At 71.2% G+C, this 56,731-nt stretch carries 54 protein-coding genes, 2 tRNA genes and 1 pseudogene (1 of these 57 cut by a window edge); 27 read left to right on the top strand and 30 right to left on the bottom strand.

Annotation, left to right across the window (positions count from 1 at the left end; all coding sequences use genetic code 11):
• The 8 genes and pseudogenes from ACF1AL_RS32490 to ACF1AL_RS32525 form a co-directional block, all read left to right on the top strand.
• Positions 1-258, top strand: a pseudogene (locus ACF1AL_RS32490) (NADPH-dependent FMN reductase); the annotation flags it as partial.
• Positions 259-308: 50 nt separating this feature from the next.
• Complete coding sequence (locus ACF1AL_RS32495) at positions 309-722, top strand: nuclear transport factor 2 family protein (protein WP_391702165.1); 414 nt, start codon at positions 309-311, stop codon at positions 720-722.
• Between the two features lie 109 nt (positions 723-831).
• Positions 832-1,230, top strand: a complete 399-nt coding sequence (locus ACF1AL_RS32500) for a nuclear transport factor 2 family protein (protein ID WP_366835228.1) — start codon at positions 832-834, stop codon at positions 1,228-1,230.
• Positions 1,231-1,353: 123 nt separating this feature from the next.
• Entirely contained in the window at positions 1,354-2,343 is a 990-nt protein-coding gene (locus ACF1AL_RS32505; RefSeq protein ID WP_391702169.1) for an AvrD family protein, read from the top strand.
• Between the two features lie 25 nt (positions 2,344-2,368).
• The gene (locus ACF1AL_RS32510) at positions 2,369-3,394 is read left to right on the top strand and encodes a beta-ketoacyl-ACP synthase III (RefSeq protein ID WP_391828525.1); all 1,026 of its coding nucleotides are present in this window, start codon (positions 2,369-2,371) and stop codon (positions 3,392-3,394) included.
• Between the two features lie 87 nt (positions 3,395-3,481).
• Positions 3,482-3,730, top strand: a complete 249-nt coding sequence (locus ACF1AL_RS32515; protein WP_366835225.1) for an acyl carrier protein — start codon at positions 3,482-3,484, stop codon at positions 3,728-3,730.
• A 75-nt stretch (positions 3,731-3,805) separates the two neighbouring features.
• A complete protein-coding gene (locus tag ACF1AL_RS32520) occupies positions 3,806-4,570 on the top strand; it encodes an HAD-IB family hydrolase (RefSeq protein WP_366835224.1) in 765 nt (254 codons plus the stop codon).
• Between the two features lie 36 nt (positions 4,571-4,606).
• Complete coding sequence (locus tag ACF1AL_RS32525; protein ID WP_366835223.1) at positions 4,607-4,930, top strand: metalloregulator ArsR/SmtB family transcription factor; 324 nt, start codon at positions 4,607-4,609, stop codon at positions 4,928-4,930.
• A 219-nt stretch (positions 4,931-5,149) separates the two neighbouring features.
• On the opposite strand, the gene ACF1AL_RS32530 is transcribed toward ACF1AL_RS32525, so the two are convergent.
• From ACF1AL_RS32530 to ACF1AL_RS32550, 5 genes are all read right to left on the bottom strand, one after another.
• Complete coding sequence (locus tag ACF1AL_RS32530) at positions 5,150-6,358, bottom strand: IS701 family transposase (RefSeq protein WP_391778141.1); 1,209 nt, start codon at positions 6,356-6,358, stop codon at positions 5,150-5,152.
• Between the two features lie 199 nt (positions 6,359-6,557).
• Positions 6,558-7,145: a TetR family transcriptional regulator gene (locus ACF1AL_RS32535; RefSeq protein ID WP_391702175.1), complete on the bottom strand. Its 588-nt coding sequence runs from the start codon at positions 7,143-7,145 to the stop codon at positions 6,558-6,560.
• A 149-nt stretch (positions 7,146-7,294) separates the two neighbouring features.
• The gene (locus ACF1AL_RS32540; RefSeq protein ID WP_386911335.1) at positions 7,295-8,053 is read right to left on the bottom strand and encodes an SDR family NAD(P)-dependent oxidoreductase; all 759 of its coding nucleotides are present in this window, start codon (positions 8,051-8,053) and stop codon (positions 7,295-7,297) included.
• A 2-nt stretch (positions 8,054-8,055) separates the two neighbouring features.
• A complete protein-coding gene (locus ACF1AL_RS32545) occupies positions 8,056-8,754 on the bottom strand; it encodes an HAD family phosphatase (protein WP_384201354.1) in 699 nt (232 codons plus the stop codon).
• Positions 8,755-8,915: 161 nt separating this feature from the next.
• Positions 8,916-9,578 carry a ScbR family autoregulator-binding transcription factor gene (locus tag ACF1AL_RS32550; RefSeq protein ID WP_366835218.1) on the bottom strand — a complete coding sequence of 221 codons (663 nt, stop codon included), beginning with the start codon at positions 9,576-9,578 and terminating at the stop codon, positions 8,916-8,918.
• A 228-nt stretch (positions 9,579-9,806) separates the two neighbouring features.
• Between ACF1AL_RS32550 and ACF1AL_RS32555 the strand changes: the two genes are divergently transcribed.
• Positions 9,807-10,742, top strand: a complete 936-nt coding sequence (locus ACF1AL_RS32555) for a ScbA/BarX family gamma-butyrolactone biosynthesis protein (RefSeq protein ID WP_391821223.1) — start codon at positions 9,807-9,809, stop codon at positions 10,740-10,742.
• Between the two features lie 49 nt (positions 10,743-10,791).
• Here the strand turns inward: ACF1AL_RS32555 and ACF1AL_RS32560 are convergent, their stop codons facing one another.
• Positions 10,792-11,730 carry a GlxA family transcriptional regulator gene (locus ACF1AL_RS32560; protein WP_391702185.1) on the bottom strand — a complete coding sequence of 313 codons (939 nt, stop codon included), beginning with the start codon at positions 11,728-11,730 and terminating at the stop codon, positions 10,792-10,794.
• A 219-nt stretch (positions 11,731-11,949) separates the two neighbouring features.
• Here ACF1AL_RS32560 and ACF1AL_RS32565 point away from each other — a divergent pair, with 219 nt between their 5' ends.
• From ACF1AL_RS32565 to ACF1AL_RS32580, 4 genes are all read left to right on the top strand, one after another.
• Entirely contained in the window at positions 11,950-12,789 is an 840-nt protein-coding gene (locus ACF1AL_RS32565) for a DJ-1/PfpI family protein (protein WP_391828386.1), read from the top strand.
• 72 nt (positions 12,790-12,861) lie between these two features.
• Positions 12,862-12,987 (top strand): hypothetical protein, encoded by a 126-nt coding sequence (locus tag ACF1AL_RS32570; RefSeq protein WP_391658766.1) that lies wholly within the window; start codon positions 12,862-12,864, stop codon positions 12,985-12,987.
• The gene (locus ACF1AL_RS32575) at positions 12,984-13,445 is read left to right on the top strand and encodes a DUF2269 family protein (protein WP_391828388.1); all 462 of its coding nucleotides are present in this window, start codon (positions 12,984-12,986) and stop codon (positions 13,443-13,445) included. Before ACF1AL_RS32570 ends, ACF1AL_RS32575 begins: the two co-directional genes overlap by 4 nt.
• Positions 13,442-13,741: a DUF3817 domain-containing protein gene (locus ACF1AL_RS32580; protein WP_391778147.1), complete on the top strand. Its 300-nt coding sequence runs from the start codon at positions 13,442-13,444 to the stop codon at positions 13,739-13,741. The genes ACF1AL_RS32575 and ACF1AL_RS32580 overlap by 4 nt, the downstream gene beginning before the upstream one ends.
• A gap of 119 nt (positions 13,742-13,860) precedes the next feature.
• Here ACF1AL_RS32580 and ACF1AL_RS32585 read toward each other — a convergent pair.
• Positions 13,861-13,933, bottom strand: a tRNA-Ala gene (locus tag ACF1AL_RS32585).
• A 181-nt stretch (positions 13,934-14,114) separates the two neighbouring features.
• On the opposite strand from ACF1AL_RS32585, the gene ACF1AL_RS32590 reads away from it, so the two are divergent.
• Both ACF1AL_RS32590 and ACF1AL_RS32595 read left to right on the top strand, forming a co-directional pair.
• Positions 14,115-14,663, top strand: coding sequence for a DNA-binding protein (locus ACF1AL_RS32590; RefSeq protein WP_366835211.1), 549 nt, complete (start codon positions 14,115-14,117; stop codon positions 14,661-14,663).
• A gap of 121 nt (positions 14,664-14,784) precedes the next feature.
• Positions 14,785-16,371 (top strand): protein kinase, encoded by a 1,587-nt coding sequence (locus ACF1AL_RS32595; RefSeq protein WP_391828390.1) that lies wholly within the window; start codon positions 14,785-14,787, stop codon positions 16,369-16,371.
• Here the strand turns inward: ACF1AL_RS32595 and ACF1AL_RS32600 are convergent.
• Positions 16,335-17,636 carry a hypothetical protein gene (locus ACF1AL_RS32600; protein ID WP_391828392.1) on the bottom strand — a complete coding sequence of 434 codons (1,302 nt, stop codon included), beginning with the start codon at positions 17,634-17,636 and terminating at the stop codon, positions 16,335-16,337. The genes ACF1AL_RS32595 and ACF1AL_RS32600 overlap by 37 nt on opposite strands.
• A gap of 158 nt (positions 17,637-17,794) precedes the next feature.
• On the bottom strand, positions 17,795-17,923 hold the full coding sequence (locus ACF1AL_RS32605) for a DLW-39 family protein (protein ID WP_003999697.1): 129 nt from the start codon (positions 17,921-17,923) through the stop codon (positions 17,795-17,797).
• 317 nt (positions 17,924-18,240) lie between these two features.
• On the opposite strand from ACF1AL_RS32605, the gene ACF1AL_RS32610 reads away from it, so the two are divergent.
• A complete protein-coding gene (locus tag ACF1AL_RS32610) occupies positions 18,241-18,630 on the top strand; it encodes a DUF6344 domain-containing protein (protein ID WP_386415442.1) in 390 nt (129 codons plus the stop codon).
• A gap of 302 nt (positions 18,631-18,932) precedes the next feature.
• Here ACF1AL_RS32610 and ACF1AL_RS32615 read toward each other — a convergent pair whose 3' ends face one another.
• From ACF1AL_RS32615 to dnaA, 10 genes are all read right to left on the bottom strand, one after another.
• Entirely contained in the window at positions 18,933-19,148 is a 216-nt protein-coding gene (locus ACF1AL_RS32615; RefSeq protein ID WP_391828394.1) for a hypothetical protein, read from the bottom strand.
• 66 nt (positions 19,149-19,214) lie between these two features.
• Positions 19,215-19,288: transfer RNA gene (locus tag ACF1AL_RS32620), tRNA-Ile, on the bottom strand.
• Positions 19,289-19,377: 89 nt separating this feature from the next.
• Positions 19,378-20,079 (bottom strand): DUF3566 domain-containing protein, encoded by a 702-nt coding sequence (locus ACF1AL_RS32625; protein ID WP_366835206.1) that lies wholly within the window; start codon positions 20,077-20,079, stop codon positions 19,378-19,380.
• A gap of 18 nt (positions 20,080-20,097) precedes the next feature.
• The gene (gene gyrA / locus ACF1AL_RS32630; RefSeq protein WP_366835205.1) at positions 20,098-22,692 is read right to left on the bottom strand and encodes a DNA gyrase subunit A; all 2,595 of its coding nucleotides are present in this window, start codon (positions 22,690-22,692) and stop codon (positions 20,098-20,100) included.
• A gap of 42 nt (positions 22,693-22,734) precedes the next feature.
• Positions 22,735-24,819 carry a DNA topoisomerase (ATP-hydrolyzing) subunit B gene (gyrB, locus tag ACF1AL_RS32635; protein ID WP_391702211.1) on the bottom strand — a complete coding sequence of 695 codons (2,085 nt, stop codon included), beginning with the start codon at positions 24,817-24,819 and terminating at the stop codon, positions 22,735-22,737.
• 510 nt (positions 24,820-25,329) lie between these two features.
• The gene (locus ACF1AL_RS32640; RefSeq protein ID WP_384201320.1) at positions 25,330-25,935 is read right to left on the bottom strand and encodes a DUF721 domain-containing protein; all 606 of its coding nucleotides are present in this window, start codon (positions 25,933-25,935) and stop codon (positions 25,330-25,332) included.
• 60 nt (positions 25,936-25,995) lie between these two features.
• Positions 25,996-27,117, bottom strand: coding sequence for a DNA replication/repair protein RecF (gene recF / locus ACF1AL_RS32645; protein ID WP_366835202.1), 1,122 nt, complete (start codon positions 27,115-27,117; stop codon positions 25,996-25,998).
• A 63-nt stretch (positions 27,118-27,180) separates the two neighbouring features.
• Positions 27,181-28,056 (bottom strand): phosphogluconate dehydrogenase (NAD(+)-dependent, decarboxylating), encoded by an 876-nt coding sequence (gene gnd / locus ACF1AL_RS32650; protein ID WP_391828396.1) that lies wholly within the window; start codon positions 28,054-28,056, stop codon positions 27,181-27,183.
• 209 nt (positions 28,057-28,265) lie between these two features.
• Positions 28,266-29,396, bottom strand: coding sequence for a DNA polymerase III subunit beta (gene dnaN, locus ACF1AL_RS32655; protein ID WP_391658757.1), 1,131 nt, complete (start codon positions 29,394-29,396; stop codon positions 28,266-28,268).
• A 1,118-nt stretch (positions 29,397-30,514) separates the two neighbouring features.
• Positions 30,515-32,692, bottom strand: a complete 2,178-nt coding sequence (gene dnaA / locus ACF1AL_RS32660) for a chromosomal replication initiator protein DnaA (RefSeq protein WP_391702217.1) — start codon at positions 32,690-32,692, stop codon at positions 30,515-30,517.
• Between the two features lie 294 nt (positions 32,693-32,986).
• On the opposite strand from dnaA, the gene rpmH reads away from it, so the two are divergent.
• From rpmH to ACF1AL_RS32705, 9 genes are all read left to right on the top strand, one after another.
• Entirely contained in the window at positions 32,987-33,124 is a 138-nt protein-coding gene (gene rpmH, locus ACF1AL_RS32665; RefSeq protein ID WP_003956500.1) for a 50S ribosomal protein L34, read from the top strand.
• Between the two features lie 21 nt (positions 33,125-33,145).
• Positions 33,146-33,517, top strand: coding sequence for a ribonuclease P protein component (gene rnpA / locus ACF1AL_RS32670; RefSeq protein WP_366835198.1), 372 nt, complete (start codon positions 33,146-33,148; stop codon positions 33,515-33,517).
• Entirely contained in the window at positions 33,514-33,867 is a 354-nt protein-coding gene (gene yidD, locus ACF1AL_RS32675) for a membrane protein insertion efficiency factor YidD (protein WP_366835197.1), read from the top strand. The genes rnpA and yidD overlap by 4 nt, the downstream gene beginning before the upstream one ends.
• Positions 33,868-33,870: 3 nt before the next feature.
• Positions 33,871-35,160 (top strand): membrane protein insertase YidC, encoded by a 1,290-nt coding sequence (yidC, locus tag ACF1AL_RS32680; RefSeq protein WP_366835196.1) that lies wholly within the window; start codon positions 33,871-33,873, stop codon positions 35,158-35,160.
• 15 nt (positions 35,161-35,175) lie between these two features.
• Positions 35,176-35,688: a R3H domain-containing nucleic acid-binding protein gene (locus ACF1AL_RS32685; RefSeq protein ID WP_366835195.1), complete on the top strand. Its 513-nt coding sequence runs from the start codon at positions 35,176-35,178 to the stop codon at positions 35,686-35,688.
• Positions 35,689-35,806: 118 nt separating this feature from the next.
• A complete protein-coding gene (gene rsmG, locus ACF1AL_RS32690; protein WP_366835194.1) occupies positions 35,807-36,523 on the top strand; it encodes a 16S rRNA (guanine(527)-N(7))-methyltransferase RsmG in 717 nt (238 codons plus the stop codon).
• A 320-nt stretch (positions 36,524-36,843) separates the two neighbouring features.
• Positions 36,844-37,917, top strand: a complete 1,074-nt coding sequence (locus tag ACF1AL_RS32695; RefSeq protein ID WP_366835430.1) for an AAA family ATPase — start codon at positions 36,844-36,846, stop codon at positions 37,915-37,917.
• A complete protein-coding gene (locus ACF1AL_RS32700; protein ID WP_391778154.1) occupies positions 37,914-39,008 on the top strand; it encodes a ParB/RepB/Spo0J family partition protein in 1,095 nt (364 codons plus the stop codon). Before ACF1AL_RS32695 ends, ACF1AL_RS32700 begins: the two co-directional genes overlap by 4 nt.
• A gap of 314 nt (positions 39,009-39,322) precedes the next feature.
• Positions 39,323-39,940, top strand: coding sequence for a GNAT family N-acetyltransferase (locus tag ACF1AL_RS32705; protein WP_391658754.1), 618 nt, complete (start codon positions 39,323-39,325; stop codon positions 39,938-39,940).
• 66 nt (positions 39,941-40,006) lie between these two features.
• Here the strand turns inward: ACF1AL_RS32705 and trxA are convergent, their stop codons facing one another.
• The 7 genes from trxA to ACF1AL_RS32740 form a co-directional block, all read right to left on the bottom strand.
• Positions 40,007-40,333 (bottom strand): thioredoxin, encoded by a 327-nt coding sequence (gene trxA, locus ACF1AL_RS32710; protein ID WP_384201308.1) that lies wholly within the window; start codon positions 40,331-40,333, stop codon positions 40,007-40,009.
• A gap of 43 nt (positions 40,334-40,376) precedes the next feature.
• Positions 40,377-41,348 carry a thioredoxin-disulfide reductase gene (gene trxB, locus ACF1AL_RS32715; protein ID WP_384201305.1) on the bottom strand — a complete coding sequence of 324 codons (972 nt, stop codon included), beginning with the start codon at positions 41,346-41,348 and terminating at the stop codon, positions 40,377-40,379.
• Between the two features lie 126 nt (positions 41,349-41,474).
• Positions 41,475-42,485, bottom strand: a complete 1,011-nt coding sequence (locus ACF1AL_RS32720) for an anti-sigma factor family protein (RefSeq protein ID WP_391828398.1) — start codon at positions 42,483-42,485, stop codon at positions 41,475-41,477.
• A complete protein-coding gene (gene sigM / locus ACF1AL_RS32725) occupies positions 42,482-43,207 on the bottom strand; it encodes an RNA polymerase sigma factor SigM (RefSeq protein ID WP_391828400.1) in 726 nt (241 codons plus the stop codon). Before sigM ends, ACF1AL_RS32720 begins: the two co-directional genes overlap by 4 nt.
• A 21-nt stretch (positions 43,208-43,228) precedes the next feature.
• Positions 43,229-44,923 (bottom strand): protein kinase family protein, encoded by a 1,695-nt coding sequence (locus tag ACF1AL_RS32730; protein WP_391828402.1) that lies wholly within the window; start codon positions 44,921-44,923, stop codon positions 43,229-43,231.
• Between the two features lie 136 nt (positions 44,924-45,059).
• Complete coding sequence (gene murJ / locus ACF1AL_RS32735; RefSeq protein ID WP_391828405.1) at positions 45,060-47,393, bottom strand: murein biosynthesis integral membrane protein MurJ; 2,334 nt, start codon at positions 47,391-47,393, stop codon at positions 45,060-45,062.
• A gap of 44 nt (positions 47,394-47,437) precedes the next feature.
• Positions 47,438-49,846 (bottom strand): DUF6049 family protein, encoded by a 2,409-nt coding sequence (locus ACF1AL_RS32740; protein WP_391828407.1) that lies wholly within the window; start codon positions 49,844-49,846, stop codon positions 47,438-47,440.
• 297 nt (positions 49,847-50,143) lie between these two features.
• On the opposite strand from ACF1AL_RS32740, the gene ACF1AL_RS32745 reads away from it, so the two are divergent.
• Positions 50,144-51,610, top strand: coding sequence for a CCA tRNA nucleotidyltransferase (locus ACF1AL_RS32745; protein ID WP_391828409.1), 1,467 nt, complete (start codon positions 50,144-50,146; stop codon positions 51,608-51,610).
• Positions 51,611-51,724: 114 nt separating this feature from the next.
• Here the strand turns inward: ACF1AL_RS32745 and ACF1AL_RS32750 are convergent, their stop codons facing one another.
• The 4 genes from ACF1AL_RS32750 to ACF1AL_RS32765 all read right to left on the bottom strand — a co-directional run bounded on the left by ACF1AL_RS32750 (position 51,725) and on the right by ACF1AL_RS32765 (position 55,523).
• Positions 51,725-52,252 carry a hypothetical protein gene (locus ACF1AL_RS32750; protein ID WP_366835182.1) on the bottom strand — a complete coding sequence of 176 codons (528 nt, stop codon included), beginning with the start codon at positions 52,250-52,252 and terminating at the stop codon, positions 51,725-51,727.
• Between the two features lie 117 nt (positions 52,253-52,369).
• Positions 52,370-53,632, bottom strand: coding sequence for an MFS transporter (locus ACF1AL_RS32755; protein WP_391828411.1), 1,263 nt, complete (start codon positions 53,630-53,632; stop codon positions 52,370-52,372).
• Between the two features lie 87 nt (positions 53,633-53,719).
• Complete coding sequence (locus ACF1AL_RS32760; RefSeq protein WP_391702237.1) at positions 53,720-54,802, bottom strand: inositol-3-phosphate synthase; 1,083 nt, start codon at positions 54,800-54,802, stop codon at positions 53,720-53,722.
• Positions 54,803-54,845: 43 nt separating this feature from the next.
• Entirely contained in the window at positions 54,846-55,523 is a 678-nt protein-coding gene (locus ACF1AL_RS32765) for a PadR family transcriptional regulator (protein WP_366835179.1), read from the bottom strand.
• Between the two features lie 384 nt (positions 55,524-55,907).
• Here ACF1AL_RS32765 and ACF1AL_RS32770 point away from each other — a divergent pair, with 384 nt between their 5' ends.
• Positions 55,908-56,731, top strand: the beginning of a protein-coding gene (locus ACF1AL_RS32770; protein ID WP_391702240.1) for a transglycosylase domain-containing protein. It continues 1,861 nt past the right edge of the window; the window shows 824 of its 2,685 coding nt (coding positions 1-824); its start codon is at positions 55,908-55,910; the stop codon falls past the right edge of the window.

The following is a 56,731-nucleotide window of genomic DNA, read 5'->3' on the forward strand; positions in this document are numbered from 1 at the left end:
ACCACCCTCGCCGCCCAGCACCAGATGAACTGGATCAACCTCGGCCTCCACCCCGGCTGGCACACCAGCACCGAATCCGAAAACGACCTCAACCGCCTCGGCTACTTCAACGGCGCCGCCGCCTCCACCCCCGCCGACCTCCCCCCCACCGACGTCTCCAAGGCCGACATCGCCACCGCCGAACACCTCGGCGAACGCGTCACCCACCACACCACCATCGTCCTCGCCGGCCGCGAAGCCCTCGGCCTCACCGCCTGACGAGAGCGTCCGCCACCCACCCTCACCCGCACCACGAGAGAGCTGACACCGTGACCACCGCTGCCACGCGCACCACCGACGAGACCGTCGACGCCTTCTTCGCCGCCTTCGGCGCCGGGGACTCCGAGGCCCTGCTCGGCCAGTTCGCCGACACCGTCGACTTCCACGTCGCCGGCGCCCCGAACGTCCCGTGGGCCGGCTCCCGCTCCACCCAGGCGGAGATCGCCGAGTTCTTCGGCCTCTTCCCGCAGGTCCTCACCGGCCCCGAGTCGTTCGAGATCACCACCCGGGTCACCCAGGGCCAGGACGCCGTGGTCATCGCGAACTGCGTCTTCGAGGTGACCGCCACCGGCAAGAAGTTCCACAACCGGTACGCGCTGCACTTCACCGTCACCGACGGCCGCATCGTCCGCTACCACATGTACGAGGACAGCTACGCGATCCACGAGGCGTTCACCGCCTGACCGGCGCCCGCCGCACCCCGGCCGCGGCCCCGACGGCGCCCGCCGCACGGCCCGCCGCCGCTTCGACCAACCCCCTCTTCACCCTTCGTACCGAGAAATGAGAGACACCATGTCCTTCCCCGCCATGCCCAAGGCCGTCCACCAGTTCTACGCCGGCTCGCTGGCCGCCGACGCCGAGCTGTGGGGCGCGGGCTTCGCCGAGGACGCCCTCTTCCACGACCCGGTCGGCAGCGAGCCGATCCGCGGCCGTGAGGCGATCCTCGCCAAGCTGCGCAAGGTGATCCCGCTGTTCGACCCGTTCATCGGCATCACCCCGATCGAGGCGTACACCACCGGCGGCGAGACCGCCGTCTCCTGGCGCGGCGCGGTCGTCACCACCGACGGCAATCCCGTGAACTGGTCCGGCATCTCCGTCTTCAAGCTCAACGACGAGGGCCTGATCTCCGAGGCGCGGCTGTACTTCCACCACGGCGTCTTCGCCGCGCAGGCGCAGCTCGGCGACCACTGAGTCAGCCGGACACCGGGCGCCCGGCTCACCCCGCGTGCGGGGCGGGCGCCCGTGCCGACCGCCCCGGACCATCGCGCCGGGGCGGGGCACGACCACCAAACATCCTGATGGGGGAGGATCACAATGCAGGCCAACGGCCTGAAACAGCAGCTGCGGCTGGCGAGCGTGGACGAGGTCCTGGGGGACCGCCACGGCCGGTTCTTCGGTGAGGGGTTCAAGCGGGTCACGTACTCGCTGACCGGCGTCACGGTCGCCCCCGGCACCGGCTCCACCGCCGGCGAGATACGCGCCACCGCCGGCATCCATCTGCCCGACACCTGGTCCCGCAAGGGCGAGACGCTGCAGCGGCCGCACCTGTCGACCCTGGACGGCATGCTCCTCGCCGCCCGGCTCACCGGTCTGTACGCCGCGCACACCCACCGGCTGACCGCCGACGCCTCCTTCCGGGTCCGCGGCCTGCGCATCAAGGCCGGCTCCACTCCCGACGAGGACGGCCTGGAACGCTTCGGCGTGACGGCCCGTCACCTGTCCACCGTCGCCTCCCCGGACACCGCCGGCCGGTCCGTCACCACCATGGACTGCGTGATCGGCTCCATGACGCTCCAGGTCGAGGCCGAGCACCCGACGGTGGACGCCCCGCACTCCGCGCCCGGCTCCTACGCCACGGCTGACGAGCTCGACGGGCCCTGGAACTCCACGGCGTTCGGCGTCTCCCACCACAGCCGCAGCCAGTACCTCGAGGACGTGGTGGCCGACGTGAGCGCGGGCACCGCCGACGCCCGGCTCACCCTCGTCGACGCCCCCGGCCACGACCCCGCGGCGAAGCCCGTCCCCACCGCGATCGACCTGTTCGTGTGCGCCCTCCAGCTCGGGCAGGTGCTGCTCTACGAACTCGACGGGCTGACCCGCGCGCAGTCCAACACCCTGTGGATGCGCACCACCCGCTTCACGCCCCGCCCCCTCGCCGACGCCGAGCCCGGCGACCGCTTCCGCGTCCGGCTCGACCGCACCGCCGAACTCCCCACCGCCGAGGGCACCTGGCGCACCGCCCGCCTCACCGCGGCCCTCGGTGACACCGAGCTGACCTGCAACGTCGTCCACCTGCTGCCCTGAGTCCGCTGCCATCCGCCAGAAAGCGATCACCGTGCACACCACACCCGTCGCGCTGGTCGGTCTGGGCAGCTATCTGCCCCCGCAGCGCATCACCAACGAGGCCCTGTGCGAGCGCCTCGACACCACCGACGAATGGATCACCACCCGGACCGGCATCCGCAGCCGGCACTGGGCGGGCCCCGGCGTCGCCACCGGCGACCTCGCCGTCGAGGCCGGCCACCGGGCCCTGAAGTCCGCCGGCCTGGAGGCCGGGCCCGGCGCGGTCGACCTGGTCGTCCTCGCCACCACCACCCCCGACAACCCCTGCCCCGCCACCTCCCCGGACGTGGCCGCCCGCCTGGGCCTCGGCCCCGTCGCGGCCTACGACATCGCGGCGGTCTGCTCGGGCTTCATCTACGCGCTCGCGGCCGCCTCGGCGCACATCGTCGCGGGTCAGGCGCAGCGGGCCCTGGTCATCGGGGCCGAGACCTACTCCACCATCCTCAACCCGGCCGACCGGACCACCAACGTCATCTTCGGCGACGGCGCCGGAGCGGTCCTCCTCTCCGCGGCACCGGACAGCGACCGGCCCGGGCTGCTGCTCGACCTCGACCTGGGCTCCGACGGCACCGGGCGCGACCTCATCACCATCCCGGCCGGCGGGTCCCGGCAGCGCGCCACGACCCCGGAACCCGACGCCGACGACTGCTACTTCACCATGCAGGGCAAGCAGGTCTTCACGCAGGCCGTGAACCGGATGACCGCGTCCTCGCAGACCGTGCTCGACCGCCTCGGCTGGGGCGCCGGCGAGGTCGACTGGCTCGTGGGCCACCAGGCCAACGTGCGCATCCTGAACGCCGTGGCCCGCGGCCTCGGCATCCCGGCGGAACGCGCGGTCGTCAACCTCGACCGGGTCGGCAACACCTCCGCCGCCTCCATCCCGCTGGCCCTCGCCGACGCCGCCGCGAGCGGCGCGCTCACGCCGGGCGCCCGCGTCCTGCTCACCGCCTTCGGCGGCGGTCTCACCTGGGGCTCCGCGGCCCTGACCTGGCCGGACATCGTCCCCGTCTGAACGACGCCGCGCCCCCTTCCACCTCTTCTCTCCACCCCCACCCCACTCCCATCGCGCTTGCCCGTACCCGAAAGGCGACCTCCCCACATGACCACCACCACCCTGCCGCTGGCCGACGTCCTCATCGACATCCTGCGCACCGACTACGAGGTCCCGGACGACACCGACGTCGACACGGACTTCGAGAGCCTCGCCTTCGACTCCCTCGTCCTCGTCGAGTTCGCCGTGGTGCTCTCGCGGCGCTTCGGCGTCGAGGTCGAGGACCACGAGCTGCAGGAGGCCGGGACCATCGCCGCCACCGTCGAGCTGCTGCGCGCCAAGGGCGTCCAGGGCTGACCGGACCGCCGCCTTCCGCCCGACGCCGGGACCCGCCGGCGCCGGGCGGAGCCGCACCGCCTCACAGGAGAGACCATGAGTGCCCGACGCCTCGCGTTCTTCGACGTGGACGGAACCCTCACCACGGACACCACGCTGTTCCGCTTCCTGCGCTTCTACCTGGCGGCGCGGGGACACGGGCCCCACGTGTACGAGCAGCGGCGCCAGCGGCTGAAGGCCATGACGGCCCTCGGCGTGCCCCGCGAGGCGACCAACCGCGCCTACTTCACCAACTTCCGGGGCGCCGACGCCGAGTCCGTGGCCCACCTGGCCCGGGCGTGGTTCGCGAAGGAGCGGGCCCAGGACGGTTTCCTCAACCCCGCCGCCGTCGACGCCCTGCACCGGCACCGGGCTCGGGGCGACGCCGTCGTCTTCGTCTCCGGGTCCTTCCCGGCGGTGCTCACCCCTCTCGCCGAGCAGCTGGGGGTGAGCGACGTGTGGGCGACCGCGCCCGAGATCGTGGACGGCCACTACACCGGGGAACTGCTGCGGGAGCCGATGATCGGCCCGGCGAAGGCGGACGCGGCGCGGCTCGCGGCCTCGGTCCACGGGGCGGACCTCGCCGACTGCTCCGCCTACGGCGACCACCTGTCGGACCTGCCCCTGCTGAACGCGGTGGGCACGCCCGTCGTCGTCGCGGGCGACCCCCGGCTCGACCGGCACGCGCGGCTGCACCACTGGACCGTGCTGCCCTGCGCCCCGCGCGCACCGGAGCTCCCGCTCGGCGGGTGCCTTCCCGCCTGGGACGGCGACGGCCCGGCCGGGCGCGGGACCGCCGCGGCCGACGCGGTGCCGTCGTGACCTGTCCCCTCACCCCCGGTCGACGAGGAGGTCGACGTGCGCAACCCACCGTTTCACCCTGACCGGAAGGACATCTCCCTCAACAAGGTGCTGCACGCGCTCAGCGATCCCATCCGGAGGGACATCGCCCGTACCACGTACGCGGAAGGGCCGCGCTGTGCCGGACTGTTCCGCTACCCCATCGCGAAGTCGACGCTGTCGCACCATCTGAAGGTGCTGCGCGAGGCCGGCCTGGTGCAGACCGAGGTCCGCGGCACCGCCCGCATCATCTCGCTCCGGCGGGAGGACATCGACGCCCGCTTCCCCGCCCTGCTGGAGGCGGTCCAGGTGACGACGGCCCCGGCGCGCACCCACGGCTGACGAACACATGTTGAGCGCACGGCGGGCAGACGGTGAGCGGATGACGACCGATGACGTCGGGGGACGGGCCGAGGGACATGGCACGGGGCCGACCCGGGGATACGGCGCGGGGTGGGCCCGGGGGCCCGGCACGGGCCGACCCGGGGACACGGCGCGGGCAGGGCCGGGCGCCGGGGCGGGCCGCCGCCCCCGCGCACCCGGCGCCCGGGACCCCGCTCGTCAGCGTCCGCTCTGCAGCGACATCAGGCGCAGGGTGTGGGCCGCGGACGCGAGGGTCATGTGCCGGTGCCAGCCGCAGAAGGACCGTCCGACGAAGTCGCGCACCCCGGTGCGGTCGGCGCCCAGGCCCTGGTCGAGGGCCACCTTGCGGGTCAGCTTGGTCAGCTTGAGCAGGTCCGCCGGCGTGCTGTCGGTCAGGTCGGTGACCCAGACCTGCGCGGGCGTGTCCTGCCCGGGGCGCCACTCCCCGAGCAGGACGAGCGGCCGGCCGTGACCGGAGCGGGCCTCGGGTGCCCGGACCGGGACGGCCGCCACCCACGATGTGCGCACGCTGCCCGAGCCGCCCGGGTCGGCCCAGTCCACGCAGCGCCGCGAGGAGCGGGCCGCGTCCAGGAGGGCCGCCGCCGTCAGGGGCTCCCCCGGGGAGCCGTGCCGCTCGGGGGCGTCCGCGGCGAACCGTGTCGTCGCGGCGATCCTGGCCACCACGGGCAGCCCGGCGGCGGTGATGCGCCGCGCGGACTGCCAGTCGTCGTCGCCGCGCAGGTCCATCAGCACGGGCCGGGGCGGAACGGACCACTCGCGCGCCGCCTCCAGAACCGCCTCGGCCGCGCACTGCTCCACCGGCGCGTAGGAGAGACCGGCCGGGAGGTCGGCCCTCCCGCGCAGCGCCTCGTCCTCGATCCAGTGACGGGGCATGAACAGCTTCCAGTTGACCGGGGCGCTGAAGGCCGTGGAGGCGTACCACGCACCGAAGGTCCGCTGGCCGCTGACGGACCGGCCGGCGTCGGGGAAGCGGTCGACGCCCACGGTGTGCTCTCCGTCCTTGGGGATGGTCATGGCGTGCAGGACCCAGGCCCGGGGCGGGCAGAGCCGGTCGAGGAAGGCGGCGTGCGCGGCGCGCATCGGCGCCCAGTCCCAGGTGGAGCCGCAGATGAAGTGGTGCAGCCGCTGCTCCTCGTCGGGCAGCCCGAGCGAGTGGGCGATGTTGCGGACCGACTTGCGGCCCTCGGCGAACAGCAGGCCGCGCAGGTAGTGCTCGCCGCGCATCCGCTGGTCGCGGCGGCTGAGGGAGGAGAAGAGCGTGTCGAGCAGCTCCTCCCGGTGGCGGCGCAGTTCGGTCCGTCGGGGCTGGTCTCGCGGAACTCTCCGGACGGCGCGGCTGACGGCGCGTTCCGGACGTGCGGGCCTCGGCTGGACAACGGTGTACATACGTTTCCCCCGTCTCGTGCGGTGTCCTGGTCGGCCAGGTCTCCGCCTGAGGAAAATATAGAATACTCGTTTTGTTTTCGCACCCTGGATCGCCACCATCTGGAACACCACGGTCCGGACGACGACGCCGAGACGGCACCCGGCTTGGGGAGGAAACGACAAGGGGGGACCGGCGTCCCGCCAACAGGGTCCCGTCCCGCTAACAGGGCCCCTTGGCGATCCCGCACTCGAGCAGCGGCCAGACGCGGGCGAGCTCCCCGCTCATGACCTCGTCCGCGCGCTGCCCGGCCCGTGTGCGCGGATGCGCCTCCGCGGCCGTCAGCAACCAGCTGACCAGCGACGTCAGCAGACGCGGCGTCCCCGCCGGGCCCAGCTCGCCGCGCGCGTCGGCCTCCTCGGCCAGTTCCTCCAGGCGCGGCAGCCACGCCTGCTGCCAGTCGGCGGCGATGTCCGCCCGCTCCCGCGCCAGCAGCGCCGTCGCCCGGACGACGACGTCCTCCTCGACCAGGCGCGCGAGGGCCTGAAGCACCGCGCCGACGGCCCGCAGCGGGGAGTCGTACCGCTCGGACGCCTCCGCCACGACCCGCCGGGCGCTGTCGGCGCCGGTCCGCGCCACGGCCGCCGCGAGACCGGCCTTGTCGGGAAAGTGAAAGGTCAGGGCTCCGATGGACACATCGCACAGGCGGGAGATGGCGGTGAGGGTGGCCCCCCGGTAGCCCTGTGCGTCGATGCACACCGCGGCGCCTCGGATGAGGATCTCCCGGGTCCGCGCCGCCCTGTCCTGCACCGCCGCACTCCCTCCCCGGGGCCCTGTCGGTCCGGGCTGAACCGCAGGGGCGGCCGGCTGCGCCCGACCGCCCCGTCGCGGAAACTACTCCTGGCGCGACCCAGTTTACAAAGTGAGCGTTCTTTTTTTGCCGCCACGTAACGGGAAGATCAATGCGTGGCGGTCGCACCTCCGTCGACCGGGACGGCCGCGCCGGTCACGAAGGACGCCTGGTCGCTGCAGAGCCAGGCCGCGGTCCGCGCCACCTCCGCCGGATCGGCCATCCGCTTCTGGATCGCCGCGGCCGCGAAGGTGGCCTCCAACTCCGGTGCCTGGCGCAGCACTTCTTCCATCATCTCGGTGCGCGTGGCGCCCACCACGAGCGCGTTGACGCGGATCCCCCGCTCGCCGTAGTCCGCGGCGGCGGCCCTGGTCAGGCCGATGACCGCGTGCTTGGCGGCCACGTACGCCGCCGACGCCCCGGTCGCCGCGGTGCCCGCGACGCTGGAGGTGTTGACCACGGCTCCGCCGCGCCCCGAGGCGAGCATGGCCGGTATCTGGTGGCGCAGGCAGTTCCACACCCCGCGCAGATTGACGTCGACGGTCTGCTCGTACGTCGCGTCGTCGATCTCGTGCAGCGGCACCCCGGCGGTGGCGTAACCGGCGTTGTTGAACGCGGCGTCCAGGTGGCCGAAGGTCTCGACCGCCCGCTCGACGACGTGGGCGACGTCCGCGGACCGGGCCACGTCACCGGGCACGGCCAGCGCCCGGCCGCCGCCCCCGCGGATCTCCTCGGCCAGGGCCTGGAGCGGCTGGGCGCGCCGGGCCATGAGCACGACCGCGGCGCCCTCGGCGGCGAAGACCCGGGCCGCGGCGGCACCGATGCCGCTGGACGCCCCGGTGATCATGGCGACTCGTCCGTCGAGCACGGTCACTCCCCCCACACCGTGCCGGCCGCGGCCTCGGCGTCGACGCGGCGCAGCAGCTCCTCGTCGATCGCGTCGAGGCCGTCGACGAGGTGGCGCACGCCCGCCTCGCCCATCAACTGCCGCTGGAATCCGTGCGGGAAGGGGCTGGGCAGCCCGATGAAGGCGGTGCCGAGCGCGCGGGCGGTCTCGGCGACGCGGGCGACGTCGTCCACGAACAGCGCCTCGTCGTGCTGGAGCCCGAAGACGTCGGCGGTGATCTCGTGGACGCCGGGCCGGAAGTCGTTGGTGCACACGTAGCCGGGGCCGTCGAACAGGTCGGCGTACTCCCCGAGGAAGCGGTCGAAGTGGGCCTTGGGCAGTCCGCCGTAGCAGACGGTGCGCAGGCCCAGTCCGCGCAGCCGGCGCAGGAGTTCGGCCGCGCCGGCGGCCACCTCGACGGGGTGGTCGGCGAGGTGGCGGTCGCGCTCCTCGAAGTAGGCGGCGAGGGCCTCCTCGCCGGTCAGGGTGCCGCCCACCGCCTCGGCCATCCGCTGCCCCGCGATGTGCTGGGGCTGCGAGAAGATCGCGCGCTCCGTCTCGGCCGTGTACCGGCCGCCCCGGCTGACGACGAAGTGGTGGATGACCGGGCTGAAGGTGTCGTTGAGCAGTACCCCGTCGATGTTCAGCGCGGCCAGCCGCAGCTTGTCGAGTCCCCGTTGCATGTTCCCCTCCCAGGGGTCCGGATCCGCCGAGCGGGGACCGCGCGACGGCCCGGCCCACCGGGTGGGCGTGCGAGGGGGCTGCCCGGGCATCGTTGCGCTGGGCAGACGTCGGCGCGTCCCCGATCGTGGACGTCAGCGGGCCGCCGCCGTGCGGCGGCCGGTCAAGTGGTCGGACTTGCACCGGGAAGACTGCCACAGACGGCCGCCTTCCAGTGCTCCGGATCGATCTTGATGCGGACCGCGAGGGCGGGTACGGCGACGCCGGGCAGCACCAGCCGCCACATCCGGACCACCCGCTGCGGCAGATCCGCCCGTCCGCTGGCGGCGGCGGAGAAGAGCTGCATGCCGGTACAGGTCTCCACGACGAGCTCGGCCAGTTCCTTCGGCTCCACCCCGGCCTGCAGTTCCCCGCGGTGGGCGGCCGCGAGCAGGCACTCCTCCATGATGGCCGCCCACTCCTCGTAGGGCGTCGCCGCGCCCTCCATGCCGAACGCGCTCTGTTCCGTCGTCAGCCGCACCCCGGCCCGCAGCAAGGTGTTCGTCTGCAACAGGTGCGACCAGACCATGGTGATGTCCACCAGCCGCTGCAGCCCCTCGGACGTCAGCAGCGGGACGATGGTGCGCGGCTGCGCCTCCATGACCGCGCGGGCGAGGCCCTCCTTGGACTGGAAGTGGAAGTAGAGCGCGCCGGAGGTGGCGCCGGAGCGCTCCAGGATGCGGTTGATGCTCGCCCCGGCGTAGCCGAACTCGTCGAAGACCGCTGCCGCGGCATGCAGGATCGCCTCCCGGGTCTCCACGGCTCGTTGCTGCTTCAGCTGTCTCATGGTCGGCTCCAAAACAGAACAGTCATTACGCGATGGCAGCCCCCGGTGTCCGCAGAGGATGTCCGAAAAAGTGCCCGTCGTCCTGGGCGATCGGCGTCGCGATCTTGAGGCTGTGTTGAAGATCTCTTTACTGTGTCCAGAGCATACAGAACAGAGCACTCTTTATGTTTATGGGGGTCCTGGCCCTGTGATCAGGACCGAGTTGGTCAATGCTAGGGGGGAGCTCGCATGTCCAGTACCGCTCAGGTCGTGCCGGACGGCAGGGTAGGCATGCCGGTCACACGGGAGTACGTCCACAAGGTCGACGCCTCGGAGGTGCTGCTCACCCAGTGGCGGGAGACAGCGCCGGACGCCTACCGCGTCCTGGCCGACTGGCCCCGGGACCACCGCTTCTACGGCACCCGCGACGGCCTGCACGACCCGCTGCTGTTCGCCGAGACGGTCCGCCAGACGGTGCCGCTGCTCAGCCACGCCGCCTACGGCGTGCCGTTCGGCCACCGCCAGTCCTGGAGCAGCCTGCGCTTCTCCCTCACCCCCGCGGCCCTGGCCGCCGGCGAGGGCGACACACCGCTCGAACTGCGCATCGACTGCCGGGACGTCGTACGCCGGGCCGGCCGGCTCGCCACGGTGACCATGCAGGTGGAGATGGTGCGCGACGGCGTGACCGTGGGCCATGCCCAGACCCACTTCGCCAACCATGCGCCCGCCCTGTACGAGCGTGTCCGCGGACGCTACGCCGACCTCGCCTGGGCCACCGGCCGCGCGGTGCCGCCGGCACCCCCGGTGGCACCTGAACGCGTCGGCCGCGACCGGCCCGGCGACGTCGTGCTGTCCGCCTCCGACGTACCCGGGCGCAGCCGGCTGCGCGTCGACATGAGCCACCCGGTGCTGTTCGACCACCCCGTCGACCACGTGCCCGGCATGCTCGTCCTGGAGGCCGCGCGGCAGGCCGCGCACTCCCTGGCCCACCCGGAGCCGGTGACCGTCGTCGGCATGGACGCCGTCTTCGCCCGCTACGGCGAGTTCGACGCCCCGTGCTGGGTGCACGCCAGCCTGCTGGACTCGCCCGGCCGCACCACGTCCCGGGCGATCGTCTCCCTCGTCCAGAACGACCTGTGCCTGTTCTCCGGCGTCGTCACGATGCTGCGCACCCCGCGGGGCTGACCGGCGCGGGACATGCCCTCCGGGCTGCGCGGACGCGGCGCGGAGGGCGTCAGCCGAAGGTGCGCCGGTAGGTCTGCGGGCTCACGCCCGTGGTGCGCTTGAAGCGGTCCCGGAAGGTGGTGGGCGAGCCGAATCCGACCTGGCGGCCGATGCGCTCGACGGAGTGCTCGGTGGTCTCCAGCAGGTGCTGGGCCTGGCGGATGCGGGCCCGGTGGAGCCACTGCAGCGGGGTGGTCCCGGTCTGGCTGCGGAAGCGCCGGATCAGGGTGCGGGTGCTGGTTCCGCTCCGCGCGGCGATGTCGTCCAGGGTGAGGTCGCGGGCGAGGTTCTCCCGCAGCCACACCAGCAGCGGCTCCAACTCGGAGCCCTGCGGGGTGAGGACGTGGTCGTGCACGATGAACTGCGCCTGCCCGCCCTCGCGTTCCAGCGGCATCACGGACAGCCGGGCGGCGTCGGCGGCGACCGCGGAGCCGTAGTCCCGGCGGATCATGTGCAGGCACAGGTCCATGCCGGCGGCGGCGCCCGCCGAGGTGAGGAACTGGCCGTTGTCGACGTAGAGCACGTCCGCGTCGACGGTGACCTTCGGGTACAGGGCGGCCAGGAGGTCCGCCGCACGCCAGTGGGTCGTGACGCGCAGCCCGTCGAGCAACCCGGTGGCCGCGAGCGGGAACGTGCCCACGCACAGCGAGGCGATCCGGGTCCCGGACGCGGCGGCCTCCCGCAGGGCGTCGCCCACGGCAGGGGGCAGCGGGGCCGTCGGGTCGGCGATCCCCGGCACGATGATCGTGTCCGCGTCCCCCAGCGCGTCCAGGTCCCACGGCGCGCGCAGGGTGAAGGCACCGGCGTCGATCTCGTCGCGTTCCGCGCAGACCCGCAGCCGGTAGCCGGGCCGCCCGTCGGGCAGGCGGGTCCGGGTGAAGACCTCGATCGGCGTGGACAGATCGAACGGGATCACCTGGTCGAGCGCCAGAACGACGACGGTGTGCATGGCGGGAACCTATCTGATCGCCGCACAGCGAATCCCGGGCCGATGTGCCGGTGCCCCCACGCGACAGCGGCCATGACGTGGGAGAAGACCCCGAGAAGGCCCGGACCGGGCGTGTGGCAATTTCCCGTTGAAACCTGTCACTCCTGCCACTGGGCGATCGGATCGGCAGCGGGTTGACTTCACCGCGTCTCCGCACACCCGCTTTCGGAGGAACGCCCCATGCACGTCCAGATCGCCCTGTTCGACGGCTTCGATCCGCTCGACGTCATCGGCCCCTACGAGGTGCTCCACGCCGGCGGCACGGCCACGCGGGGCGCGGTGAGCGTGGAACTGGCCAGTGCGGAGGGGCCCCGCGAGGTGACCAGCGGCACCGGTGGGCTGGCGCTGCGCGCCACCGCCGCCCTCGATCCGGAGCGGGCGGACGTGATCGTGGTGCCCGGTGCCTCCGGTCGCGTCGGTGCTCCCGGCGAGGCCCCGCAGGAGGAAGCGGGGACCGGCGAACCGAGGCGGGACGCGGGGACCCGCTACGACCCGAGGCAGGACGCGGGGACCGGCGACGACCCGGGGCAGGACGCGGGGACCCGCTACGACCCGGGGCAGGACGCGGGGACCGGCGACGACCCGGGGCAGGACGCGGGGACCCGCTACGACCCGGGGCAGGAAGCCTCCGTCCCGGAGCTGCTCGGCCGCACGCTGACCACCGGGCTGTCCGCGCTCCTGAGGCAGGCCATGGACGATCCGGAGGTGACCGTGGCCACGGTCTGCGGCGGCTCGCTCGTCCTGGCCATGGCCGGGCTGCTGGAGCACCGGCACGCCACCACGCACCACCTGGGCCTGGATCTGCTGGACGCCGCCGGAGCGCACGCGGTCCACGCCCGGGTCGTCGACGACGGCGACCTGATCAGCGGTGCCGGCGTCACCTCCGGACTCGACCTCGCCCTGTACCTGCTGGAACGCGAGACCGGGCCGCGCATCGCCCACGCGGTCGAGGAACTCTTCGCCCACGACAGGCGCGGCACCGTCTGGCGCGCCCGGGGTCCCGTTCCCGCCGCCCTCTGAAACCCGGGCACGCGCCCACCGCCGCGGCCCCGCCCCTCCCGTCAGCAGCGCACCGTAAGAAGGAGCATCACCATGCCTGCCGAAGGCACCTGGAACCCGTCCGTCTCCACCCCCGTCGGCGGGATCACCGCCCGGGCCGGACGTCTGCCCGCCCCGAAGGTCACCGGCGAGCGCGCGGCCGCGGAGCAGCCGGCGTGACCAAGATCCTGCTGTCCTTGCACGTCCTGGCCGCCATCCTGGCCGTCGGTCCCGTCACCGTCGCCGCGAGCATGTTCCCCGCGGCCCTGCGCCGCGCCGCCGCTGAAGGCGACGCCGGTCGCACGACCCTGCGGACCTTGCACCGCATCTGCCGGCTCTACGCCGGCATCGGCCTCGCGGTCCCCGTCTTCGGCTTCGCCACGGCGAGCAGCCTCGGGGTCCTCGGCGACCCCTGGGTGATCACGTCGGTCGTGCTGACCGCGGCGGCCGCCGGGGTCCTCGTCCTGCTGGTCCTGCCCGGCCAGGACCATGCCCTGACCGGCACGGCGAGCCCGGACGGAACGCCGACGGTCGCGGTCGCGGGCCGACTCGCCCTGGTGACCGGCATCTTCAACCTCCTGTGGGCGACGGTCACCGTCCTGATGATCGTCCGCCCCGGCTCGACCACCGGAGCGTGACCGTGCGTCCGGACACCCCGCGCCACCTGCGCATCGCCGCTCACACCGAGCTGATCTCCCTCATCCTGATGCTGGCCAACGTGTTCACCGTCCACCTCAAACCCGTCTCGTCCGTGATGGGCCCCACGCACGGCTGCGCGTACCTGTTCGTGGTGATCGCCACCTGGCGCCTCAAGCCCGCCTGGACCGTCACCGTCACGGCCCTCGTCCCGGGCGTCGGCGGGCTGCTCGCGCTGCGGCTGCTTGGCCGCGGCGACGCGGCCCGCGCCCGGGCGGAGGAGGCCGCCCCGTCCTGAACCGTCCGCCAGGTTCCGCGCCGGCCCCAGGGGCCGGGACGAGACACCCCCTGGGCCGACGGGGGACGCACAGAGCCCCTCCGATCCGCTTCCCGCAGATCGGAGGGGCTCTTGGGGTGTGGAGCCTAGGGGAGTCGAACCCCTGACATCCGCCATGCAAAGACGGCGCTCTACCAACTGAGCTAAGGCCCCGTACAAGAAGCGTCCGGCCGGAAGACTCGCGTTCCGGTGGGCGCCGCAGACCAGAGTACCGGGTCTCCCCGGGGATCTCGCAAAAAGATTGGGGGTCCCGGTAGCCGACCACGCTCCGTAAGATGCTCCGCGTGGTTCGCGGCAGCGAACCGCCGTTTTGGGGAAGCGATGGGGAGACGCAATGGACGCCGCACAGCAGGAAGCCACCGCAAGAGCGCGGGAACTGCAGCGGAACTGGTACGGGGAGCCGTTGGGGGCGCTCTTCCGCAGGCTCATAGACGACCTGGGCCTGAACCAGGCCCGGCTCGCGGGGGTGCTGGGACTGTCGGCGCCGATGCTGTCCCAGCTGATGAGCGGCCAGCGGGCGAAGATCGGCAACCCGGCGGTCGTCCAGCGGGTGCAGCTGCTGCAGGAGCTGGCGGCGCAGGTGGCGGACGGCAGCGTCAGCGCCGCCGAGGCCACCGAGCGCATGGAGGAGATCAAGAAGTCACAGGGGGGTTCGGTGCTCAGCAACACCACGCACACGGTGAGCACTTCGGGCGCCCCGACGGTCAAGCGGGTGGTCCGCGAGATCCAGTCGCTGCTGCGCTCCGTGGCCGCCGCAGGCGACATCATCGAGGCCGCGGACAGCCTCGCCCCCAGCCACCCGGAACTGGCCGAGTTCCTGCGCGTCTACGGCGCGGGCCGCACCTCGGACGCGGTCGCGCACTACCAGTCCCACCAGAACTGACCCCTGCGGGGCGGCGCGGCACCGGGGGGTGCGCGCGGCCCGCGGGATGCGGGAGGCGTCGGAGCGCCCGCCGCGGGGGAGGCAAGGGGGGTGACCCGAGGGGGAGGAGCGGCACGCAGCGATGGGTGAGGTCTTCGCCGGGCGGTACGAACTCGTCGACCCGATCGGACGCGGTGGCGTCGGTGCCGTGTGGCGGGTCTGGGACCACCGCCGGCGCCGGTACGCGGCCGCCAAGGTCCTCCAGCAGCGCGACGCGCACTCCCTGCTGCGGTTCGTCCGCGAGCAGGCGCTGCGCATCGACCACCCCCATGTGCTCGCCCCCACCAGCTGGGCCGCCGACGACGACCAGGTCCTGTTCACCATGGACCTCGTCACCGGTGGCTCGCTGGTCCATCTCGTCGGCGACTACGGCCCCCTCCCGCCGGCGTTCGTCTGCACCCTGCTGGACCAGCTGCTGTCCGGGCTGGCCGCGGTGCACGCCGAGGGCGTCGTCCACCGGGACGTCAAACCCGCCAACATCCTGCTGGAGGCCACCGGCACGGGCCGTCCCCGGCTGCGCCTGTCCGACTTCGGCATCGCGATGCGGCTCGGCGAGCCGCGGCTGACGGAGACCAACCTCGTGGTGGGGACGCCGGGTTACCTCGCGCCCGAGCAGCTGCTGGGCGCCGAGCCGGACTTCCCGGCCGATCTGTTCGCGGCCGGCCTGGTCGCGCTGTACCTGCTGGAGGGCGCCAAGCCGGACGCCAAGGCACTGGTGCGGTACTTCGCCGACCACGGCACGCCCGGCGCGCCCAAGAACGTGCCCGAACCGCTGTGGCAGGTGGTCGCCGCGCTGCTGCAACCCGATCCGCAGGCACGTTTCCGCACGGCGACGGGGGCGCGCAAGGCGCTCGCGGCGGCCGCGGAGCTCCTCCCGGAGCCGGGGCCCGACGACGAACTCATCGAGATCTTCGACCAGGTCGGCCCCCTCCCGGCGGGCTTCGGCCCCGAGGGCCCCCTGCGCAGCACACCCGACGACACGACGGTCTCGCCGCGCACGGGTCAGGGCGCGCGGTACGGGGGCCCGACGCCTGCGCACACCGGTCACGTGCCCCCGCACACCGGTCACGTGCCCCCGCACACCGGTCACGTGCCTCCGTACAGCGGCTCCGACCAGGTCACGGGTTCCGCGTCCGATCCACGTGGGCTCGTGGCCGGTCCCGCGCCCGACCCACGCGGCCATGCGACCGGCCCGCCCCACACCCCCGCCGCTCCCCCTTTCCGCACCCGGGACGACGGCACCGGCTCCCTCCCCGGCTCCGGCTCCGGGGCGCACGACGCCACGACCGGGACCGCCTTCGGTGCACCCCAGCCCCCGGCCGCCTCGCCGTACGGCACGCCGCCCGCTCCCCCCTTCGGCGACCGCGACGGCACCGGCGGCTCGGCACCCGCTCGGCGCGCCGACACGGCCGTACCGCTGACGCCCGGTCAGGGCGGGCTGCCGCAGCCGCCGTCGGTGCCCGACACCCCCACCCGGCCGCTGCCCACCGTGCGCTACCGCCCCGACGCGGCGACCGCGTCGTACACCGTGGGCGCACCCCGAGACGTCCACAGCCCTGGGGACAGCCCGCGCCGCCGCCCCGGGCCGCCCGCCCGCGTCGCCGTGCCGCTGCTGCTGCTCGCCCTCGTCTGCTACGCCGTCGGGTTCTGGGCGCTGGCCCGCAGCTGACCGGCGCGGCGGCGGGCCAGCAGCGTCCATCCACCGAGCACCGCCAGCAGCAGGGTCCCGGTGCCGATCCCGCCCACGGCGACGGCCCGCAGCACCCCGTCCTCGCCCCCGCCGCCCGGTGACGCGACCCGGAAGGCGTCGCCCGGCGTCGGCCGGCCCGCGTAGCCGGGGCCGGGCCCGGGCGTCCCGTCGACGCCCACCCGCAGCGTCAGCGGCAGCGGGCCCGTGCCGAAACGGTCCGCCACCCGCTCCGACACGTGCACCACCAGGTAGTACGCCCCGGCGAACCGCATCCCGGCCACCGCGTCCCGTGTGGCGTACCGGTTGCGGTGGGCGACCGGCGGCAGGGGCGGCAGGGCGGTGGCCTTGCGCGTGCCGTCGTAGCCCGCGCCGACGTCCGCGACGTGCGCGCGCACCGGGTTGTACAGGGCAAGCTCCAGCGCGTCGACGGCGTACCCGCGGCGCTCGCCGGTGCCGCCCAGTTCGGCGGTCGCCGACAGCCGCTGCCCCCAGTCGACGGGCACCCGGTAGTACACGGTCTGCCCGGGGCGCACGACGGTCTGCCAGGCGCCCTCGCCGACGAGGGGCGCGCCGGCGAAACCGGCGCCGCCCTCGCGGGCCTTCGGCGCGCCCGCCGGCGGCGTGGGGGACGCCGAGTCCCAGTCCCCGGGCGCCCCGGTCGGGCCGGCCTCGGCGAGGGGCGGTTCGGTGGCCGCGGTGAGCTCCAGCTGCCACGGCCGTGGCGCGCCCGTCGTGGCCGTGGCGCGTCCGGCGCGTTCCACGGCGACGTAGTACGTGCCGGCGTCCCGGCACACCGACCGTCCCTTCACCCCGCTCTCCCGCGCGCCCCACGCCGTCACGGGGTGCGGGCTGCGGGAGGCGCCGAAGAGCCGGGTGTCGTAGGAGCAGGCGTGCCCGTCGGCGTCCTGCACCGACACCTTCACCCCGTCGGAGGCCGCGACCCCACCGTCCGCCGGGGGTACGGCGGTGGCGGAGACGTACGCGTTCGACGTGCCGTCGAGGTCGAGCCGGAACCAGACCGGCCCCCGGCCGGTCAGCGTGGAGCGGTAGGTGCGCCCCGGCGCGAGGGCCGCCGCCCCGCCGGGGTCCGGCGCCGCGGCGACGGGCCGGGCAGCGGGGTCGAACGCGTAGCCCGTGGCGTCCGTGGCCGCCCGCACGGGCACAGCACCCACGGGACCCGCAGCCACCGGCACCGCCGCCAGCGCGAGCAGCGCCGCCGCGGCCGCCGTCGTACGCCCTCCCATGACGCGCCCCCTCGTCGCACGGACCGGACCGACCCTGCCCATCCTGCCCCGGCAGCCCCTGCCGCACCCCTTTACCGCACAACCGGCAGGACCGCCACACAGCACAAAACCCCGACCGCTCGGGCGGCCGGGGTCTGCTGGAATTCGGTGTCGGGTGGTCAGGAACCCGTGGGCACGGAGTCGGTCGCCTCCGTCCACAGGTCCTGCTCAGCGCGATCCGCCTGGATCTGGCGGTACACGAGGAGCCCGCCGATGGCGGCCAGTGCGACCAGGAGAAGCTTCTTCACCGCGCGACCTCGTCTTTCGTTGACGTAAGGGACCTCTGGCGCCCGACTATACACACCGGCCGATACCGATCGGTGACCTGCGTCGGGGCACCAACTGGCCTCGCGGAACGCGGTGATCGGCACGGCCGCGGACCCTTCCGGGACCCTTCCGGACGGCCCCGCGGGGCCCTGTGCGGGCCGTCGAGGTGCCCATACGTCCATCCGAGTGGTGTTCATCGGAACATCGACGCGCCACGGGCGTCGGTCCACCACTTCGCGGTCCCCATACACATCATGAGGAAAGTACGCAAATCGCCCAACCCGAATGTGAGGGGATCATGGCCAGGAACCAGGTCAAGCAGCTGTGGACGGTCATCGTGACCGCCTTCCTCGCGCTGTTCACGGCGCTCGGACTCGTCACCACGACCGCCGCCGCGGCGGTACCGCAGAACGAGGCTCCGCGCAACAGCAGCAGCGACGACGCGACCGCCGCACCCGAAGCGGCGACACCGCCTCTGTCTCCCTGGTCCTGGCTGCACGCCCGCTCCCTGCCGCCCACGATGAAGCAGCGCATCCGCGCCGAGGCCCACGGCAAGTCCCCCAGCTGCCGGCACCGCCCGCTCGACGACGAAGCCTCGGCCGAACACTCCTCCTGCGACAGCGCGGCCGCCGCGGAACGACCCTCGATCCCCGCCCAGCAGCGGCCCACCATCCCGCTGCAACGCTGACAGCGCCGCACCCACCAGCACGTTGACGTGACGGCGATTCGCGTACCACCGCACGCGCGACACCGGCCCGGCCGCTCCCCGAGCAGCCGGGCCTCGCCGTGTCTGCCGCCCCGACCAGCCGGGCCTCGCCGTGTCTGCCTCCCCGGGCATCCGGGGTCTTGCCGTGTGCGGCCTCCCCGGGCAACCAGGGGTCTCGCCGTGTGCAGCATCCCCAGGCAACCGGGGCCTCGCCATGTCTGCCGTCCCGGACCACCGGGGCATCGCTCAGCTCGGCGGACGGCCCGGCGTCAGGAGCGGGACGTTCAGCGCCGGTACTGGTCGGTCATGTTCGGCGCCTGGCCGTGCAGTGTGATCGCGTTGAACGACACCCGGTCGTCGCGGGCCTGCACCCGGCGGGCCTGCTCGATGCGCAGCCCGTCCGCGTTCTCCGTGTTCCTGTTGCGCCGCCGCAGCAGCACGGCGACCAGCATCACCACGACGGCGAAGAGCACCCCGAAGAGCACGCCGACCTCGACCATGTGTCCCCCACACATCCACAACGCCGAAGACCCCCGATCCTACCCGGACCGGGGGTCTTCGTTCTGTGGGGCTAACAGGATTTGAACCTGTGGCCTCATCCTTATCAGGGATGCGCTCTAACCAACTGAGCTATAGCCCCGCCGCGCTTTCGCGGTGTGTCCCGCGCGCTGACTCCTGAAGATTAGCGCACCTGGGGCGCAGTCCCAAAATCGGTACTCGGGGAGCGGCTCACTCGTCCTCGGCGAGCGTCAGCTCGACACCGCCGACGAAGCCGGCGGACAGGTTGTAGATGAACGCGCCCAGCGTCGCCAGCGCCGTCGCGAGGACGACGTCGATGACCGCGATGATCGTCGCGAACATCAGCACATGGGGGAGCGACAGGAAGGCCTGCAGGTCGAAGCCGTTCGACTCGTTGGAGCCGGTCGCCTCGGAGATCGTGCCGCCGACGGTGGAGAAGACGCCCATCGCGTCCATCACCATCCACAGCACCGCCGCCGCCACGATCGTGCAGATGCCGAGCGCGATGGAGAGCAGGAAGCTGACCTTCATCACCGACCACGGGTCGGCCTTGGCCACCCGCAGCCGCGCCTTGCGCACCCGCGGCGTCGTCCTCGCTCCCGTGCGCGGCCGGCGTACGGCGCCGGCGTCGTAGGCCTGCGGCGGGTGGTAGGGCCCGGCGGCCTGCTGTGCCTGGCGCTCGTCGGGCAGCGGCGAGGCCTGCTGGCCCCGGGCGTCCGTCACGGTTCCCCCCTGGGATCCCTGGCTGTCGGAAGAGGGCGCGCCCTGGGCGGGCGACTTGATCGCCTGGAGGTTCGTGGTCTGCGGGTCACTCGGATGTGAGCCCTGTGCGGCATGCGCGGCGGAGCCACGGCCGCCGCCGTCCGTTCCCGTACTGGTACCGGTCGGTCCGGCGCCCGTGGCTCCGCTCACGCTGCCTCACTCCTCGTGCTACTCGGCCGAGGGCGCCTCACCCTCGTCCGTTCCGCTGGTCGCGGGGGTCTCGTCGGTCTCGTCGACGGCCACGTCGCCGTCGACCTCCTCCGCCTCACGCCCCGCCTCGGCGTTCCGTGCGATGCCGACCACGGCATCGCGCTTGCCCAGGTTGATCAGTTGGACGCCCATGGTGTCACGGCCCGTCTCCCTGACCTCGTTGACTCGCGTACGAATCACACCGCCGGAGAGGGTGATGGCGAGGATCTCGTCGGTCTCCTCGACCACCAGTGCGCCGACCAGCTCACCGCGGTCCTCCACGATCTTGGCGGCCTTGATGCCGAGGCCGCCGCGGCCCTGGACGCGGTACTCGTCGACGCGGGTCCGCTTCGCGTACCCACCGTCAGTGGCAGTGAACACGAACGTACCGGGTCGCACGACATTCATCGAGAGCAGTTCGTCGCCCTCGCGGAAACTCATGCCCTTCACACCCGACGTGGCACGGCCCATCGGGCGCAGCGTGTCGTCCGAGGCGGTGAACCTGATCGACTGCGCCTTCTTGCTGATCAGCAGCAGGTCGTCGTCGGCGGAGACCAGCTCGGCGCCGATCAGCTCGTCGTCGCCGCCCTCCTCGCGCTCGCGCAGGTTGATGGCGATGACACCGCCGGAGCGCGGCGAGTCGTAGTCCTTCAGCGAGGTCTTCTTCACCAGGCCGGACTTGGTGGCCAGCACCAGGTACGGCGCCGCCTCGTAGTCGCGGATGGCGAGGATCTCGGCGATCGCCTCGTCCGGCTGGAAGGCCAGCAGGTTCGCCACGTGCTGGCCGCGCGCGTCCCGGCCGGCCTCGGGCAGCTCGTAGGCCTTGATGCGGTAGACGCGGCCCTTGTTGGTGAAGAACAGCAGCCAGTGGTGCGTGGTGGAGACGAAGAAGTGGTCGACGATGTCGTCTTCCTTCAGCTTCGTGCCGCGCACGCCCTTGCCGCCGCGCCTCTGCGCCCGGTAGTCGTCGGTCTTGGTCCGCTTGATGTAGCCGCCGCGGGTGACCGTGACGACGATGTCCTCTTCGGCGATCAGGTCCTCGATGGACATGTCGCCCTCGTAGGGGATCAGCTTCGTCTTGCGGTCGTCGCCGTACTTCTCGACGATCGCGGCGAGCTCCTCGCTGACGATGCCGCGCTGGCGGACCGGCGAGGCGAGGATCTCGTTGTACTCGTTGATCTTCGCCTGGAGCTCGTCGTGCTCCTGGACGATCTTCTGCCGCTCCAGGGCCGCGAGGCGGCGCAGCTGCATCTCGAGGATGGCGTTCGCCTGGATCTCGTCGATCTCCAGGAGGTCCATCAGGCCGTGGCGGGCGACGTCGACGGTGTCGCTGCGCCGGATCAGCGCGATGACCTCGTCGATCGCGTCGAGGGCCTTGAGCAGACCGCGCAGGATGTGCGCCCGCTCCTCCGCCTTGCGCAGCCGGAAGCGCGTACGGCGGACGATGACCTCGATCTGGTGCGTCACCCAGTGACGGATGAACGCGTCCAGGGACAGGGTGCGCGGCACGCCGTCGACCAGCGCCAGCATGTTGGCGCCGAAGTTCGTCTGCAGGTCGGTGTGCTTGTACAGGTTGTTCAGCACGACCTTGGCGACCGCGTCCCGCTTGAGCACGATGACCAGGCGCTGGCCGGTGCGCGAGGACGTCTCGTCGCGGACGTCGGCGATGCCGCCGATCTTGCCGTCCTTCACCAGGTCGGCGATCTTCTGCGCGAGGTTGTCCGGGTTGACCTGGTAGGGCAGCTCGGTGACCACCAGGCACTGGCGGTTCTGGATCTCCTCGACCTCGACCACCGCGCGCATGGTGATCGAGCCGCGGCCGGTGCGGTAGGCCTCCTCGATGCCCTTGCGGCCGACGACGAGCGCGCCGGTCGGGAAGTCGGGGCCCTTGATCCGCTCGATGAGCGCGTCCAGCAGCTCCTCGTGACCGGCCTCGGGGTTCTCCAGGTACCACTGGGCGCCGGCGGCGACCTCGCGCAGGTTGTGCGGCGGGATGTTGGTCGCCATGCCGACCGCGATACCGGCGGAGCCGTTGATCAGCAGGTTCGGGAAGCGGGCCGGCAGGACGGTCGGCTCCTGGGAGCGGCCGTCGTAGTTGTCCGTGAAGTCGACGGTCTCCTCGTCGATGTCACGGACCATCTCCATCGACAGCGGCGCCATCTTGCACTCGGTGTAGCGCATCGCCGCCGCCGGGTCGTTGCCCGGGGAGCCGAAGTTGCCGTTGGAGTCCACCAGCGGCATCCGCATCGCCCACGGCTGCGCGAGGCGGACCAGCGCGTCGTAGATGGAGGAGTCGCCGTGCGGGTGGTAGTTGCCCATGACGTCGCCGACGACGCGGGCGCACTTGTAGAAGCCGCGCTCGGGGCGGTAGCCGCCGTCGTACATGGCGTACAGCACGCGGCGGTGGACGGGCTTGAGGCCGTCCCGGACGTCGGGCAGCGCACGCGAGACGATGACGGACATCGCGTAGTCGAGGTAGGAGCGCTGCATCTCCGTCTCGAGCCCGACGGGCTCGACACGCTGGGCGATGACGCCGTCGCCTTCAGGGGTGACGGGGGTGTTCTCGTCGGCCATTGCTGGTGAGGATCCTTCCTGGTGCGGTCAGCTGAGACCGACTCAGATGTCGAGGAAGCGGACGTCCTTGGCGTTGCGCTGGATGAACTGCCGGCGCGCCTCGACGTCCTCGCCCATCAGGACCGAGAACAGCTCGTCGGCCTGGGCGGCGTCGTCCAGGGTGACCTGGCCGAGGACCCGGTGCTCCTGGTCCATCGTGGTCACGCGCAGTTCCTCGGCGTTCATCTCGCCGAGACCCTTGAAGCGCTGGATCGAGTCCTCGCGCACGCGCTTGCCGCGCTGGCGGCCCAGCTCCAGCAGCGCGTCGCGCTCGCGGTCGGAGTAGGCGTACTCGACGTCGTCCTTGCCCCACTTGATCTTGTACAGCGGGGGACGGGAGAGGAACACGTGCCCGGCCTCGACCAGCGGCCGCATGAAGCGGAACAGGAAGGTCAGCAGCAGGGTGTTGATGTGCTGGCCGTCGACGTCGGCGTCCGCCATCAGGATGATCTTGTGATAGCGGAGCTTCTCGATGTCGAAGTCCTCGTGCACACCCGTGCCGAACGCGGAGATCAGCGCCTGGATCTCCTGGTTCTGCAGGATCTTGTCGATGCGCGCCTTCTCGACGTTGAGGATCTTGCCGCGGATCGGGAGGATCGCCTGGTACTCCGGGTTGCGGCCGGACTTGGCCGAACCGCCGGCGGAGTCACCCTCGACGATGAAGATCTCGCACTTGGTGGGGTCGTTGGACTGGCAGTCGGAGAGCTTGCCCGGCAGGGAAGCCGTCTCCAGCAGGCCCTTGCGGCGGGTCAGGTCACGCGCCTTGCGCGCGGCCACGCGCGCGGTGGCGGCCTGGATGCCCTTGCGGACGATGTCCGCGGCCTCGTTCGGGTTGCGGTCCAGCCAGTCGTTGAGGTGCTCGTAGACCGCCTTCTGCACGAAGGTCTTGGCCTCCGTGTTGCCCAGCTTGGTCTTCGTCTGGCCCTCGAACTGCGGCTCGCTCAGCTTGACCGAGATGATCGCGGTCAGACCCTCGCGGATGTCGTCACCGGTGAGGTTGTCGTCCTTGTCGCGCAGCAGCTTCTTGTCGCGCGCGTACTTGTTGATCAGGGACGTCAGCGCGGCGCGGAAGCCCTCTTCGTGGGTGCCGCCCTCGTGGGTGTGGATGATGTTCGCGAAGGAGTACACGCCCTCGCTGTAGCCGCTGTTCCACTGCATCGCGACCTCGAGGGACAGGCTCTTGTCCTTGTCCTCGGCCTCCAGGTCGATGACCGTGGGGTGGACCACCTCGCCCTTGCGGGAGTTGAGGTACTTCACGAAGTCGACGATGCCGCCCTCGTAGTGGTACGTGACGGTCTTGGCCTCGGCCGTCTCGTCCGCGCCCGCCTCGTCCGCGCCGGAGGTCGCCTTGGCCGACTCGCGCTCGTCGGTGAGGCGGATCGTCAGGCCCTTGTTGAGGAACGCCATCTCCTGGAAACGCCGCGAGAGCGTCTCGAAGGAGTACTCCGTGGTCTCGAAGATGTCCGGGTCCGCCCAGAAGGTGACCGAGGTGCCGGTCTCCTGCGTCGCCTCGTGCTGGGCCAGCGGCGCCGTCGGGACACCCATCTTGTAGTCCTGCGTCCAGCGGTACCCGTCGGTCCTGACCTCGACGGACACCTTGCTGGACAGGGCGTTCACCACGGAGACGCCCACACCGTGCAGACCACCGGAGACCGCGTAACCGCCGCCGCCGAACTTGCCGCCCGCGTGCAGCACCGTCAGCACGACCTCGACGGCCGGCTTGCCCTCGGAGGGCACGATGCCCACCGGGATGCCGCGGCCGTTGTCGACGACGCGCACGCCGCCGTCGGCGAGGATCGTCACGTCGATGGTGTCGGCGTGGCCGGCCAGCGCCTCGTCGACGGAGTTGTCGACGACCTCGTACACGAGGTGGTGCAGTCCGCGCTCGCCGGTCGAGCCGATGTACATGCCGGGTCGCTTGCGGACCGCGTCCAGACCCTCGAGGACGGTGATGGCGCTGGCGTCGTACGAGGCCGTGACCTCACCGCTCGAGGTGCTCGCCGCGTTGTCCGCGCCGGCGTCGGTGGACGGGATGTTCTCGTTGGGGTTGCCGGAATCGGCCACGAAGCGCCCTTTCTGGCACAGCACAAGCCAGGCTCCTGGGAATGCCCCCGGTGGGGGGCGGTTGCCGGAGCGGCTGCGGCATGGTGCGTTGGTCAGCCTTGATCAGCGTTGCTCAGCGTTTCCCGGACGGTCCCCACGATTGGGGCGGGATTGGCTTCCAGTCTACCGGTAGCACTGACATCGATGGGGGTTTGCCGGTACCTGAGTCCCGATGTGGCGCCCTGAACCGGCCTCCACCGACTCCCGATATACGGATGGGGGCTTCAAGAGGCTCACAGCGGCACTCAGCGCCTCGGGCTGTCAACCCTTCCCTACTCGCGAGTCAGGTGGCGTTTCGTACGTTTATGCGGTGATTTTGTGTGTCTTGCCGTGCACACGCGCGTGCGTTCCGTACCCGGGGGCACGCGGCACCGCCCCCGCGCGCGGACGCACCCGCGCGCGGGGGTACCAAAGATGTGACGTCCCTCACCCGGGACACGATCAAGGGGCTGCGGCCCTACCCGTCCGGGACGCGATCAAGGGCCTGCGCCCTGCTCAGCCGTAGGTGTCGCCCGGACCCGTGCTGCCCGGGGCGCGCAGCGGGCCGTACCGGCGGACCGGGGTGCCCGGGCCGAGCACCTTGATCATGCGGACCGAGCCATGGCCCAGGTCCTCGTTGAGCCGCGCCACCAGCGTCGGCGCGAGCAGCCTGAGGTTGGTCGCCCAGGCCGTGGAGTCGCAGCGCACCACCAGCACGCGCTCGTCCTCGTCGTAGCGCTCCGGCACACAGTGCTTGGCCACGTCCTCGCCGACGATCTGCGGCCAGCGGCCCATCACCCCGCCCACCGCGGCCGGCGTCTCCCAGCCCCGCTCGGTGATCAGCCGGTTGATCGCCGCGCCCAGCGCCATCGGGTCACGGCCGTCCGCGCGCGCACCGGACCGCAGACCGCCACCGCGGCGCGCCTGCTTCTTCTGCTGCGCCGCGTCGCCCCGCGCGCGTGCCGCCTCCTTCGCCGCCCTCAGCGCCACGCGCGCGAGATCGACACCGGAGGGCTCGGGCGCCTTCGCGCCGGCCGCACGCCCGGCGTCGTCCGGTCCGGGCTGCGCAGGGCCCTGCGCCGCACCGGCCGTCCGCGGGTCACCTCGCCGTTCGCCGCTCATCCGCGGGTCACCTCGCCCTTGCCGTACCTCATCCGTGCGTCACTTCGCCGTCCCCGCGCCTCATACGCGGGTCACCTCGCCGTCCGCCACCGCGTACCGCGCGCCGCTGAGGACGTGCGGAACGTCGTCGTCGACCGCCGCCGTCACCAGCACCTGCTCACCCGGAGCCACCAGCTCCGCCAGCCGCTCCCGGCGGCGGGCGTCCAGCTCGGCGAAGACGTCGTCGAGGACCAGCACCGGCTCGTTGCCCTCGGCGCGCAGCAGATCGTAGGAGGCCAGGCGCAGCGCCAGCGCGTACGACCAGGACTCGCCGTGCGAGGCGTACCCCTTGGCGGGCAGCTGGCCCAGCTTGAGCAGCAGGTCGTCGCGGTGCGGGCCGACCAGGGTCACCCCCCGCTCGATCTCCTGCTTGCGCACCTCCGCGAGCGCCGCCATGAGCTGCGCGTAGAGGTCCTCACGCGCGTGTGCCTCGCCTGGCGAGGACGGCTTGTACTCCAGGGCGAGCGGGCCCCCGCCCGGCGCCAGCTGCTCGTACGCCTTGTCGGCCAGCGGCTGCAGGGCGCCGATCAGATCCAGGCGCTGCGCGAGCAGTTCGGCACCCGCACGCGCCAGATGCTGGTCCCACACGTCGAGCGTGGACAGGTCCATGGAGCGCCCGCCGTGCCGGCGGGCCAGCGCGGCCGTCTTGAGCAGGGTGTTGCGCTGCTTCAGCACGCGCTCGTAGTCCGAGCGCACACCGGCCATGCGCGGGGAGCGCGCGGTGATCAGCTCGTCCAGGAACCGCCGCCGCTCCCCCGGATCACCCTTGACCAGGGCCAGGTCCTCCGGCGCGAACAGCACGGTCCGCACGATGCCGAGCACGTCCCGCGGCCTGACCTGCGAGGAACGGTTGATGCGGGCGCGGTTGGCCCGGCCCGGGTTCAGCTCCAGCTCGACCAGCTGCTGCCGCTCGCCCTGCCGCACCTGCGCCCGGATCACCGCCCGCTCGGCGCCCATCCGCACCAGCGGCGCGTCGGAGGCGACCCGGTGACTGCCCAGGGTCGCGAGATAGCCGACGGCCTCCACCAGGTTGGTCTTGCCCTGCCCGTTGGGGCCGACGAACGCGGTGACGCCGGCCTCCAGCGGGACCTCGGCCCGGGCGTAGGAGCGGAAGTCGGCCAGCGACAGATGCGTGACGTGCATGGTCGTTCGCCGACCTCCCCAACCTTCGGGTAGTGCCTGGTGCGCTTGCTTGTGCTGCGCGCGCTACTTCTTCTCGACCGCGTGGCCGCCGAACTGGTTGCGCAGCGCCGCGATCATCTTCATCTGCGGCGAGTCCTCCTGACGGGAGGCGAACCGCGCGAACAGCGAGGCGGTGATCGCCGGCAGCGGCACCGCGTTGTCGATGGCGGCCTCCACCGTCCAGCGTCCCTCACCGGAGTCCTGTGCGTAACCGCGCAGGCCTTCGAGGTGCTCGTCGTCGTCGAGGGCGTTCACCGCCAGGTCCAGCAGCCAGGAGCGGATCACGGTGCCCTCCTGCCAGGAGCGGAAGACCTCGCGCACGTTCTCCACGGAGTCGACCTTCTCCAGCAGCTCCCAGCCCTCGGCGTAGGCCTGCATCATCGCGTACTCGATGCCGTTGTGGACCATCTTCGCGAAGTGGCCCGCGCCGACCTTGCCGGCGTGCACGGAACCGAAGTCGCCCTCCGGCTTGAGCGCGTCGAAGACCGGCTGCACCATCGCGACGTGCTCGGCGTCGCCGCCGTACATCAGGGCGTAGCCGTTCTCCAGGCCCCAGACGCCGCCGGAGACACCGCAGTCGACGAAGCCGATGCCCTTGGCGGCCAGCTGCGCGGCGTGCTTCTCGTCGTCCGTCCAGCGGGAGTTGCCGCCGTCCACGACCACGTCACCGGGCTCCAGCAGCTCGGCGAGCGCGTCGATGGTCGACTGGGTGGGCTCGCCGGCCGGGACCATCACCCAGACCACGCGCGGACCAGACAGCTTGCCCACAAGCTCTTCCAGGCTGTGGACATCCGCGACGTCGGCGTTGCGGTCGTATCCGATGACGGTGTGGCCCGCGCGGCGGATCCGCTCGCGCATGTTGCCGCCCATCTTGCCGAGGCCGACGAGACCGAGCTCCATCAGTTGTGTTCCTTAGGTCGCTGTGTGGCGTGCGAGGCGCCTGTGCACCCCGGGGCACCCTCGTACCCCTGTCCGAGCCTAAACCCGGACGGTCCCGCACAGCTGTGGGCATACGCGCTCAAACGTGGTCCCCACCTGGGGACTTCGGCGTCCGGTGGTCCACAGGCTGTGGACCACCGGCGCCTGCCGACGGAGCTCGCCGACGGGCCTCAGCCGCTCAGGCGCACCGGCATGATCAGGTACTTGTACGCCTCGTCCGCCTCCGCGTCCACGGCCGGCTTGCCGCTCAGCAGCGCGGGCTTGGTGGACGTGGTGAACGACAGCTGCGCCACCGGGGAGTCGATCGCGCTCAGACCGTCCAGCAGGAAGGTCGGGTTGAAGGCGATGGAGATGTCGTCGCCCTCGAGCTGCGCGTCCACCCTTTCCACAGCCTGTGCGTCGTCGCTGGAACCGGCCTCCAGGATCAGCACGCCCTGCTCGAAGCTCAGCCGCACCGGGGTGTTGCGCTCGGCGACCAGCGCCACACGCTTGACGGCCTCGACGAACGGGGCGGTCTCGATCACGGCGACGGAGTTGAACTCGGTCGGGAACAGCGTGCGGTACTTGGGCAGGTCGCCCTCGAGCAGCCGGGTCGTGGTGCGGCGGCCGGCGCCCTCGAAACCGATCAGGCCCTCACCGGCGCCGGAGCCCGACAGCGCCAGGATCACGCTGTCGCCGCTGGTCAGCGCCTTGGCGGTGTCCTGGAGGGTCTTGGCGGGCACCAGGGCGACCGCGGAGACGTCCGGGTTCTCCGGCTTCCACAGGAACTCGCGGACCGCGAAGCGGTAGCGGTCGGTGGAGGCCAGCGTCACCGTGTCGCCCTCGATCTCGATGCGCACACCGGTGAGGACGGGCAGTGTGTCGTCCCGGCCGGCGGCGATGGCCACCTGCGAGACGGCGGCCGCGAAGACCTCGCCGGGGACCGTGCCGGTCGCGTTCGGCATCTGCGGCAGCGACGGGTACTCCTCCACAGGCAGTGTGTGCAGGGTGAACCGGGACGACCCACAGACCACGGTCGCCCGTACACCGTCTGTGGAAATCTCGACGGGGCGGTTGGGGAGCGCGCGGGAGATGTCGGCGAGCAGGCGGCCGGAGACCAGGACCGTGCCCTCCTCCTCGACCTCGGCCTCGACGCTCACCCGGGCGGAAACCTCGTAGTCGAAGCTGGACAGGCTCAGCTGGCCGTCCTCGGCCTTCAGCAGCAGGCCGGCGAGGACAGGCGCCGGCGGACGGGCCGGGAGGCTGCGGGCCGCCCAGGCCACTGCCTCCGCGAGTACGTCGCGTTCCACCCGGATCTTCACGGTAAGCCGCCTCCTGCTGTTGCCGGCGCTTGTCGCCCTGCTTCGCCTTCGTCGTCTGTCTCGGTGTCACCGGCCCCGGGGAGGGGAAGGACACCGTGGACCAGTCTGACGCACCGCACTGACAGTAGGTGCCTGTCGGGGTCAAGTCGTGACGAGGGGCGGCCGGTCAACCGACAGCGAGTTGTGCACAGGCCCCGCTTCGAAACGAATTCCGGGCTCTCTCTAGTCGTCGGTAGTAGTAGGGCCTGTGGATACCGTGGATAACCTCGTTTGCCCAGCTCAGAGCGCAGATTTTGTCCACGGGCCCTGTGGGCGGAGACGGTGGACAACTCACGGTTCCTGTGGAGAACGGAAAGTTCTGCACACCCCGTGCACAGGCCGGGGCGAGTTCTCCCCAGCAGCGTCCCCAGTTTTACCCACGTTTCCCACAGCCCAATCCGGCAGCTTCATGTGACGGCTTTCACTCGACGCGGTGAGGGGGCGCGTCGGCTTGCCGAACAGTGGACAGACATGTGGAGAAGCCGCTCCTCGCTGGGGACAACCGGCCCCAGCCTGTGGGTTGCCCGTGGACAACTCTTTGCACAGGGTGTGGACCGCCGAGTTGTCCACACCCTGTGGATCTTCTTCGTCCACGGATCCACAGCCACCTGAGCTGCTGTGATGGCTTTCCCCCAGGCTCCCCTGTGGACACGATCTGGACAACTTCGCAGTCCCCAGCGTGTGGACACGAAAAAGTCGCCGAATCTGTGGAGAGAAGCCGTAACCCGGCATCGATTCGAACAAGAGATGACAGATGTGCGACGGCCGGGCCGGCGGCTCCGGGGGCCTGGGGACGGCTGAGGGGCCTTCGCGAGGCCCTCGGACGGCTCTGGCGTGGCCTGTGAGGGGGCTCTCGGGCGGCTCCGGGGTCGGCTGAGGCGGCTGAGGCAGTCTGCGGGCGGTGCCCGAAGGGGCCCGGGGACGGCTGTGGCGCCGCTGTGGCGCCGCTGCGGGGACGGGCGTGGCGCGCGTGGCGACGCGCGTGGCGGCCCTGAGGCCGGCGAGTGGCCGCGTGCCCCGATACGGCGAAGGCGCCCCCGGACAGTCCGGAGGCGCCCTCGGGGGCCGCTGCGGCGGTGTCAGCCGTTCTTGATGCGGTTGGTCAGCTCGGTGACCTGGTTGTAGATGGAGCGCCGCTCGGCCATCAGATTGCGGATCTTGCGGTCCGCGTGCATCACCGTCGTGTGGTCCCGGCCGCCGAACAGCGCACCGATCTTGGGCAGCGACAGATCCGTCAGCTCCCGGCACAGGTACATGGCGATCTGCCGGGCGGTCACCAGCGCGCGGCCGCGCGAGGTGCCGCACAGGTCCTCGACCGTGAGCCCGAAGTAGTCCGCCGTCGCGCTCATGATCGCCGTGGACGTGATCTCCGGCGCGGAGTCCTCGCCGCCCGGGATCAGGTCCTTCAGGACGATCTCGGTGAGGCCCAGGTCCACCGGCTGCCGGTTGAGCGACGCGAACGCCGTCACCCGGATCAGCGCGCCCTCCAGCTCGCGGATGTTGCGCGAGATCCGCGAGGCGATGAACTCCAGCACCTCCGGCGGCGCGTTCAGCTGCTCCTGCACCGCCTTCTTGCGCAGGATCGCGATCCGCGTCTCCAGCTCGGGCGGCTGGACGTCGGTGATCAGCCCCCACTCGAAACGGTTCCGCAGCCGGTCCTCCAGCGTGACCAGCTGCTTCGGCGGCCGGTCGGAGGACAGCACGATCTGCTTGTTGGCGTTGTGCAGCGTGTTGAAGGTGTGGAAGAACTCCTCCTGCGTCGACTCCTTGTCCGCCAGGAACTGGATGTCGTCGACGAGCAGGATGTCCATCTCCCGGTACCGCTTGCGGAAGCTGTCGCCCTTGCCGTCGCGGATGGAGTTGATGAACTCGTTGGTGAACTCCTCCGAGCTCACGTACCGCACGCGCGTGCCGGGGTACAGGCTGCGCGCGTAGTGCCCGATGGCGTGCAGCAGGTGCGTCTTGCCGAGCCCGGACTCGCCGTAGATGAACAGCGGGTTGTACGCCTTCGCCGGCGCCTCCGCGACGGCCACCGCGGCCGCGTGCGCGAACCGGTTGGACGCGCCGATGACGAACGTGTCGAAGAGGTACTTCGGGTTCAGCCGCGCGGTCGGCTCCCCGGGCCCGGAGGCCGGCGCGGGCTGCGCGGCCAGCGGGCCGGGCGCGCCGGTGGTGGGCAGGTTCGGGCCGACGGGGCCGCCGCGGTGCACCTGCCCGGAACCGGCCGACGGCTCGGGCAGCTCACGGCGGGCGCCGTCGCGCTGGTCGTAGTCGCGGCGCTCGTAGTCCCGGGTGTCGCGCGTGTCACGGTGGTGGCCGTCCCGCAGGTCGCGCGGATCCCGCTGGTCGCGGAGGTCGCGCGTGTCTCGGTGGTCGCGGGGGTCGCGACTGTCACGGGAATCACGGGAGTCGCGTGGGTCGTACTCCCCGCGTGACGGCTCGTACTCGCCGCGGGACGTCTCGTAGTCCCCGCGCGGGTGGTCGTACGACGGCCGCTCGCCCGCCGGGGGGCGGTAGTCCGCGGAGGACGGCGAGGCGTACGGATCCTGAGCCGGGCCGGCGGAGGCATAGGGGTCCTTCGCGCCGCCGGTGTTGCCGTAGAGGTCGCGCTCGGGGAAGCCGAGGCGCTGCTGCTGCCAGCCGTAGTCGTCCTGGCCGGAGCGCGGCCAGGCGCCGGGCTCCGGGCGCTGGTACTCCGACGGGTAGGCGGGCCGGGCGGTGGGCAGCTGGTCGCCGGGCTCGCCGCGGTGCCGGCCGTATCCCTCGTACTGGTCGTACTGCGGGGCGGCGGGCAGCTCCGGCTCCTCGTAGCGCGGTTCCTCGTAGCGCGGCTGCGGCGGCGCCGGGGGTGCAGCGGCGGGGGCGGGCGGCTCGCCCGCGGAATCGTCGACGGTGATCGCGATCCGGATCGGCCGACCGCACTCGCGGCTCAGGGTGTCGCTGACGATCGGCGCGAGGCGGCCCTCGAGGACGTTCTTCGCGAACTCGTTCGGCACGGCGAGGAGGGCCGTGTCGGCGACCAGCGCGAGCGGCTGGGTGCGCCGGATCCAGTGCTCGTCCTTCGCCTCGACCCCTTGGCCGCGGCCCTCACCGAGGAGCTGCTCCAGTACTCGTGGCCACACTGCGGCAAGATCGGCAGGTACGTCAGCCACAGGGCACGCTCTCTCACAGTGTCCCTCGAACGTGTGGTTCGGGGACGGGTCGGGATGTGAATCGGGTGGTTGGGGGGACAAGGGAACGAATCGGAGTCCAGCCACGGTAGTCAGCGCGGCGGGTACGGTTCAAGTTGTTGTCCCCAGGCTGTGGACAAGTGTCTCCCGGTGACCGTCGGTTTGACCGGATGGCGTAGTCCCGCGTACCGTAACCAGGTCGAGTTGTCGATGGCTGCTGCCGCCTGCCTCCGATGGGCACAGATCACGTCTCCGCTTCCCGCGGGGGTGAACCGGTGATCGGAAAGCGGTGCACTCGGGCGTAACGCGAGCTACTCGTGGGCGCACGGTGACAGCCAGGACGGCACCCCGCCAACCCCGATTTCTTTCTGGAGCCCCCGAGTGAGCAAGCGCACCTTCCAGCCGAACAACCGTCGTCGCGCGAAGACCCACGGCTTCCGGCTGCGTATGCGCACCCGTGCCGGCCGCGCGATCCTCGCGTCCCGCCGCAGCAAGGGTCGCGCCCGCCTGTCCGCCTGATCCCGATCAGGTCATGACGTCGTGCTGCCCACCGAGAACCGGCTGAGGCGGCGCGAGGACTTCGCGACCGCGGTACGACGAGGTCGTCGGGCAGCCCGCCCGCTCCTCGTCGTCCATTTTCGCAGCGGTGCCACGGACCCGCACGCGCCTGGGGAGAGCGCTCCCCCTCCGCGTGCGGGTTTCGTCGTGAGCAAGGCCATCGGCGGTGCGGTCGTGCGCAACACGGTGAAGCGCAGGCTTCGCCATCTGATGCGCGACCGGGTCACCCAGCTGCCCCCCGGTAGCCTGGTAGTCGTACGAGCGTTGCCCGGTGCGGGCGACGCCGACCACACACAGCTGGCCCGAGACCTGGATGCCGCCCTGCAGCGGCTGCTGGGAGGGGGCGCGCGATGAAGTACCCACTGCTGGCCCTGATCAAGATCTACCAGTGGACGATCAGTCCGCTGCTGGGGCCCGTGTGCAGGTACTACCCGTCGTGCTCCCACTATGGCTACACGGCGATCGACCGGCACGGTGCGATCAAGGGAACAGCACTCACGGCCTGGCGCATTCTGCGGTGCAATCCGTGGTCGCCGGGTGGTGTGGACCATGTTCCGCCGCGCAAGCGCCCGCGGTGGCACGAAATGCTGCGTGACGCCTGGCGTGCACGCAGGGGCGGGCCCTCCGCCGCCGAACCGGCCACCGACGGGGAGATCCCTTCGAGCCCGGCCGCAGAGACCTCGTCCCATGCCCAAGGAGCATGATTAGTGGACACGATTGCCAGCCTCTTCAGCTTTATCACCTGGCCCGTCTCCTGGGTCATCGTCCAGTTCCACAAGGTGTACGGGGCGATCTTCGGACCTGACACCGGGTGGGCCTGGGGCCTGTCCATCGTGTCCCTGGTGATCCTCATCCGCATCTGCCTGATCCCGCTCTTCGTGAAGCAGATCAAGGCGACGCGCGCGATGCAGACGCTCCAGCCGGAGATGAAGAAGATCCAGGAGCGCTACAAGAACGACCGGCAGCGCCAGTCGGAAGAGATGATGAAGCTGTACAAGGAGACGGGTACCAACCCGCTCTCCTCGTGCCTTCCCATCCTGGCCCAGTCGCCGTTCTTCTTCGCCCTGTACCACGTGCTCAACGGCATCGCGACGGGCAAGACGATCGGCGTCATCAACGAGCCGCTGCTCGCCAGTGCCCGTCAGGCGCACATCTTCGGCGCCCCGCTCGCGGCGAAGTTCATGGACAGCGAGGCGAAGGTCGCGGCGCTCGGCGCCTCACTGACCGACGTCCGGGTCGTGACCGCGGTCATGATCGTCCTGATGTCGTTCTCGCAGTTCTACACGCAGCGACAGCTGATGACGAAGAACGTCGACACCACGGTGAAGACGCCGTTCATGCAGCAGCAGAAGATGCTGATGTACGTCTTCCCGGTCATGTTCGCCGTCTTCGGCATCAACTTCCCCGTCGGTGTCCTCGTCTACTGGCTGACCACCAACGTGTGGACCATGGGCCAGCAGATGTACGTCATCCACAACAACCCGACCCCGGGCTCCAAGGCTCAGGCCGCCTACCTCGAGCGCCTGTACAAGCACGTCACGCACCACGGCAAGGTCCGCCGCCGCAGCGAGAAGGCCATCGTCAAGGCCATCGTCGCCAAGGGCCGTGACCGCAACGAGTTCGAGCGGAAGTTCATCAACGGCCTCAACAAGGTCGGTCTGGCCGCCCAGGCGGACGGCTCGGTGATCCGCAGCAGCGAGAGCCAGGCCGTCACCCAGACCGAGGACGGCACGCCCACGACGACCGCCGCTGCCCAGCCCAAGCGCCAGCAGCCCAAGCGGCAGTCCAAGTCCCAGCGTCAGTCGGGCACGGCCAAGGCGGCCGGCGAGCCGTCGTCCACCGGTCCGTCGCTGAGCAAGTCCGACGAGCCGGAGGACACCAAGCCCGCCGGCGCCGCCAAGCCGGCCGCCTCCAAGCCGGGCTCCAGCGCCCGCAGCAAGGCTCAGTCCGGCCAGCGCAAGGGGCCGCAGCGGCCCAAGTCCCCGTCCAAGAAGTAAGAAGGAGCCCATCCCGTGACGGAAGGCACCACCTCCGCCGCTGCCGACGGTGCAGACACCCTGACCCGCCTGGAGCAGGAGGGCGAGATCGCGGCGGACTACCTTGAGGGTCTGCTGGACATCGCCGACCTCGACGGCGACATCGACATGGACGTCGAGGGCGACCGGGCCTCCGTGTCGATCATCAGCGACACGGGCAGCCGTGACCTGCAGAAGCTGGTCGGCCGGGACGGCGAGGTGCTCGAGGCGCTGCAGGAGCTCACGCGGCTGGCCGTGCACCGGGAGACCGGTGACCGCAGCCGGCTGATGCTGGACATCGCCGGCTTCCGGGCGAAGAAGCGCTCTGAGCTGTCCGAGCTGGGCGCCCAGGCCGCCGCCGAGGTCAAGAGCAGCGGTGAGGCCAAGCGGCTCAAGCCGATGACCCCGTTCGAGCGGAAGGTCGTCCACGACGCGGTGAAGGCCGCGGGCCTGCGCAGCGAGTCCGAGGGCGAGGAGCCGCAGCGCTTCGTCGTCGTCCTGCCCAACTGACGTCGGTACGTACGTCACCCCGGCCCCGTCTGATGCGCAGACGGGGCCGAACTTTGTCAGCCTGTAGTTCTGGTGGTCGGCGCCGAGGGCGCTGATGCGGTACGGAAGGACGGTCCCCGTGACGGAGGCAGCGGAGCTCCCCCCTGCGCCCGATCAGGCGCGCGATGTGTTCGGTGATCGCTTCACGGATGCGGTCCGGTACGCCGAGCTCCTGGCCGAGGCCGGTGTGCAGCGCGGGCTCATCGGTCCGCGTGAGGTGCCGCGCCTGTGGGAGCGGCACCTGCTGAACTGCGCGGTGCTCTCGGAGGTCGTCCCCGAAGGGGTGACCGTGTGCGATGTCGGCTCCGGTGCCGGCCTGCCCGGCATCCCGCTGGCGCTGGTCCGGGAGGACATCAAGATCACGCTGCTGGAGCCGCTGCTGCGGCGCACGAATTTCCTCACCGAGGTCGTGGAGCTGCTCGGGCTGGACCATGTCACCGTCGTGCGCGGCCGCGCCGAGGAGGTCATGGGCAAGCTGCCGCCCGTCCATGTGGTCACGGCCCGTGCGGTCGCGCCGCTGGACCGGCTGGCCACCTGGGGCATCCCGCTGCTGCGGCCCTACGGCGAGATGCTCGCGCTCAAGGGCGACACCGCGGAGGAGGAGCTGAAGAGCGCGGCCACCGCCCTGAGCAAGCTGGGCGCCGTGGAGACGTCGATCCTGCATGTCGGCGAGGGCGTGGTGGATCCCCTGTCGACCGTGGTGCGCGTCGAGGTTGGCGAGAGCCCTGGGGGTGTGCGGTTCGCCGCCAAGCGGGCGAAGGCGGCGCGGACGGGTCGGGCCCGTCGGCGGCGCTGATCGTGTGGGGCGGCGGGGGTATGCGTCTGCGGCGGCGGGGCGTACTCCACACAAGCTGCCCCGCCTCCGTGTGACGGAGTGTCGCGACAGTTCGGCCTGCGGCGCTGTGCATCGTGTTTCACGTGAAACGTCGCTCACTGCTGCACGGCATCATCAGTCGGGGCCGCGCTGCGGCCGAACCCCGCGACCGTAAGCCGCTCGGTTCCCTCGATGAGGCATCTGTCGAGGAGACCGAGTCCCCCATGAGGGGCACGGAGTTGTCCACAGAGGTGGATTTCTCCACAGAAGACCAGACCTCACTGGTTCACGACCCCGAAGACATGCGAGGCTCTGTTCATTGCGAGCCTGAAGTCGAGGAGAGTGAATCCTTGCGGTCCGACGCCAACATCGCGGGACCGATGACCGATCCGGTCCCCGGTCCCCGTACTGAGTCGCTGGGGGAGGATGTTTCACGTGAAACACCGCCTCCCATGGACGACACTCCGATCGGTCGTGCTGCCCAACTGGCGGTGGAGGCTTTGGGCCGCGCCGGCGAAGGTCTGCCGCGACCGGAGCAGACCCGTGTGATCGTGGTCGCCAACCAGAAGGGCGGCGTCGGCAAGACGACGACGACCGTGAACCTCGCCGCCTCGCTGGCTCTGCACGGCGGCCGGGTGCTGGTGATCGACCTCGATCCGCAGGGCAACGCGTCCACCGCGCTGGGCATCGACCACCACGCGGAAGTTCCGTCCATCTACGACGTGTTGGTCGACAGCAGGCCGCTCGCCGAGGTCGTGCAGCCGGTCCCCGATGTCGAGGGCCTCTTCTGCGCCCCCGCCACCATCGATCTCGCCGGTGCGGAAATCGAGTTGGTGTCCCTGGTGGCGCGGGAGAGCCGGCTCCAGCGGGCCATCCAGGCCTATGAGCAGCCGCTGGACTACATCCTCATCGACTGCCCGCCCTCGCTCGGCCTGCTGACGGTCAACGCTCTCGTCGCGGGCCAGGAGGTCCTGATCCCGATCCAGTGCGAGTACTACGCGCTGGAGGGCCTGGGACAACTGCTGCGCAACGTCGACCTGGTACGGGGGCACCTCAACCCCGTCCTGCATGTGTCGACCATCCTGCTCACCATGTACGACGGCCGGACGCGCCTGGCGTCCCAGGTCGCCGAAGAGGTGCGCACCCACTTCGGTGACGAGGTGCTGCGGACGAGCATTCCTCGCTCGGTCCGTATCTCCGAGGCACCGAGCTATGGGCAGACGGTTCTGACCTACGATCCAGGGTCGAGCGGTGCGCTGTCCTATCTTGAGGCGGCACGAGAGATCGCGCTGAAGGGCGTCGGCGTCAGCTACGAGGCTGCGCACGCCCACATCGGCGCCCAGAGCAACCCGAACATGGTGGAGGGGATTCAGTGAGCGAGCGACGAAGGGGGCTGGGCCGAGGACTCGGCGCGCTGATCCCTGCTGCCCCGACCGAGAAGACGCCGGCCGCTACGGCCGTGGGAGGCACGGCGTCGACCTCTCCCGCGGCGGTCCCGCTGCTGGCGAGCGACCGTGGCGTGGCCGCGGCCAAGGTAGCCACGCTCCCGCCTGTTTCACGTGAAACCGAACCGGCGGTCGAGGTGGTGGAGACTCCGGCGGCTCCCATGGGAGCCCACTTCGCGGAGATCCCCCTCGACTCCATCAGGCCGAACCCGCAGCAGCCGCGCACCGTCTTCGACGAGGACGCGCTGGAGGAGCTGGTGACCTCCATCAAGGAGGTCGGCCTGCTCCAGCCGGTCGTCGTCCGGCAGGTGGGCACGGCCCAGTACGAACTCATCATGGGCGAGCGCCGCTGGCGGGCCTGTCGCAAGGCGGGTCTGGAGGCCATCCCGGCGATCGTGCGGGCCACGGAGGACGAGAAGCTCCTCCTGGACGCCCTGCTGGAGAACCTGCACCGGGCGCAGCTGAACCCGCTGGAAGAGGCCGCCGCCTACGACCAGCTGCTGAAGGACTTCAACTGCACCCACGACCAGCTGGCGGACCGCATCGGCCGGTCCCGCCCGCAGGTCTCCAACACGCTGCGGTTGCTGAAGCTCTCGCCCAAGGTCCAGAACCTGGTGGCGGCCGGTGTGCTCTCCGCCGGGCATGCCCGGGCGCTGCTCGGTGTGGAGGACTCCGAGGAGCAGGACCGGCTTGCGCACCGGATCGTCGCCGAGGGCCTCTCGGTGCGGTCCGTGGAGGAGATCGTGACCCTGATGGGGTCGCGGCCGCAGAAGCCACAGCGCGCCAAGGGCCCGCGGGCGGGCGGCCGGCTCTCCCCGGCGCTGTCCGAGCTGGCGACCCGGCTGTCGGACCGCTTCGAGACGCGGGTGAAGGTCGACCTGGGCCAGAAGAAGGGCAAGATCACTGTCGAGTTCGCCTCGGTGGAGGATCTCGAGCGGATCCTCGGCACGCTGGCCCCGGGCGAGGGCCCCGTTCTGCAGAGGAGCCTCCAGGACGGCGACGCGGAGGAATCCGAGGCCTGAGCGCCCTGCGCCTGAGCGTCCTGCCGGGAGCGGGCCGTGTCCGGTGTGTACCGGAACGCGGCCCGCTCTTTGCTTTCTGCCGGTATCGAGGGAATCGCATCGTGGATACGATGCGTTGGGGTATGGCGCATCCACCTGGCAAGCACCGTTGAGCGGAGGCGGGGAGCCGTGCGAACGATGAGCCGGACCGGACTGCTGAGCGCGGGACTGGGCCTGGGCGCCGTCGGCGGCTTCGTCGGCAGTCTGCTCAGGGAACGGAATGCTCTGACGGCCGCCCGCGGCGCGGCGGGCGAAGGAAGCGAGGATCAGCCTTCATGGGGCGTCGGCTCATACCGCTCACGCTGGACAACCTTCAGGACCTTCCCAAGCGCTGCCGTTCGTGTGTCTTCTGGGAGCTCGACCCCGTCAGCGGCGAAGCAGCGGTAAAGGCCGGGACGGCGGACCTGGAGAAGGAAGCCTGGATCTCCGCTGTCCTGCTGGACTGGGGGTCGTGCGGTCGTGTCGTCTATGTCGACGATCACCCCGTGGGCTATGTGCTCTACGCGCCGCCCGCGTACGTCCCCCGCTCGGCCGCGTTTCCCACCAGCCCCGTCTCACCGGACGCCGTCCAGCTGATCACCGGTTACATCCTGCCGGGGTACCAGGGACAGGGGCTGGGCCGGGTGATGGTCCAGACGGTGGCGAAGGATCTGCTGCGCCGTGGGTTCAAGGCCATCGAGGCGTTCGGCGACGCCCGCTGGAAGGAGCCGGCCTGTCTGCTGCCCGCCGACCATCTGCTGGCCGTCGGCTTCAAGACGGTCCGCCAGCATCCCGCGCATCCGCGGATGCGGCTTGAGCTGCGCTCCACGCTGTCGTGGAAGGAAGACGTGGAACTGGCGCTGGACCGGCTGCTGGGCGCGGTCCAGAAGGAGCCGGCGCTCCGGCCGCTGTGATCCCTCAAGGGCATGGGAAAGGGGCCGGTCCGTGTGGACCGGCCCCTCGATGTTTCACGTGAAACGTCAGCCGATGAAGTCCTCGAGGTCGCGCACGATCGCGGCCTTCGGCTTGGCGCCGACGATGGTCTTGGCGACCTCGCCGTTCTGGTAGACGTTCAGCGTCGGGATGGACATGACGCCGTACTTGGCGGCCGTACCCGGGTTCTCGTCGATGTTGAGCTTGACGACCTCGATCTTCTCGCCGTACTCGGCCGCGATCGCCTCCAGGGACGGGGCGATCTGGCGGCACGGACCGCACCAGGCGGCCCAGAAGTCCACCAGCACGGGCTTGTCGCTCTTGAGGACGTCCTGCTCGAAGGAGTCGTCGGTCACGTTCTTCAGGTCGGCCACGGCGGGCTCTCCTTATCGGTTGGTGCGTGGGGCGGAAGGGGGATCAGACAGAGGTCTTCTCGGGCTCGGCCTGCTGCTCGTTGTCCGCGAGAGCGGCGAGGAAGCGCTCGGCGTCCAGGGCGGCGGAGCAGCCGGTGCCGGCCGCGGTGATCGCCTGACGGTAGGTGTGGTCGACCACGTCACCGGCGCCGAAGACACCGGTGAGGTTCGTCCGGGTGGAGGGGGAGGCGACCTTCAGGTAACCCTCCTCGTCCAGGTCCAGCTGGCCCTTGAACAGCTCGGTGCGCGGGTCGTGGCCGATCGCGATGAACAGGCCGGTCACCGGCAGGTCGGAGAGTTCGCCGGTCTTGACGTTGCGCAGCTTCAGACCGGACAGCTTCTGGTCGCCCTGGATCTCGGCCACCTCGCTGTCCCAGACGAACTTGATCTTCGGGTCGGCGAAGGCACGCTCCTGCATCGCCTTGGAGGCACGCAGGGTGTCACGGCGGTGGACGATGGTCACGGACTTGGCGAACCGCGAGAGGAACGTGGCCTCTTCCATCGCGGTGTCGCCACCACCGATGACGGCGATGTCCTGGTCCTTGAAGAAGAAGCCATCACAGGTGGCGCACCAGGACACACCGCGGCCGGACAGCGCGTCCTCGTTCGGCAGACCCAGCTTGCGGTGCTGGGAGCCGGTGGTGACGATGACGGCCTTGGCCTTGTGGACCGTGCCCGCGGTGTCGGTGACGGTCTTGATCTCGCCGGTCAGGTCGACGGAGACGACGTCGTCCGGGATCAGCTCGGCGCCGAAGCGCTCGGCCTGGGCGCGCATGTTGTCCATGAGCTCGGGGCCCATGATGCCGTCGCGGAAGCCCGGGAAGTTCTCCACCTCGGTGGTGTTCATCAGCGCACCGCCCGCGGTGACGGCGCCCTCAAACACCAGGGGCTTCAGCGACGCGCGCGCGGTGTACAGCGCCGCCGTGTAGCCGGCGGGCCCGGAGCCGATGATGATCACGTTACGGACGTCGCTCACGGCTTGATTCCTCGTCTCTGGACTGCGTCGTTCGGCCGGTGGAGCCCGTTGCGGAACTCTCACCCCACCCAACGGATCCTAAGGGGCGTGCATTCCCGCCGTACCCGGGCACACGGCCGCGCAGTCTCAGGGACGCGTGTACGAGTTCTTCAGCAGCACCTTGGCCGTGCCGGACGAGGGCTGTGCGACGCAGGTGGCGTCCATGACGTAGGCGTCGACCCGGCGGGCGTCGGTGGCGTCGGGCAGGAGGACGAGGACGGCGTCCTTGCCCTGGAAGGTGCCGTTCTCGGTGGCCAGGGCCGCGTCGTCGCGGCCGAGGCCCTGCCGGACGCAGGGCGGGACGGTGGGCTGGGAGCGGAACACCCGGGGCCGGTCGGTGCCGGTCTGGGAGTCCACGCCGAAGCTGTGCGGCGTCCGGGAGCCCTCGCCGGACTTCTGCTGCTGGGCGAGCAGCCGGTCGACCTGCTGGGGCAGCTTGGCCTCGGAGAAGGTGTCCGCGGCGGTGGACGGGTGCTGCGCCGTCGTGCCGGAGGTGCCGCCGGTCAGCGAGGAGACCAGGAGAGCACCGAGGCCGACGGCCGCGGCCGCACAGGCGGCACTGATGATCCCGACCGTACGGCGGCTGCGGCGCGGGCGCTGCTTGCGGCCGGGGCCGGTGGCGGCACCGCGGGCATGCCCGGCGGGGCGGTTCGGGGCGGGCGCCGTTTCACGTGAAACATGTGCGTCTTCGTCGCGCGGTGAGCTGTCCGAGGGGCTGCTTGCGGAGACCACCGGCTCGGGTGCGTGCTCGTCAGGGGCAGGGGCAGGGGCAGGGGCAGGGGCAGGGGCAGGGGCAGGGGCAGGGGCAGGGGCAGGGGCAGAGTCTGCGTCGGGGGCGCTCGTGGCGCTCAGCAGGGCCTCGGCCGCGAGGGCGGCGTCGATGCGTCCCGCGACATCGGCCGGCATCCGCGGCGGGCCAGGCAGCGTGCCGAGCAGTCCGCGGATCTCCTCCAGCGACGCGTAGACGTCCGCGCACAGCTCGCAGGACTCCAGATGCCGCCGTACGTCCGCGGTGCGGGGCGGAGGGAGCAGCCCCTCGGCGAGGTCGGAGATCTCGGCGACATCCGGGTGCCCGGCCCTGTCCGTCGTGGATGTCACGCTCGCCCACCTCCGCCCTTCACCGCAGCTGAGTCGTTCGGTCCTGTCGCAGCGGAACCCGGGTCGTCGGGTTCCGCTGCCGTTGGGACGGATGTCCCCTGCACCCGGTTCCGTCCCGTGCCCGGTTTTCCGCTGTCGGCGGTACTTTCCGGCCGCAGATGGGTGAGCAGCGGAACCAGTCTGGCCCTGCCCCGGGCGCACCGGCTCTTCACCGTGCCCGTAGGGACGTCGAGGATGCGGGCGGCTTCGGCGACGGGGTACCCCTGCATGTCCACCAGCACCAGGGCGGCCCGCTGGTCGGCCGGCAGGGTGCCGAGCGCCTCCAGGAGCTGACGGTGGAGGTCGTTGCGCTCGGCGGGCGCCGCGGCCGACTCGTGCGGCTCCAGCAGCTGCTCCAGGCGCTCGGTGTCGTCGACCGGCGAGGTCTTGCGGGAGGCGGCCTTGCGGGCGCGGTCGAGGCAGGCGTTCACCGTGATCCGGTGCAGCCAGGTGGTGACGGCGGACTGACCGCGGAAGGTGTGGGCGGCCCGGTAGGCGGACACGAGGGCGTCCTGCACCGCGTCGGCGGCCTCTTCGCGGTCCCCGAGCGTGCGCAGCGCCACCGCCCACAGCCGGTCACGGTGCCGCCGCACGAGCTCGCCGAAGGCGTCGGGGTCTCCGTCCACATGGCGGGCGAGCAGATCCTGATCGCTCACGCCGTCGTATCCGCTGCCCTCCGCCATCCGACCCCCTCCCGTGTGCTGTCAGCTGGTCACTTTGATGTCCGCCACACGGCCACGGTAGGTGCCCTCCTCGGTGAGCGGCAGCTTGGTGAGCCAGACCAGGAGGTAGCGGGACTTGACGGTGGAGGACGGCCTCAGGTCCACGGTGGTTCCGGAACCCTCGGCGACCTTCGAGTAGGCCGCGAAGGACGTGGGCTGCGACCCGGCGTCGGCGGAGGCGGCCCGCAGCTCCACCGAGGTGGTGCCCATGAAGGTGACGGTCACCTTGCCGACGTCCTGCACCTTGCCGAGATCGAGGATGACTCCGAGACCCGGCTTGAGGTTGCCGAAGGTGGCGCCCTTGTAGAAGTCCGTCTGCCAGTACGTCTCCGTACTGCCGTCGTAGGTCTTGGCCACGTCGGCCGGCTTCTCCGAGCCGTCTCCGAACGGGTCGAAGTCGTGGGCGTCGGCGATGCGGATCGGCAGGTTGGCCGGCTTCTTCTGGTCCTTGCCGTTGCCGTCCGTGGTCTGTGTCTGGTCGGTCTGGTCCGACGTGCCGCCGCGGTCCATGAGGGCGTCCGCGAGCTGCCAGCTGCCGAGGCCCAGGGCGGCGATCAGCAGGGCGGACACCGCCCACTTCAGCGCCTTGCCGGTGCGGCTCTGCAGCGGGGGCGGCGGGGTGGGCACCGGCTGGGTGGCACCGGGGTGCGCCGAGGGGCGGCCGTAGCTGCCCTGCTGGTACGTCGTGCGCTGGTACTCGGGCGGCGCGGTGAACGCCGGCTCCGGCGGGCGGATCCGGGGCATCTCCCCGATCGCCTTGACCAGTTCCTCGGGCGTGGTGCAGGGCGCCTCGTGGCGGGAGGCGGTGGCGCCGTCGTTGGCGAGGGCCCGCATGGCGAGCTCGGACAGACCGCGATGCACGCCGGCGCGGACCTGGTCCGGCGGGATCAGGCCGAGGTCCTTGGGCAGCCCGGACAGGCCGTAGGCATCGTTCTCGTACGGCCAGCGCTGGGTGAGCGCCGCGTACAGCAGGGCGCCGATCGCCTCGGTGTCGGTGCGCTGAGGGGTGTCGGAGCTGATGCCGCGCAGCGCGGCGTTGACGGCCAGACCGCGGATGCGCCACTGGCCGGTGGAGGTGCGCAGGACGGCGTTGGGGTTCAGGCGCAGATGGGCGAGGCCTTCGCGGTGGGCGGCGGCCATGGCGGCGGCGATCTGGCTGACCATCTGGTAGGCGTCGTGCGGCTCCAGCGGGCCGGCGGACAGCAGCGTGGTCAGTTCGGTGGCGTCGGGAAGCCATTCGTGGACGACGTAGACGAGGTCGTTCTCCTCGACGGCGTCCAGTACCTGCACGAAGCGGGGGTCGCCCAGCAGGGCGGACGAACGGGCCGCGGCCAGCACGGACCGGGCCCGGGCGTGGTCGGCCGGCAGGACATGGATGCCGACGGCGCGGCGCAGTTTCTCGTCGACCGCACGCCAGCTGCTGAATCCGTCCAGACGGGTGACGCATTCCTCGAGCCGGTAGCGTCTGGCCAGCTTGTGACCGCTGTGCAGCTCGGGCGGTGAGGCCTTCCCGGGACGTTCCGCCGTCCCGCCACTCCCCTGTGCCTCGTCGATGTCCGTGTCCCGCTCCCGGTTCTGGGCCACCCCGTCGGCCGTGGACTGGTCCGCCTGTGCGGTCAGCGACTCGTCGCCGCTGTTGTCTGCCACGTCGACGGCAGCCGTACTCCGTTCCGCCACCGTCGTTCCTGCCTCCCCATCCTGTGCGCGCCGTACGACGACGAGCGCGCCGTCCGACGCCGAAACCAATTGTGCCCACAGTCCGCCGCTATGCACGACACACGGGGGCGGCCGTTGGTTGTGCGCCTACCCCCTCTCAGCGGCCCAGTCGTCCGCGCACCATACCGACGAGCGAGTTCAGTTCCTCGATGCGCATCCGGCGGGCGGCGACGTAGAAGACGCCGAGCAGGACCGCACCGCCGGCCAGCAGGGCGGCGAAGGAACCCGCCACGCCCTGGCCGAGCGTGTGGCCGATGCCGTAGCAGGCGGCGCCGCTGAGCGCGGCGGCCGGGACGGAGGCGATGCACAGCCGCGCGTAGGTGCGCAGCACGCGCGCGCCGTCCAGGTCGCCGCCGAGGCGCTTGCGCAGCCGTGCCCAGGCGACACCGACGCCGATGGCGTAGGCCAGGCCGTAGGCGGCGGACATGCCGACCACCGCCCAGCGGGCCGGCAGCAGGAAGTAGCACAGCGCCGAGGCGCCGGCGTTGACCGCGGCCACGATGACGGTGTTGTAGAAGGGGGTGCGGGTGTCCTCGTAGGCGTAGAAAGCGCGCAGGACGACGTACTGCACCGAATACGGGATCAGGCCGAGGCCGAAGGCCATCAGCATGTAGCCCATGTTGGTGGCCTCGCTGGTGCCCGAGGAGCCGAAGATCAGCGTGCACATCGGGATGCCGAGGGCGAGGAAGCCGAAGGCGATGGGCACGATCGCGACGGCCGTGGTGCGCAGGCCCTGCGAGATGTCGTCCCGGACGGCGCCGGTGTCGTCCTCGGCAGCCGAGCGGGAGATGCGCGGCAGCAGCGCGGCCATCAGCGACACGGTGATGATGGCCTGCGGCAGACCCCAGATCAGCTGGGCGTTGGCGTAGGCCGAGAAGCCGGTGCCGTCGACGGGCGAGGCCTTGCCGGCCGAGGTGGACAGCTGGGATACGACCAGGGCGCCGGCCTGGTTGGCGAGGACGAACAGGAAGGTCCACTTGGCGAGGGTGACGGCCTTGCCCAGGCCGTGGCCGCGCCAGTCGAAGCGCGGCCGCAGCCGGAAGCCGGTCTCGCGCAGGTACGGGATCATCGCCAGGGCCTGCACGACCAGGCCGAGCAGGACACCGATGCCGAGCAGGCGCTGGCCTTCCGGCGGGATGCTGGTGACCTTCATGCCGGAGTCCGCGGCGGTGCCGTAGACCCAGATGAACATGCCCAGCGTCACGATGATGACGATGTTGTTCAGGACCGGCGTCCACATCATCGCGCCGAACTTGCCGCGCGCGTTGAGGATCTGGCCCATCACGACGTGGATGCCCATGAAGAAGATCGAGGGCAGGAAGTACTGCACGAAGGTGACGCCGACGGAGTTCGCCGCGGGGTCGCTGGCCACCGAGTCGGACAGCACCCGGATCAGCAGCGGCGCCGCGAAGATCGCTGCCACCGTCAGCAGGCCCAGCGCCACCATGACGAGCGTGAGGAGCCGGTTGGCGTAGGCCTCGCCGCCGTCCTCGTCCTCCTTCATCGCGCGCACCAGCTGCGGCACGAACACGGAGTTCAGTCCGCCGCCGACGGTCAGGATGTAGATCATCGTCGGCAGCTGGTAGGCGACCTGGAAGGTGTCGCCGAGCAGGCCGACGCCGAGGGCGGAGACGATCAGCGCGGAGCGGATGAAGCCGGTGAGGCGGGACACCAGCGTGCCCGCCGCCATCACGGCGCTCGACTTCAGCAGTCCGGCGGCCCGGCCGCCCTTCGTCGCAGCGGGCACGGCGGCTTCGGCCGCGGGGGGCTCCACGTCGGTCACCACGTCGGCGGCGGCGTCGCCGGCGACCGGCTGCGCGGCGGGAGTCTGCCCCAGGTACAGCGTCTGCTCGGCGCTGCGCGCCGGCGGTGCCTGGTGCGGGGCCGTGGGCTCCTGACCGGTTCCGGGCGCGGGTGCCGGGCCGGGGACGGACGGCTGCTGCTGCTCGTAGGAGGGGTGGCCGACGCTCTGCTGCTGGTCGCGGAAGAGGTGGGCGAAGGCGTCCGGCTCGTGGCGCTCCTCACCGGCCTGGCTGACCAGGTCGTCCACGCCCACGTACTGGGTGGTGCGCGGGTCGTCGCCGTAGGGCAGGTACTGGGTGGGGCCGTCCGGCTCCGGCGCCGGTGTCTGCGCCCACACCCGCGGGTCCGGGGCGTACGGCGACTGCGGCGGCTGCGCGTACAGCTGCTGCGGCGGCGGGAAGGTGCCCGGCGGGGGCGGCGGGTGCGCGGCACGGTCGTAGAGCGCCTCGGCGACCGGGTCCTGGGCGGAGAGGTCCTGCCCGCGGTAGGGGTCCTGGTCGTAGGCGTCCTGGAGGTACATGTCCGCGGGGTGCTGCGGCGGTGCCTGGCCGTCCTCGGGCGGTGGGCCCTCGGGGTGGCCCGAGCCGCCCACGGCCTGACCGCGGTCACCGTCGTACGGCGCGTTCATGGTTACCCCACCTCATCGTCCCGGGCCCACCGGCCACGACATCCTCAACGGTCCACTCTCTCACCCGTCCCGGACGGGTCCGGGTTTTCCGCTGCGGTGTCCGGTGTCGGGTCACTCGGCTGCGTACCGTCTGCCCCCGCATGGGTGGCCGACTCTTGCGTGAGACGGTCCTGGGGGGCCTCCGGGTTCTCCCGCGCGGCGCCGTTCTCACCCGGCTCGTCACCCGGGCCGGGGCCGTCCGCCGCGCCGGAGCCCTGGGCGGCCCGAGCCGCGGCCCGCTTGCGCTGGGTGTACATCCGGAAGCCGGCCAGCACGAGCAGCAGCACGCCACCGCCGATGACCAGCATCACGGTCGCGGTGATCTCGGTGACCTTCACGTCGAAGGACACGGGGGCACCGTACTTGCGGCCGTCCTCCGTGAACAGCTGGGCGATCACCGTGGTCTGGCCGTTGACGTTCGCCGACGTGGTGAACTTCACCGTCTGGCTGTGTCCGCCCGAGACCGTGATCGGTTGTTCGTCGAAGGCGCCGCCGCCGATCTTGAGGCGGGTGGGGTTGGTCGAGGTGAGCCGCAGGACCAGGTGCTCGGCGCCCTGCAGCAGGTTGTTCTGCACGCTGACGGGGATGGTGGCGCTGCGCCCGGAGAGCTTGGTGTCGGACTTGTCGATCAGCTTGACCTGGTGGGCGAGCGTGTCGAGGTAGTGCTCCACGCTCTGGCGGAAGGCGCGCGCCTCCTTGCCGCGGCCGCGCCACGACGTGGCCATCTCACGGTTCATGGCCCGCCCGAAGGGGGTCACGACCCGGGACGGGTCGGTGAGGATCACCTGGAAGTTGTCGAGCTTGTCCTGTGTGGCCGCGATCTGCGCGAAGGCCGAGCGGGGCAGCTCCTGCCGGCGCAGCGAGGAGGGGTACGCGGACGCCGACGGGATGGTCGTGGTGGCGTCCGGGTCGGGCTTGGCCTTGGCGGCCGCCGCCAGCGGCTGCGGCTGCGACCAGGTGCTGCCCTGGAGCGCGGCCACGGCCTCGGCCATCGCCTGCGCCTGGCTCGCCGTCGGCATGCGCTGCGGGGCGACGACGATGCTGCGCTCCTTGTCGGACTGCTGGTTCAGCGCCAGGCTCTGCGCGAGGAATCGCTGCACCGCGAGCGTGGAGGCGGAGGCCGTCGTCAGATCGCCCTGGAACACCGTGGACAGCCGGGCGTCGGCCACGACCGCCGTGGTGCCGCCGCCGATCGGGCGGGCCGCGGACGGCGTGTAGGGCAGCCCGCCCGTCTCCCGCCAGCTGTCGCTGCGCGCGATGACCTTGTCGGCGCCGGCCGAGGTGGCGACCTTCACGATCGACGGGTCGACGGCCCCGGCCACGGGCCAGGCGAAGTCGGTGGTCGGCGTGACGTGCAGCACGGTCTGCACCGTGGTGGCCGCGACGTCGGTGGCCGCCTTCAGCTGGCTCAGGGAGCCGGTCACGCTGGTGCCGTTGTGGGCGAGGGACGCCAGGTCGGGGTCGCCGAAGGGCAGGGCGACGACCTCCTTGCCCGCCACCGCCTGCTGCAGCTCGGCGAGGAACTGCTTGGCGACGGCCTGGTTGCGGCCCGGGACGGTGGTGTCCCCGTCACGGACCCGGTAGCTGCCCGCCATGGCGTCCACGGACGCCAGGAGGTCGGGGTCGATCACCCACGCCACGTCGAGGCCCTTGCCCAGCGACACCATCTGTTCCAGACGGCCGCCCGGGGCGATCTCCTTGGCCAGGTCGTCGTTGACGAAGACCGGCGTTTGCTGCTCGCCGGGGCTGGTCTCCGCCGTCATCCGCACCGACGACATCAACGGCCACAGGACGGTCGTCCGGGTCTTGGGGTCCGCGTCGTCGGGCTGCCAGGGCAGGAAGGTCCGCTGGATGCCGAGCACCTGGTCCCACTGCTGCGCGGCGGTCTGACCGGACAGGGAGACCCCGAGCTGGTAGACGCCGTCGTCCCCGAGGTCCAGCTTGTCCACCGGGACGGAGATGCTGAAGTGCTCGGCGACGCCGGGCGTGAGCTTGGGGAACTTCGCGACGTAGCTGCCGCCGAGCTCCGAGCCGTCCGCGCCCGGCGTGTAGGCGTTCCGCTCGGCGGATGCCTCGATGTCGGAGCGGGTGGACAGCTTCGGCCCCACCCGGAGGCCCACGTGGGCGTCGGTGACCGCCTGCCGGCCGTTGTTCGTCACGGTGCCGGAGACGGTCAGGGTGTCGCCCTCGGAGGGGACGCTCGGAGTGAGGGAGTCGACCGCCACGGACACCGTGCGCGAGCCGGAGGCCTTCTGCGGTGCCGTCTGGACGGACGCGGGTGCGGCCTGGGCGGACGCGGGCAGCTGCAGCACCCCCGCGAGCAGGGGCACTCCCGTGAGCAGGGCGGCGGTGCGCCGCAACCAGCGGCGGGCAGGTGAGGGACTCGTCCCCTGGATGTCTGCCGCGTCGGCCACGCGCTCGCCCGTCCCTCGTCGTCGTCAGTGGTCGTCGGAATGTGCGTCCACGCATGGTAACGATGCGCGCTGAGTGGAAGTGCCGCGGTCTGCGTCACAAGATCGCGAGGCGGCGCACGGGCGGTACGGATCCCGACATGGATCCCTATAAGCATGGATCCCCATAAAGAGGAGTGCCGCCCAAAGGCGAAAGATGGTGCCGAGGGGAGGGAAGCGGCGCCCACCGGGCCGGTGGGGCGTTCGGGGAAGTGGAGCGCGGCCCTGCGCGGTCCGCGGGTGCACGTACCCTTTTCTGTTGTGCCGAACGCCAACGAAGACACTCCCACTGCCCTGAGCCAGGCGCAGCAGCGCGCGGTGAGCGAACTGCTGCGGGTGGCCCCCGTCGCCGACGACCTCGCCCGCCGTTTCCAGCAGGCCGGGTTCTCCCTCGCCCTGGTCGGCGGCTCGGTGCGGGACGCGCTGCTCGGCCGGCTCGGCAACGATCTGGACTTCACGACCGACGCCCGGCCCGAGGACGTCCTGAAGATCGTGCGGCCCTGGGCCGACGCCGTCTGGGACGTCGGGATCGCGTTCGGCACGGTCGGCGCCCAGAAGGCCGCCCGGGTCGGCGACACCGACTGGATCTTCCAGGTCGAGATCACCACCTACCGCTCCGAGGCCTACGACCGCACCTCCCGCAAGCCGGAGGTGTCCTACGGCGACTCCATCGAGGAGGATCTGGTCCGCCGTGACTTCACGGTGAACGCGATGGCCGTCGCGCTGCCGGAGAAGGAGTTCATCGACCCGCACGGCGGGCTGGAGGATCTGGCCGCGCGGGTGCTGCGCACCCCGGGCACGCCGGAGGCGTCGTTCTCCGACGATCCGCTGCGCATGATGCGGGCCGCGCGGTTCGCCGCCCAGCTCGACTTCGAGGTCGCCCCCGAGGTCGTCACGGCGATGACGGAGATGGCGGGCCGGATCGACATCGTCTCGGCGGAGCGGGTGCAGGGCGAGCTGAACAAGCTGATCCTCTCCGACCACCCGCGCAAGGGCCTGACCCTGCTCGTCGACACCGGGATCGCCGAGCGGGTCCTGCCCGAGCTGCCGGCGCTGCGGCTGGAGAGCGACGAGCACCACCGGCACAAGGACGTCTACGAGCACACGCTGATCGTGCTGGAGCAGGCGATCGCCCTGGAGGAGGACGGGCCCGACCTGACGCTCCGGCTGGCGGCCCTGCTGCACGACATCGGCAAGCCGAGGACGCGCCGCTTCGAGAAGGACGGCCGGGTCTCCTTCCACCACCACGAGGTGGTCGGCGCGAAGATGACCAAGAAGCGGCTCACCGCGCTGAAGTACTCCAACGAGCTGGTGAAGGACGTCTCCCGGCTGGTCGAGCTGCACCTGCGCTTCCACGGCTACGGCACGGGCGAGTGGACGGACTCCGCGGTCCGCCGTTACGTCCGTGACGCGGGCCCGCTGCTGAGCCGCCTCCACAAGCTGACGCGTTCCGACTGCACCACCCGCAACAAGCGCAAGGCGGCCGCCCTGTCCCGCGCCTACGACGGCCTGGAGGAGCGCATCGCCCAGCTGCAGGAGCAGGAGGAGCTGGACGCGATCCGCCCGGACCTCGACGGCAACCAGATCATGGAGATCCTGGGCGTCGGCCCCGGCCCGGTGGTCGGCCAGGCCTACAAGCACATGCTGGAAATGCGCCTGGAGCATGGCCCGATGGAACACGACCAGGCGGTGTCCACCCTGAAGGAGTGGTGGGCCGAACAGACCTGAGCCTATGCAGCAGGGCCATGTTTCACGTGAAACATGGCCCTGCGCACCCGAGTCCGGGCAGTACGAAGGGGCGGTGTTTCACGTGAAACACCGCCCCTTCGCGTATCTGCTGTCTTACTTCTTGACCTCGGACATGCAGAGCACGACATCGTGGCCACCGCCGGACTGCCAGTAGGCGATCGGGGCGGAGGGGTCGGTGCACTTGCTGGTGTCGCTGGAGAAGTTGTGCTTCTGGACGACCTTGTACTGGGCGTCCGCGGAGGAGCAGTCGACCTCTTCGAGGTCGGGGTCGCTGTTGGTGCCCTTGTTGTGCATGCAGGAGCCGACCGACGTGGTCTCCGCGTCGTCCCGGCTGGTGAACCAGCCGAGGCCGGCGAACGCGCCGAACTTCACCAGGGCGATCAGGATGGCCACGAGCACACCGCCGATGATGCGCAGGGCCTTCTTGCCGCCCTTCTTCGCCGGGGGGAGCGGAGCCGGCGGCGGGACCGGGGCGCCGGGGCCGGCCGGGCCGGCCTGCTGCGGGAACGGGGCGTAGGGGGCGCCCTGCGGCGGGACGCCGGGCTGACCGGGCTGCTGGCCCACGGGCGGAGGAGGCGTCTGGGCGTACGGGTTCTGGCCGTGGGGCGGCGGAGTGGTCACTTTGGGGGTCCCCCTAGAACGTGGGTGCGCAGAGCGCGAGATAAGACCCAGGTAAATTACTGGGTCCCCAGCCGCACTTTGCTCTCCCGAGCCCACTCTGTGGCTTTGATGTGACACTTACCGGCGATCAAAACGGGTCATAGCCAGGGCAACCGCCCCATAGACCAGGGCCACGGTGACCACCAGCAGGACGGAGCGGCCGTCCGGCGGCAGCATCAGCGCGGCCACCCCGGCGGCGCCCACGAACGCCATGTTGAACAGCACGTCGTAGAGGGAGAAGATCCGTCCGCGGAAGGCGTCGTCGACCGTGGACTGCACCACGGTGTCCGTGGCGATCTTCGCCGCCTGGGTGACGAGTCCCAGGACGAACGCGGCGACCAGCACCGGCCCTTGGGCGAACGTCAGCCCCAGCACCGGCACCAGCACCGCCGCGCAGGCCGCGCACACCACGATCCAGCGCAGCGGCCCGAGCAACCCCACGGCCGACGGCGTCACGACGGCCGCCGCGAAGAAGCCGGCACCGGAGACGCCGACCGCCAGCCCCAGCAGCGCCAGCCCCCGGTCGGAGTCGGACGTCCACGCGTACCGGCACAGCATCAGCACCGTGACGGTCAGGGCGCCGTAGCAGAACCGCATCAGCGTCACGGCGGCCAGCGCACGGGCCGCTGCCCGCCGCTCGGGCGCCGCGAGATGGCGCGCCCCCGCGACCAGCCCTCGTGCGGTGCCCCGCACCGCCCTCGCCAGCCGCGGTCGCACCAGGGCGCGTTCGGGGCCGAGCAGCGCCACCGACAGGCGCAGCGAGGCGAGCGCGGCACACAGATACAGGGCGGCGCCCAGCAGGACCACCGCGGCGTCGGAGTCGGCACCGGCCAGGCGGACCACGAAGGCCAGGCCGCCGCCCGCGGTCGCCGCGAGCGTGCCCGCGGTCGGGGACAGGGAGTTGGCCATCACCAGCCGCTCGGCGTCGACCACGCGCGGCAGGGCGGCGGACAGGCCCGCGAGCACGAACCGGTTGACGGCGGTGACACACAGGGCGGAGACGTAGAACAGCCAGTCCGGGACGTGAGCGACCATCAGCAGCGCCGTCACCGCGGCCATCAGGGCGCGCAGCAGGTTGCCGTACACGAAGACCTGACGGCGGCGCCAGCGGTCCAGCAGGACGCCGGCGAAGGGACCCACCAGGGAGTACGGCAGCAGCAGGATCGCCATCGCGGAGGCGATCGCGGCGGGCGAGGTCTGCTTCTCCGGGGAGAAGACGACATAGGTGGCGAGGCCGACCTGGTAGACCCCGTCCGCTCCCTGGGAGAGCAGCCGGACCGCGAGCAGCCGCCGGAAGTTCCCGAAGCGGAGCAGAACGCGAAGATCACGGACGACGGCCATGCGGCACAGCCTCACACACGGAAGGGTCCCTGGGGCACAGTGCCCCAGGGACCCTTCCGGCCCTGGCAGGAGCTATCGGCGCCTGGGTCAGCGCTCGACCTCGCCGCGGATGAACTTCTCCACGTTCTCACGGGCCTCGTCGTCGAAGTACTGCACCGGCGGGGACTTCATGAAGTACGAGGACGCCGACAGGATCGGGCCGCCGATGCCGCGGTCCTTGGCGATCTTCGCGGCGCGCAGGGCGTCGATGATGACACCGGCGGAGTTCGGGGAGTCCCAGACCTCGAGCTTGTACTCCAGGTTCAGCGGGACGTCACCGAAGGCGCGGCCCTCGAGGCGGACGTAGGCCCACTTGCGGTCGTCGAGCCAGGCGACGTAGTCGGACGGGCCGATGTGGACGTTCTTCTCGCCGAGGTCCCGGTCGGGGATCTGGGAGGTGACGGCCTGCGTCTTGGAGATCTTCTTGGACTCCAGGCGCTCGCGCTCGAGCATGTTCTTGAAGTCCATGTTGCCGCCGACGTTCAGCTGCATGGTGCGGTCCAGGATGACACCGCGGTCCTCGAACAGCTTCGCCATGACGCGGTGCGTGATGGTGGCGCCGACCTGGGACTTGATGTCGTCACCGACGATCGGCACACCGGCCTCGGTGAACTTGTCCGCCCACTCCTTGGTGCCGGCGATGAAGACCGGGAGGGCGTTGACGAAGGCCACCTTGGCGTCGATGGCGCACTGGGCGTAGAACTTCGCCGCGTCCTCGGAGCCGACGGGCAGGTAGCAGACCAGGACGTCGACCTGCTTATCCTTGAGGACCTGGACGACGTCGACGGGCTCCTCGGCGGACTCCTCGATGGTGGCCCGGTAGTACTTGCCGAGGCCGTCGAGGGTGTGGCCGCGCTGGACCGTCACACCGGTGGTGGGCACGTCGCAGATCTTGATGGTGTTGTTCTCGGACGCGCCGATGGCGTCCGCGAGGTCGAGGCCGACCTTCTTGGCGTCTACGTCGAAGGCGGCGACGAACTCGACGTCCTTGACGTGGTAGTCGCCGAACTGGACGTGCATCAGGCCCGGCACCTTGGCCGCCGGGTCGGCGTCCTTGTAGTACTCGACTCCCTGCACCAGCGAGGCGGCGCAGTTGCCCACGCCGACGATGGCTACGCGAACCGAACCCATTCCGGTTGCTCCCTGTGTGTACGAGTGAGGCCCTGGTGGGCGCTCACGTGGCGGTGTCGTCGGGCGTATCCGTCCGCGGGGTGTCCCCGGGACGGGGCAGGCCGCCCGACGCTCCAGATGTGGTGTCCTGCTGAGCGGTCCCCCCGGCGGAGCGGATGTCCCGTCCGGCCCGCTCGCTCTCGATGAGCTCGTTCAGCCAGCGCACTTCGCGCTCCACGGACTCCATCCCGTGGCGCTGGAGCTCGAGGGTGTAGTCGTCGAGGCGTTCCCGGGTGCGCGCCAGCGAGGCGCGCATCTTCTCCAGCCGCTCCTCCAGCCGGCTGCGGCGTCCTTCGAGGACGCGCATGCGGACGTCGCGCGAGGTCTGCCCGAAGAAGGCGAAACGAGCGGCGAAGGTCTCGTCCTCGTACGCGTCGGGGCCCGTCTGCGACAGGAGCTCCTCGAAGTGCTCCTTACCTTCCGCGGTGAGCCGGTAGACGATTTTGGCGCGGCGCCCCGCGAGCGGAGCGGCCACGGCGTCCTCGGCGCCGCTCCCGGCCTCCTCGATCAACCAGCCGTTGGCGACCAGCGTCTTGAGGCAGGGGTAGAGCGTCCCGTAACTGAACGCACGGAACACACCCAATGACGTATTGAGTCGTTTGCGCAGCTCATAGCCGTGCATCGGAGATTCGCGGAGCAGGCCGAGTACGGCGAACTCGAGGATCCCGGAACGCCGGCTCATCGTCGCCTCCTCTCTGCCGCGACCCGCGGAGCGGGTGCCGTGACGGTCTTTATGTCGAGCTGATGTATCGACTCGATACATCACGACGATAGAACGGCCCTGCGAGTGCGACAAGAGGAGCGATGGTGAACGGGATCACATCACTGATTCGTCACAACTGAGTTGCCTGATTTGGGGGGAACTTCAGCACTCGACGCGTTTTGACGGTGCGTAGTCTGTGCGCCATGCAGACCACCGGGAACCGAGTGACGCCTGGGGGCGTCGTCGTCCCTGGTGCAGTACGGGTGAATGCGGAACCGACCACATCCGTACTTCGGGGGGACCGGAAACCAGCCGCCGTTTCCAGGCGCGCACGGGTGCGCCTGCCCTAGGAGTAATCGTTCGATGAGCGAGCACCGTCGCAAACCGCCACAGCCGCAGGGAGGCGGACGTGCCGCGGGCCGACGCGGTCAGTCCGGTTCGTCCTCCGGCCGCCGTGCGGCACCGCGAGGCGCCACCGGGTCTCCGTCCGACGCGTACGGGGCGGATCCCTACGGGGCGGGAGGTGAGGAGCGGCCCTACGGCGGCCGCGCCGAGGCCCGCAGAGCGGCACAGAGGGGTGGTGGCCGCCGCAGAGCGGCCGATCCGGCCCGGGGCGGGCGCCGGGCGGCGCCCGCCGGCCGGGGGCGCGCGGTCGACCCCGGCCGCAAGCGGATCATCGACTACCCGCGCGCGGGCCGGTACGGCTGGCACCGCTGGGTGCCGTCCTGGAAGCTGGTCACCGGCATGTTCATCGGTTTCCTCGGCAGCCTGGTGGCCGTGGCGGGCATCGGGTACGCCATGGTGAGCGTGCCCAACGTGGCCGACACCGCCACCGCGCAGAACAACGTCTACTACTGGGCCGACGGCTCCCAGATGGTCGCCACCGGCGGTGAGACCAACCGGCAGATCATCAACCTCGCGCAGATCCCCAAGGCGATGCAGTTCGCGGTGATCTCGCAGGAGAACAAGACGTTCTACACCGACAGCGGCATCGACCCCAAGGGCATCGCCCGCGCCGTGCTGAACATGGCCCGGGGCGGGGAGACGCAGGGTGGCTCGACGATCACCCAGCAGTACGTCAAGAACGCGATGCTCAACGACCAGTCGCAGACGATCTCCCGGAAGTTCAAGGAGATCTTCGTCGCGATCAAGGTGGGCGCCACCGTCGACAAGGACGACATCATGGC

Source organism: Streptomyces sp. NPDC014801 (assembly GCF_043082085.1).
Taxonomy (GTDB): Bacteria; Actinomycetota; Actinomycetes; order Streptomycetales; family Streptomycetaceae; genus Streptomyces.

Bases quoted from the DNA above. Each gene is read 5' to 3' on its own strand.
- ACF1AL_RS32555 (WP_391821223.1), top strand. From the start codon at position 9,807: ATGTCCAGTACCGCTCAGGTCGTGCCGGACGGCAGGGTAGGCATGCCG.
- ACF1AL_RS32755 (WP_391828411.1), bottom strand. From the start codon at position 53,632: ATGGCCGTCGTCCGTGATCTTCGCGTTCTGCTCCGCTTCGGGAACTTC.
- ACF1AL_RS32550 (WP_366835218.1), bottom strand. From the start codon at position 9,578: ATGAGACAGCTGAAGCAGCAACGAGCCGTGGAGACCCGGGAGGCGATC.
- ACF1AL_RS32545 (WP_384201354.1), bottom strand. From the start codon at position 8,754: ATGCAACGGGGACTCGACAAGCTGCGGCTGGCCGCGCTGAACATCGAC.
- ACF1AL_RS32565 (WP_391828386.1), top strand. From the start codon at position 11,950: ATGCACGTCCAGATCGCCCTGTTCGACGGCTTCGATCCGCTCGACGTC.
- yidD (WP_366835197.1), top strand. From the start codon at position 33,514: ATGAAGTACCCACTGCTGGCCCTGATCAAGATCTACCAGTGGACGATC.
- ACF1AL_RS32505 (WP_391702169.1), top strand. From the start codon at position 1,354: ATGCAGGCCAACGGCCTGAAACAGCAGCTGCGGCTGGCGAGCGTGGAC.
- ACF1AL_RS32590 (WP_366835211.1), top strand. From the start codon at position 14,115: ATGGACGCCGCACAGCAGGAAGCCACCGCAAGAGCGCGGGAACTGCAG.
- ACF1AL_RS32610 (WP_386415442.1), top strand. From the start codon at position 18,241: ATGGCCAGGAACCAGGTCAAGCAGCTGTGGACGGTCATCGTGACCGCC.
- ACF1AL_RS32615 (WP_391828394.1), bottom strand. From the start codon at position 19,148: ATGGTCGAGGTCGGCGTGCTCTTCGGGGTGCTCTTCGCCGTCGTGGTG.
- ACF1AL_RS32595 (WP_391828390.1), top strand. From the start codon at position 14,785: ATGGGTGAGGTCTTCGCCGGGCGGTACGAACTCGTCGACCCGATCGGA.
- ACF1AL_RS32695 (WP_366835430.1), top strand. From the start codon at position 36,844: ATGCGAGGCTCTGTTCATTGCGAGCCTGAAGTCGAGGAGAGTGAATCC.
- ACF1AL_RS32560 (WP_391702185.1), bottom strand. From the start codon at position 11,730: ATGCACACCGTCGTCGTTCTGGCGCTCGACCAGGTGATCCCGTTCGAT.
- ACF1AL_RS32600 (WP_391828392.1), bottom strand. From the start codon at position 17,636: ATGGGAGGGCGTACGACGGCGGCCGCGGCGGCGCTGCTCGCGCTGGCG.
- ACF1AL_RS32515 (WP_366835225.1), top strand. From the start codon at position 3,482: ATGACCACCACCACCCTGCCGCTGGCCGACGTCCTCATCGACATCCTG.
- ACF1AL_RS32705 (WP_391658754.1), top strand. From the start codon at position 39,323: ATGGGGCGTCGGCTCATACCGCTCACGCTGGACAACCTTCAGGACCTT.
- murJ (WP_391828405.1), bottom strand. From the start codon at position 47,393: ATGAACGCGCCGTACGACGGTGACCGCGGTCAGGCCGTGGGCGGCTCG.
- ACF1AL_RS32530 (WP_391778141.1), bottom strand. From the start codon at position 6,358: ATGTACACCGTTGTCCAGCCGAGGCCCGCACGTCCGGAACGCGCCGTC.
- recF (WP_366835202.1), bottom strand. From the start codon at position 27,117: ATGCACGTCACGCATCTGTCGCTGGCCGACTTCCGCTCCTACGCCCGG.
- ACF1AL_RS32570 (WP_391658766.1), top strand. From the start codon at position 12,862: ATGCCTGCCGAAGGCACCTGGAACCCGTCCGTCTCCACCCCCGTCGGC.
- sigM (WP_391828400.1), bottom strand. From the start codon at position 43,207: ATGGCGGAGGGCAGCGGATACGACGGCGTGAGCGATCAGGATCTGCTC.
- ACF1AL_RS32520 (WP_366835224.1), top strand. From the start codon at position 3,806: ATGAGTGCCCGACGCCTCGCGTTCTTCGACGTGGACGGAACCCTCACC.
- ACF1AL_RS32500 (WP_366835228.1), top strand. From the start codon at position 832: ATGTCCTTCCCCGCCATGCCCAAGGCCGTCCACCAGTTCTACGCCGGC.
- ACF1AL_RS32640 (WP_384201320.1), bottom strand. From the start codon at position 25,935: ATGAGCGGCGAACGGCGAGGTGACCCGCGGACGGCCGGTGCGGCGCAG.
- gnd (WP_391828396.1), bottom strand. From the start codon at position 28,056: ATGGAGCTCGGTCTCGTCGGCCTCGGCAAGATGGGCGGCAACATGCGC.
- gyrA (WP_366835205.1), bottom strand. From the start codon at position 22,692: ATGGCCGACGAGAACACCCCCGTCACCCCTGAAGGCGACGGCGTCATC.
- ACF1AL_RS32765 (WP_366835179.1), bottom strand. From the start codon at position 55,523: ATGAGCCGGCGTTCCGGGATCCTCGAGTTCGCCGTACTCGGCCTGCTC.
- ACF1AL_RS32760 (WP_391702237.1), bottom strand. From the start codon at position 54,802: ATGGGTTCGGTTCGCGTAGCCATCGTCGGCGTGGGCAACTGCGCCGCC.